48 protein-coding genes (2 of these 48 only partly in view) are annotated in these 57,671 nt (G+C 62.8%); 26 read left to right on the forward strand and 22 right to left on the reverse strand.

Going from position 1 to position 57,671, the window contains the following annotated elements:
- The 3 genes from htpG to BSG19_RS19885 form a co-directional block, all read left to right on the forward strand.
- Positions 1–682, forward strand: partial view of a molecular chaperone HtpG gene (htpG, locus tag BSG19_RS19875; protein ID WP_092989763.1) — the 3' end only. Its footprint begins 1,211 nt before the window's first position; 682 of the gene's 1,893 nt are visible here — the last part of the coding sequence; its start codon lies off the left edge, out of view; the stop codon is at positions 680–682.
- 157 nt (positions 683–839) lie between these two features.
- A complete protein-coding gene (locus BSG19_RS19880) occupies positions 840–1,037 on the forward strand; it encodes a hypothetical protein (protein ID WP_139274800.1) in 198 nt (65 codons plus the stop codon).
- A 144-nt stretch (positions 1,038–1,181) separates the two neighbouring features.
- Positions 1,182–1,541, forward strand: a complete 360-nt coding sequence (locus tag BSG19_RS19885; protein ID WP_092989765.1) for a hypothetical protein — start codon at positions 1,182–1,184, stop codon at positions 1,539–1,541.
- A gap of 103 nt (positions 1,542–1,644) precedes the next feature.
- Here BSG19_RS19885 and BSG19_RS19890 read toward each other — a convergent pair whose 3' ends face one another.
- Together BSG19_RS19890 and BSG19_RS19895 are read right to left on the reverse strand one after the other, a co-directional pair.
- A complete protein-coding gene (locus BSG19_RS19890) occupies positions 1,645–2,442 on the reverse strand; it encodes a creatininase family protein (protein ID WP_092989766.1) in 798 nt (265 codons plus the stop codon).
- Complete coding sequence (locus BSG19_RS19895) at positions 2,439–2,831, reverse strand: RidA family protein (protein WP_092989817.1); 393 nt, start codon at positions 2,829–2,831, stop codon at positions 2,439–2,441. The genes BSG19_RS19890 and BSG19_RS19895 overlap by 4 nt, the downstream gene beginning before the upstream one ends.
- Before the next feature lie 203 nt (positions 2,832–3,034).
- Here BSG19_RS19895 and BSG19_RS19900 point away from each other — a divergent pair, with 203 nt between their 5' ends.
- The 8 genes from BSG19_RS19900 to BSG19_RS19935 all read left to right on the forward strand — a co-directional run bounded on the left by BSG19_RS19900 (position 3,035) and on the right by BSG19_RS19935 (position 11,389).
- Entirely contained in the window at positions 3,035–4,039 is a 1,005-nt protein-coding gene (locus tag BSG19_RS19900) for an ABC transporter substrate-binding protein (protein WP_092989767.1), read from the forward strand.
- Positions 4,040–4,043: 4 nt separating this feature from the next.
- The gene (locus tag BSG19_RS19905) at positions 4,044–4,898 is read left to right on the forward strand and encodes an ABC transporter ATP-binding protein (protein WP_092989768.1); all 855 of its coding nucleotides are present in this window, start codon (positions 4,044–4,046) and stop codon (positions 4,896–4,898) included.
- A 1-nt stretch (position 4,899) separates the two neighbouring features.
- Positions 4,900–5,733, forward strand: a complete 834-nt coding sequence (locus tag BSG19_RS19910; protein ID WP_092989769.1) for an ABC transporter permease — start codon at positions 4,900–4,902, stop codon at positions 5,731–5,733.
- Between the two features lie 4 nt (positions 5,734–5,737).
- The gene (locus BSG19_RS19915) at positions 5,738–7,030 is read left to right on the forward strand and encodes a cytosine deaminase (RefSeq protein ID WP_092989770.1); all 1,293 of its coding nucleotides are present in this window, start codon (positions 5,738–5,740) and stop codon (positions 7,028–7,030) included.
- A complete protein-coding gene (locus tag BSG19_RS19920) occupies positions 7,027–8,427 on the forward strand; it encodes an FAD-binding oxidoreductase (RefSeq protein WP_092989771.1) in 1,401 nt (466 codons plus the stop codon). The genes BSG19_RS19915 and BSG19_RS19920 overlap by 4 nt, the downstream gene beginning before the upstream one ends.
- A gap of 3 nt (positions 8,428–8,430) precedes the next feature.
- The gene (locus BSG19_RS19925; protein ID WP_092989772.1) at positions 8,431–9,027 is read left to right on the forward strand and encodes an NAD(P)H-dependent oxidoreductase; all 597 of its coding nucleotides are present in this window, start codon (positions 8,431–8,433) and stop codon (positions 9,025–9,027) included.
- A 37-nt stretch (positions 9,028–9,064) separates the two neighbouring features.
- Positions 9,065–10,021 (forward strand): LysR family transcriptional regulator, encoded by a 957-nt coding sequence (locus BSG19_RS19930; protein WP_092989773.1) that lies wholly within the window; start codon positions 9,065–9,067, stop codon positions 10,019–10,021.
- 210 nt (positions 10,022–10,231) lie between these two features.
- Positions 10,232–11,389, forward strand: a complete 1,158-nt coding sequence (locus tag BSG19_RS19935; protein WP_170866047.1) for a GGDEF domain-containing protein — start codon at positions 10,232–10,234, stop codon at positions 11,387–11,389.
- A gap of 9 nt (positions 11,390–11,398) precedes the next feature.
- Here the strand turns inward: BSG19_RS19935 and BSG19_RS19940 are convergent, their stop codons facing one another.
- Complete coding sequence (locus BSG19_RS19940; RefSeq protein WP_092989775.1) at positions 11,399–11,956, reverse strand: 3'-5' exonuclease; 558 nt, start codon at positions 11,954–11,956, stop codon at positions 11,399–11,401.
- A gap of 187 nt (positions 11,957–12,143) precedes the next feature.
- On the opposite strand from BSG19_RS19940, the gene BSG19_RS19945 reads away from it, so the two are divergent.
- From BSG19_RS19945 to BSG19_RS19965, 5 genes are all read left to right on the forward strand, one after another.
- Positions 12,144–12,971 carry a phosphogluconate dehydrogenase C-terminal domain-containing protein gene (locus BSG19_RS19945; protein ID WP_092989776.1) on the forward strand — a complete coding sequence of 276 codons (828 nt, stop codon included), beginning with the start codon at positions 12,144–12,146 and terminating at the stop codon, positions 12,969–12,971.
- A gap of 102 nt (positions 12,972–13,073) precedes the next feature.
- Positions 13,074–14,015, forward strand: a complete 942-nt coding sequence (locus BSG19_RS19950) for a D-ribose ABC transporter substrate-binding protein (RefSeq protein WP_092936922.1) — start codon at positions 13,074–13,076, stop codon at positions 14,013–14,015.
- 71 nt (positions 14,016–14,086) lie between these two features.
- Positions 14,087–14,737 (forward strand): DUF2291 family protein, encoded by a 651-nt coding sequence (locus BSG19_RS19955; RefSeq protein ID WP_092989777.1) that lies wholly within the window; start codon positions 14,087–14,089, stop codon positions 14,735–14,737.
- Positions 14,734–16,308 (forward strand): sugar ABC transporter ATP-binding protein, encoded by a 1,575-nt coding sequence (locus BSG19_RS19960; RefSeq protein ID WP_092989778.1) that lies wholly within the window; start codon positions 14,734–14,736, stop codon positions 16,306–16,308. The genes BSG19_RS19955 and BSG19_RS19960 overlap by 4 nt, the downstream gene beginning before the upstream one ends.
- Complete coding sequence (locus tag BSG19_RS19965; protein WP_092989779.1) at positions 16,305–17,369, forward strand: ABC transporter permease; 1,065 nt, start codon at positions 16,305–16,307, stop codon at positions 17,367–17,369. Before BSG19_RS19960 ends, BSG19_RS19965 begins: the two co-directional genes overlap by 4 nt.
- Before the next feature lie 22 nt (positions 17,370–17,391).
- Here the strand turns inward: BSG19_RS19965 and BSG19_RS19970 are convergent, their stop codons facing one another.
- Positions 17,392–18,291: a DMT family transporter gene (locus BSG19_RS19970; protein WP_092989780.1), complete on the reverse strand. Its 900-nt coding sequence runs from the start codon at positions 18,289–18,291 to the stop codon at positions 17,392–17,394.
- 380 nt (positions 18,292–18,671) lie between these two features.
- Between BSG19_RS19970 and speB the strand changes: the two genes are divergently transcribed.
- The 5 genes from speB to mce all read left to right on the forward strand — a co-directional run bounded on the left by speB (position 18,672) and on the right by mce (position 26,039).
- Positions 18,672–19,721 carry an agmatinase gene (gene speB / locus BSG19_RS19975; RefSeq protein ID WP_092989818.1) on the forward strand — a complete coding sequence of 350 codons (1,050 nt, stop codon included), beginning with the start codon at positions 18,672–18,674 and terminating at the stop codon, positions 19,719–19,721.
- A gap of 87 nt (positions 19,722–19,808) precedes the next feature.
- Complete coding sequence (locus BSG19_RS19980; protein ID WP_092989819.1) at positions 19,809–21,341, forward strand: acyl-CoA carboxylase subunit beta; 1,533 nt, start codon at positions 19,809–19,811, stop codon at positions 21,339–21,341.
- A 55-nt stretch (positions 21,342–21,396) separates the two neighbouring features.
- Complete coding sequence (locus BSG19_RS19985) at positions 21,397–23,400, forward strand: acetyl-CoA carboxylase biotin carboxylase subunit (protein ID WP_092989781.1); 2,004 nt, start codon at positions 21,397–21,399, stop codon at positions 23,398–23,400.
- A 60-nt stretch (positions 23,401–23,460) separates the two neighbouring features.
- Complete coding sequence (scpA, locus tag BSG19_RS19990; protein WP_092989782.1) at positions 23,461–25,641, forward strand: methylmalonyl-CoA mutase; 2,181 nt, start codon at positions 23,461–23,463, stop codon at positions 25,639–25,641.
- The gene (mce, locus tag BSG19_RS19995) at positions 25,638–26,039 is read left to right on the forward strand and encodes a methylmalonyl-CoA epimerase (RefSeq protein ID WP_092989783.1); all 402 of its coding nucleotides are present in this window, start codon (positions 25,638–25,640) and stop codon (positions 26,037–26,039) included. The genes scpA and mce overlap by 4 nt, the downstream gene beginning before the upstream one ends.
- Positions 26,040–26,043: 4 nt before the next feature.
- Here the strand turns inward: mce and BSG19_RS20000 are convergent, their stop codons facing one another.
- The 7 genes from BSG19_RS20000 to BSG19_RS20030 form a co-directional block, all read right to left on the reverse strand.
- A complete protein-coding gene (locus BSG19_RS20000; protein WP_092989784.1) occupies positions 26,044–26,469 on the reverse strand; it encodes a DoxX family protein in 426 nt (141 codons plus the stop codon).
- Positions 26,470–26,632: 163 nt separating this feature from the next.
- Positions 26,633–27,958 carry an extracellular solute-binding protein gene (locus BSG19_RS20005; RefSeq protein WP_092989785.1) on the reverse strand — a complete coding sequence of 442 codons (1,326 nt, stop codon included), beginning with the start codon at positions 27,956–27,958 and terminating at the stop codon, positions 26,633–26,635.
- A 63-nt stretch (positions 27,959–28,021) separates the two neighbouring features.
- Positions 28,022–28,849: a carbohydrate ABC transporter permease gene (locus BSG19_RS20010; protein ID WP_092989820.1), complete on the reverse strand. Its 828-nt coding sequence runs from the start codon at positions 28,847–28,849 to the stop codon at positions 28,022–28,024.
- 47 nt (positions 28,850–28,896) lie between these two features.
- Entirely contained in the window at positions 28,897–29,832 is a 936-nt protein-coding gene (locus tag BSG19_RS20015) for a carbohydrate ABC transporter permease (protein ID WP_092989786.1), read from the reverse strand.
- On the reverse strand, positions 29,825–30,928 hold the full coding sequence (gene ugpC / locus BSG19_RS20020; protein WP_092989787.1) for an ABC transporter ATP-binding protein: 1,104 nt from the start codon (positions 30,926–30,928) through the stop codon (positions 29,825–29,827). The genes BSG19_RS20015 and ugpC overlap by 8 nt, the downstream gene beginning before the upstream one ends.
- A 115-nt stretch (positions 30,929–31,043) precedes the next feature.
- Complete coding sequence (locus tag BSG19_RS20025) at positions 31,044–32,555, reverse strand: arabinosylfuranosidase ArfA (protein WP_092989788.1); 1,512 nt, start codon at positions 32,553–32,555, stop codon at positions 31,044–31,046.
- A 113-nt stretch (positions 32,556–32,668) separates the two neighbouring features.
- Positions 32,669–33,598 (reverse strand): ArsR/SmtB family transcription factor, encoded by a 930-nt coding sequence (locus tag BSG19_RS20030; protein WP_092989789.1) that lies wholly within the window; start codon positions 33,596–33,598, stop codon positions 32,669–32,671.
- A gap of 270 nt (positions 33,599–33,868) precedes the next feature.
- On the opposite strand from BSG19_RS20030, the gene zwf reads away from it, so the two are divergent.
- Entirely contained in the window at positions 33,869–35,317 is a 1,449-nt protein-coding gene (gene zwf, locus BSG19_RS20035) for a glucose-6-phosphate dehydrogenase (protein WP_280142420.1), read from the forward strand.
- Between the two features lie 62 nt (positions 35,318–35,379).
- On the forward strand, positions 35,380–36,321 hold the full coding sequence (locus BSG19_RS20040; protein ID WP_244529335.1) for a transglycosylase SLT domain-containing protein: 942 nt from the start codon (positions 35,380–35,382) through the stop codon (positions 36,319–36,321).
- 63 nt (positions 36,322–36,384) lie between these two features.
- Here BSG19_RS20040 and kdgD read toward each other — a convergent pair whose 3' ends face one another.
- Both kdgD and BSG19_RS20050 read right to left on the reverse strand, forming a co-directional pair.
- Positions 36,385–37,317, reverse strand: a complete 933-nt coding sequence (gene kdgD / locus BSG19_RS20045) for a 5-dehydro-4-deoxyglucarate dehydratase (RefSeq protein ID WP_092989792.1) — start codon at positions 37,315–37,317, stop codon at positions 36,385–36,387.
- A 79-nt stretch (positions 37,318–37,396) separates the two neighbouring features.
- A complete protein-coding gene (locus tag BSG19_RS20050) occupies positions 37,397–38,131 on the reverse strand; it encodes a FadR/GntR family transcriptional regulator (RefSeq protein WP_092989793.1) in 735 nt (244 codons plus the stop codon).
- Positions 38,132–38,380: 249 nt separating this feature from the next.
- On the opposite strand from BSG19_RS20050, the gene BSG19_RS20055 reads away from it, so the two are divergent.
- Both BSG19_RS20055 and BSG19_RS20060 read left to right on the forward strand, forming a co-directional pair.
- Positions 38,381–39,814: an aldehyde dehydrogenase family protein gene (locus tag BSG19_RS20055; RefSeq protein ID WP_092989794.1), complete on the forward strand. Its 1,434-nt coding sequence runs from the start codon at positions 38,381–38,383 to the stop codon at positions 39,812–39,814.
- 69 nt (positions 39,815–39,883) lie between these two features.
- Entirely contained in the window at positions 39,884–41,032 is a 1,149-nt protein-coding gene (locus tag BSG19_RS20060; RefSeq protein ID WP_092989795.1) for a mandelate racemase family protein, read from the forward strand.
- 3 nt (positions 41,033–41,035) lie between these two features.
- Here the strand turns inward: BSG19_RS20060 and BSG19_RS20065 are convergent, their stop codons facing one another.
- The 8 genes from BSG19_RS20065 to BSG19_RS20100 all read right to left on the reverse strand — a co-directional run bounded on the left by BSG19_RS20065 (position 41,036) and on the right by BSG19_RS20100 (position 55,464).
- Positions 41,036–42,073 carry a dienelactone hydrolase family protein gene (locus tag BSG19_RS20065; RefSeq protein WP_244529336.1) on the reverse strand — a complete coding sequence of 346 codons (1,038 nt, stop codon included), beginning with the start codon at positions 42,071–42,073 and terminating at the stop codon, positions 41,036–41,038.
- A gap of 14 nt (positions 42,074–42,087) precedes the next feature.
- The gene (locus BSG19_RS20070; RefSeq protein ID WP_092989797.1) at positions 42,088–42,837 is read right to left on the reverse strand and encodes a FadR/GntR family transcriptional regulator; all 750 of its coding nucleotides are present in this window, start codon (positions 42,835–42,837) and stop codon (positions 42,088–42,090) included.
- A gap of 32 nt (positions 42,838–42,869) precedes the next feature.
- Positions 42,870–43,628 carry an ABC transporter ATP-binding protein gene (locus tag BSG19_RS20075; RefSeq protein ID WP_092989798.1) on the reverse strand — a complete coding sequence of 253 codons (759 nt, stop codon included), beginning with the start codon at positions 43,626–43,628 and terminating at the stop codon, positions 42,870–42,872.
- Complete coding sequence (locus BSG19_RS20080) at positions 43,625–44,494, reverse strand: ABC transporter ATP-binding protein (protein ID WP_244529337.1); 870 nt, start codon at positions 44,492–44,494, stop codon at positions 43,625–43,627. Before BSG19_RS20080 ends, BSG19_RS20075 begins: the two co-directional genes overlap by 4 nt.
- Before the next feature lie 9 nt (positions 44,495–44,503).
- The gene (locus BSG19_RS20085) at positions 44,504–45,334 is read right to left on the reverse strand and encodes an ABC transporter permease (protein ID WP_244529341.1); all 831 of its coding nucleotides are present in this window, start codon (positions 45,332–45,334) and stop codon (positions 44,504–44,506) included.
- A gap of 79 nt (positions 45,335–45,413) precedes the next feature.
- Positions 45,414–46,430: an ABC transporter permease gene (locus tag BSG19_RS20090; protein WP_092989799.1), complete on the reverse strand. Its 1,017-nt coding sequence runs from the start codon at positions 46,428–46,430 to the stop codon at positions 45,414–45,416.
- 101 nt (positions 46,431–46,531) lie between these two features.
- On the reverse strand, positions 46,532–48,127 hold the full coding sequence (locus tag BSG19_RS20095; RefSeq protein ID WP_092989823.1) for an ABC transporter substrate-binding protein: 1,596 nt from the start codon (positions 48,125–48,127) through the stop codon (positions 46,532–46,534).
- Between the two features lie 314 nt (positions 48,128–48,441).
- Entirely contained in the window at positions 48,442–55,464 is a 7,023-nt protein-coding gene (locus BSG19_RS20100) for a beta strand repeat-containing protein (RefSeq protein WP_092989800.1), read from the reverse strand.
- 388 nt (positions 55,465–55,852) lie between these two features.
- On the opposite strand from BSG19_RS20100, the gene BSG19_RS20105 reads away from it, so the two are divergent.
- Entirely contained in the window at positions 55,853–57,409 is a 1,557-nt protein-coding gene (locus BSG19_RS20105; protein ID WP_280142421.1) for an MDR family MFS transporter, read from the forward strand.
- Positions 57,410–57,427: 18 nt separating this feature from the next.
- On the opposite strand, the gene glf is transcribed toward BSG19_RS20105, so the two are convergent.
- On the reverse strand, positions 57,428–57,671 hold the 3' end of the coding sequence (gene glf / locus BSG19_RS20110) for a UDP-galactopyranose mutase (RefSeq protein ID WP_092989802.1). 914 nt of this gene lie beyond the right edge of the window; only the last 244 of its 1,158 coding nucleotides appear in the window; the start codon falls outside the window, past its right edge; the stop codon is at positions 57,428–57,430.

A 57,671-nucleotide genomic window follows, 5' to 3' on the forward strand; every position in this document is an offset into this window, starting at 1 on the left:
GACGACGGCCCCGGGCGAGGAACGTCGCTCGCTCAAGCAATATGTCGAAGACGCCAAGCCGGAACAGTCGGCGATCTACTACCTGACCGGCACAAGTGTCGAACAGCTCAAGGCCTCGCCGCAACTGGAAGGTTTCCGGGCGCGCGGGATCGAGGTTCTGCTCCTGACGGACCAGATCGACAGTTTCTGGGTCATGACCGCTGGCGAGTTCGAGGGCAAGACCTTCAAGTCGATCACGCAGGGCGCCGCCGACCTTGCGCAGTTCGCCAAGCCGGAGGGTGAGGCCGAAACGGACAGCGCGCCGTCAGCCGATGTCGCGACCTTCATCGCCTATGCCAAGGAGAAGCTTGGCGGCGAGGTCTCCGACGTTCGCGCCTCCGACCGCTTGACGGAAAGCGCTGTCTGCCTCGTTGCATCCGAAGGCGGCTACGACCGGCAGATGGAGAAGATCCTGCAAGGTGCCGGCAGGCTGGAGCTGTCTGCAAAGCCCATCCTCGAGATCAATCCGTCGCATCCACTGGTCAAGGCGATTGCCGCCAAGGCTGATGGTACAGCGCTGAAGGAGGATGCCGCTTTGCTCCTTCTCGATCAGGCACGCGTGCTCGACGGCGACAAGCCGGCCGATCCCCGTGCCTTCGCCGAGCGCCTGACACGCGTGTTCGAGCGCGCCTTGCAGGCTTGACGTTCATGCGTCCGGCCCGCGGCTTTTCTGCGGGCCGGCGCTTCGTCGGCATGGCTGCGGCGTACATTTTCCTACTGTAACTCCGACGTCATTTCTCCGTTCGGGTCAAAGATCATCCTGCCGCCGATGTGTGGCGATGACGGAGAAAGGAACGACCATGCAGACGGATGTACAAGGTTCACCACGAGATGAGGGCCGTCCGGAGGCGCGGGCGCTTCCCTCCGTTATCGCGCATCTGATCGCAGCAAAGGATATCGCGCGTTTCGAAGAGGCGCGCACATCTCGTCCCCTTGTTCATGTCATCGACGCAGCACTCGATGCCGCATATCGGCACTACCGGATGGCCGCAGATTGAGGCATCTTTCACAAAATTGCCTCTTGGTTGAAGACATTGCCGGATACGGGCTGTGAAGAAAAATCATGCCTAAATCAGAAGATGGTACATGAACAAAGGTGCGAACGAGGCGTTTCGGAGGACCACTGAACAGTAGGATACCCTATGAAGCATCTCCTCCTTCTTACCGGTTTTTCCCTGTCGCTTGCTGCGGGATCAGGGATGGCTCAGGATACGCCGCCGCCACCGCCAGCTCCTCCCGTCGCAGCTGATGCCATGGCCCCGCCGCCGCCGCCGCCACCACCGGCTGGTCCGCGTGGTCCTGAAGAAGCAATGAGGGGCGGTAAGGGTCCGCACGGTCCCGAAGGTCATCGCCCGCCGCCGCCACCGTCAAAGGCGGCGCATTATCGGATCGAAACGGACGATGTGAAGATCGATCTGAAATGCGCCGACGACGAGCCTGCGAAGGCCTGCGCCGACCTCCTGATGTCGACCATCGACAAGCTCGGGATCGCACGAGACTAGATCCCTCGCCAGATGACGCATTGACGAGACGTCCTACACCGGCAGGTCTCCACTGCCGGTGTTCTTTTTCGAGGAAATGTTCGTCCGCGACGAACGCTGATAGCTATCGAGCGCCCGGCAATGGCGCTCTCCGAATGTCGTTCAGAAGCGTGACCAAGCCTTGAGCCTGATGCGCTGCCAGCGCCTTGCCCTTGTCTATCGTGGCTTGTGCTGCCTCGCCGACAGCCCCGGCCGGGTTGAGATCGCTGGCAATCCACGCGTAGGCGTGTGTGCCTGTGGCGCGCAACAGCGCAAAATCCTCTTCATCCCGCATAACGGTCGAGGCAAAATCCTCGGCCTTTTCCATATCGACGGCTTCCGGCCGGAAGTTCAGGATGAGGGATGTCTCGGCGTCACCCCCGTGAATTCCGAAGCGGTTCTCTACATCCGAGAAAAGCCCTTCCGGCTTGCCAAAGCGGGACCAAGAGGTTTTTGCTACCAGCATTCCCTCGGTCACCCGAAGTTCGCGCGCGACAATGCCCATGACCTCTTCGTTGCCGCCGTGAGAGTTGACGATGACCAGTTTGCGGATGCCCGCGCGGGCGACCGACTGCCCGAGCGCGATCCAGTGGTCGATCAGCACGGTCGCCGGAATGGTCAGCGTGCCCGGCGCGTGCAGATGTTCGTTCGACTTGCCGACCGATTGAATGGGCAGAATGCGCAGGTCCAGATCTCGCGGTAACAAGGGGGTCAGCGTCTTCAGCATGCCCCGCGCGATCGTCGCATCCGTGCCGCAGCCGAGATGGGGCCCGTGCTGCTCCGTTGCCGCGATGGGCAACAGCGCAATCGTCTCCATCGGATCGATGTTCTGAAAGTCTGTGGTCGCAAAATCGCCCCACCAAATCTTCCGTCGCTCGCTCATGGTCTCGGTTCCTCTTCTGCCAAGGGCGTATCGACACCGGCCGCGACGACCTCGATCTCCACCACGAACTCTGCACGTGTAAAGCCGTTGACGATCATCAGGGTCGATGCCGGGGGATGCTCTGCAAACAGCCTATCGCGCACGCGCATGTAAGGCGCCATGTGCTCGCGGCCGGTGACATAGGCGTTGATCCGTACGACATGGGCAAGACTCATTCCGGCCCCTTCGAGGATCGCCTTGATATTGGCAAAGCAGATCTCGGCCTGTCCCTCGCAGTCAGGCGGCACGGTCTCGTCAGCCCCGAGGCCCAGTTGCCCGGAGCAGAAGACGAGCCGCGCACCGGCAGCGATTTCGACGCCATGGCTGTAGGCCGCAAAGGGTGGCGCTATGCCTGCGACAGGAACGGGACGATGCGCCGGATTCGACGCGGTGGGAGATGTGGAGAATTTCGAAAAAATGCCTTGCAATTGTGCATGCCTCTTTTAGTATCATCGCATTCCGCTGATACAGTACACATTCGAAAGCCGATTACCACCCCATTCATCAGCTCAACTTATTCTGCCGCTCCCAAATCCAGAAGGATCTTGTCGTCATGCCGAACCTGCCCGCCTCTGCATTCCTTCTGTCTCTGGCCTTTGCGGTCGCCACGCCGGCGCTGGCCGCAGACAAGGTGACCTTCGGCACGAACTGGCTCGCCCAGGCCGAGCACGGCGGCTACTATCAGGCGATCGCGGACGGTACCTATGCGAAATACGGGCTCGACGTTTCCATCCGGCAAGGCGGGCCGCAGGCTGCAAATCGCAACCTGCTGATTGCGGGTCAGATCGATTTCTACATGGGTGGCACGCTCGGCTCGTTCGATGCGGTGGCACAGGGCATTCCGCTCGTTACGGTCGCCGCCATCTTCCAGAAGGATCCGCAGGGCATCCTCGCGCATCCCGATGCCGGCATCGAGCGTTTCGAGGATCTGGCGAAGGCCAAGACGATCTTCATGGGCAAGGAAGGTTTCACCACCTATTTCACGTGGATGAAGGCCAATTTCAAGGGCTTCTCCGACGAGCAGTTCAAGCCCTACCAGTTCAACCCCGGCCCGTTCCTTGCCGACAAGGCTTCGGCCCAGCAGGGCTACATCACCTCGGAACCCTTCGAGATCGAACATCAGGCCGGCTTCAAGCCCAAGGTCTTCCTTCTCGCCGATGCCGGCTACGATCCTTATTCCACGACGATCGAGACGCAGACGGCACTGGTGGAGAAGAATCCGGACCTCGTGCAGCGCTTCGTCGATGCGACGGCCATCGGCTGGTACAATTACATGTATGGCGACAACAAGGCTGCCAACGCCCTGATCAAGACCGACAATCCCGAGATGACGGATGAGCAGCTGGCCTTCTCGCTTGCCAAAATGAAGGAATTCGACGTTCTGGAATCCGGCGACGCCAAGGAGGGCGGTATCGGATGCATGACCGACGCACACTACAAGGACTTCTACGACAAGATGGCGGCCATCGACGTTGTGAAGAAGGACCTCGATATCAAGAAATCCTACACGCTGCAGTTCACGTGCAAGAAGGTGGGCATGGACCTGAAGAAGTCCTGATCCGATGAAGCAGGCCGTTCCCTCCGACAATCCCCTCGGCAGTGACGCGTCGCCCGCCCCCGCGTCACCCCGTAGTGTCGTGTCGCTCCGCGATGTCACCAAGCGCTTCTCCAACGGCACGCTCGCCCTCTCGCGCATGACCATGGATATCCGCAAGGGCGAGTTCGTCAGTTTGCTCGGACCTTCCGGCTGCGGCAAGTCGACGGCGCTGCGGATCATTGCGGGGCTCGGGCGTCCGTCGCAGGGCCTCGTGGACTGGCCGGCCTCGCGGATCGGCCGGGACGGGCGACCGGATGCCGATATCGGATTTGTCTTTCAGGAGCCGACGCTGATGCCCTGGAAGCCGGTGTTCGACAATGCCTATCTGCCTCTTCGCCTGAAGGGCATGGGCAAAGGCGAGGTCCGCGACCGGGTGATGGCCGCGCTGGAAACGGTGGGTCTCAAGGACTTTGCCAGGGCTTACCCGCGAGAGCTCTCGGGGGGAATGCGTATGCGAGTATCGATTGCCCGCGCTCTCGTGACCGATCCGAAGCTTCTCCTGATGGACGAGCCCTTCGGTGCGCTTGACGAGATTACCCGGCAAAAACTGAACGATGACGTGCTCCGTCTCTGGAGCGAGAAGGATCTGACCGTGGTGTTCGTCACGCACTCCGTCTTCGAAGCCGCCTATCTCTCCAGCCGCATCGCCGTCATGGGCGCACGGCCCGGCCGGGTCGTCGCGGATATGATGCTGCCGCGCCCCGAAGGTCGCGAGAAGGACTTGGGCTTTCGCGCATCCGAAGCCTATGCCGATCTCTGCCGAAGCGTTTCGCAGGCACTGGGCCATGCCATCGCGGCACCCGTCAGCGAGGGCGCCTGACATGGCGGCCGTTCCCGATCCTGCCTCGACCGAAGACAAGCCGGGCCTTGGCCGTAGCCGGCTGCTGCGGGTAGCGGTTCCCGCCATCATGCTCGGTCTGACCCTGCTCGTCTGGGAGATCTATGTCCGCGTCAACGCCGTGCCCCCGTACATCCTGCCGGCACCGAGCCTCGTTGCGCAGACGCTGGTCAAGGACTGGGGCACCCTCTATCCGGCCCTGCTCGTCACGCTGCGCATCACATTTTCAGCGCTCATCCTCGCGCTCGTCGGCGGCACGCTGCTGGCCGTTCTGCTCGTCCAGTCGAAATGGGTGGAGCTGGCGCTCTACCCCTATGCCGTCATCCTGCAGGTGACGCCGATCGTCGCCATCGCGCCGCTCATCCTCGTCTACGTCTCCTCGACGCAGGCGGCGATCATGATCTGCGCCTTCCTCGTCGCCTTCTTCCCCATCCTGTCCAACATGGTGCAGGGCCTGAAGAGCGTCGATCACAATCTGCTTAATCTCTATGATCTCTATGGCGCAAGCCGCTGGCAGCAACTTCGCATGCTGAAGCTGCCGGCCGCGCTGCCATATTTCATGACAGGGCTGAAGATCGGTGGCGGATTATCGCTTATCGCGGCTGTCGTCGCTGAGTTTGCGGCGGGCTCTGCCGGCGCGGGCTCCGGTCTCGCCTTCCGGCTGCTCGAGGCGCAGTACCGCCTCAACATTCCCCGGCTGTTCGCGGCACTTGTGCTTCTTTCGGCAACCGGTGTCGCCATTTTCGCCCTCACATCGGTCGTCGCCTGGCTGTCGCTGCGCCGCTGGCACGAAAGCGCGCTTGCGCGGGAGAACTGACCATATGATGGATGACACGACGTCTAACAGGCTCCTGATCCGGAAGGGGCGGATTCCCGGCAAGACAGGATTCTTGGCGGCCGACATCCGTCTGGTCGACGGCCTGATCGACACCATCGCCGCATCCGGTTCGCTGACGCCGGCAGATGGCGAGACGGTGCTGGATGCCGATGACGGCATCGTCCTGCCGGCCTTCGTCGATCTGCACACCCATCTCGACAAGGGGCACATCACGCCGCGCAAGCCCAATCCGGATGGTTCCTTCATGGGCGCTTTGACGGCTGTTTCAGTCGATCGCATGGCGAACTGGAACGCCGCCGATGTCGAGGCGCGCATGGAATTCGCGCTGCGCTGCGCCTATGCGCATGGCACGGCGGCCATCCGGACCCATCTCGATTCCGCTCCGCCCCAGCACGAGATTTCCTGGCCGGTTTTCGCGCGCAAGCGTGAGGAATGGGCCGGGCGCATCGAGCTTCAGGCGACGGCGCTCTGCGGGCCGGATCATGCGCTCGACAAGGCTCTGGTCGAAGAACTCGCCCGTACGGTCAAGACCTATGGCGGATCTCTCGGCGGGGCGATCTCCGTCTTCGACCGCGCAGGGGAAGCCATCGCAAACCTCGTGGATGCCGCCGGCCGGCATGGCCTCGACCTCGACCTCCATATCGACGAGAGCGGCGATACCGCCTCGCGCAGCCTCTCAATCCTTGCCGACCGCGTGATCGAGACCGGCTTTTCCGGCCGCGTGCTCGCCGGCCATTGTTGCTCGCTTGCGATCCTCGCCGGCGAAGATGCGAAAGCGACCATTGCCCGCGTCGCCGAGGCCGGCATCTCCGTCGTGTCACTGCCGATGTGCAATCTTTACCTTCAGGACCGGCAGACCGGGGAAACCCCGCGCTGGCGGGGCGTAACGCTGTTGCGCGAGCTGAAGGCGGCGGGCGTCGCGGTCTCTGTCGCCTCCGACAATACGCGCGATCCGTTCTACGCCTATGGCGACCTCGATATGATGGAGGTGCTGCGCGAAAGCGTGCGCATCGGGCATCTGGACCATCCGGGGGAAGGGCTCGCCGACTGGTTTTCGGCCGTCGCCGCCGTCCCGGCGCAAACCGCCGGCTTTGCCTACGGTGCGACACTGAGCGCCGGCGCGCCGGCCGATCTCGTCGTCACACGGGCCCGCACGCCGGGCGAACTGTTCTCCCGGCCCCAGTCCGACCGCACCGTCATCCGCGCCGGCAAGGTCATCTCGGCAAAGCTACCCGACTATCGCGAACTCGACACCCTTTTCGGAGTGACACCATGACGCTCGACGCTTTCCGCAACGATATCGGCTCCATTTCGGTCGAAGACAATCCCAAGCTGGTTCAGAAGAAGAGCCGCGATTTCTACTGGTATTCGCCGGTGCTCAAGCGCCAGCTGGATCATGTCACGGGCGATCTTATCGTCAGCCCGAAGTCTGAAGGTGAGGTGGTCGAGGTTCTTGCGGCGGCACACCGGCACGGCATCGCCATCACCCCGCGCGGTGCCGGCACCGGCAATTACGGGCAGGCCATGCCGCTTGCCGGCGGCGTGGTGCTCAACCTTGCCGAGATGAACCGCATCATCGAAACGAGCCCGGTGCATGTGAAGGCGGAAACCGGCGTCATTCTTGAGAAGATCGACCAGCACACGCGGGCAGCGCATGGCAGCGAAATCCGGTTCTTCCCGTCCACCTATCGCACCGCGACAGTCGGCGGCTTCGTTGCAGGCGGGTCGGGCGGCGTCGGGTCGATCCGTTGGGGCGGCCTGCGGGCGCTCGGCAACATTCTCGGGCTCACCGTCGTCACCTGCGAGGCGGTGCCGCGCGTGCTGAAGATCGAGGGTGCGGATATCCTCAAGGTCGCGCATGCCTACGGCACCAACGGCATCATCACCGATGTGACACTGCCTCTGACCGCCGCCTATGACTGGATCGACAGTCTGGTCGCCTTTCCCGACGTGATGGCCGCAACGCGCTTCGCCGAAGCTCTGGCGCGACAGGATGGTATCCTCACCAAGGAGATCGCGGTGGTCGGCGCACCCGTGGCACACGACTACTTCCCGCACTACCGGCGTTTCTTCGCACGCGAAGCTTCGCTCGTCGTCATCATCGCGGCGCCGCATGCCATGAATGCGCTCTCCCTTCTCACCGCGCATCACAAGGGCGATCTCGTCTTCCGGTCCGACACGGTGCCGCCAGAGGAAAAGCGGCAGTTTCCGCCGGTCTACGAACTCTGCTGGAACCATACGACGATGCGCGGCCTGAAGGTCGATCCGTCGATCACCTATCTCCAGACGCAGTATCCGGATTTCGAGCATGTCCGCCGCATCCACGAGATCCTCGGCGACGAGATGCCGCTCCATCTGGAGATGATCCGCTTCGACGGCCGCGTCGTCTTCTCCGGCCTGCCGATTGTTCGCTATACCAGCGAGGAGCGATTGGAAGAGATCATCGCCATTCATGAGAACAATGGCTGCCTCGTCTTTAATCCGCACCGCTACACGCTGGAGGAGGGCGGCATGAAGCAGACGGATGCGAGGCAGCTCGCCTTCAAGCGCGAGGCCGACCCGAAGGGACTGCTGAATCCCGGCAAGATGGTCGCCTGGGAAAATCCGGATTACGACTTCAACCAGAAGCGTAGCTGGGTCTTTGCCGGGCTGCAAAGCATGGATGCGGCGTGAGACATGGCACGTATCCTCCTCATCCACGCGCATCCGGTGGAGACCAGCTACAGCGCGCAACTGCGGGACGTCGCCCGTCAGGCGCTGGAAGCGCGGGGGCACGAGGTCGATCTCATATCGCTCTACGATGACGGCTTCGACGCGGTTCTCTCGCGCGAGGAACGCCTGAACTACCATGACGAGACTATCAATATCACGCCTGATATCGCGCCCTATGTTGCGCGCATCCGAGCAGCGGATGCGGTGGTGCTCGTGCATCCCGTCTGGAATTTCGGCCTGCCGGCGATTCTGAAAGGCTTTTTCGACCGGGTGTTCGTTCCGGGTGTCGCGTTCAAGATGGCGGATGGCGACAAGGGCAAGCTCGTGCGCATTCTCCACAACGTCAAGTCGGTGGCGGTCATCACCACGTATGGCGGTCCGCGTTTTCGCGCCATGCTCGTCGGCGACCCGCCGCGCAAGGTGGCGCGCCGCGTGCTGTGGGCGATCTTCCGACCGAAAAAGCCGGTGCGCTATCTCGCGCTCTATAATATGAACGGCAACGGCCCGGCCGAGCTTGAGGCGTTCAAGGCGAAGGTGGCAAAGGCGATGGCATCGTTCTAGTCTGTTCAGAGCAGGACGTGCCGGAGAAGGAGACAGCTTGGCAGGCGGCATCAAGACGGCGACCGACACGATGGATGTCGGTGAGCGAACCCGCGGCGAACTTGACATCCGGCAACTTCGCGTGCTGAAGACATTGCTGTCGGAGAGCAGCGTCTCTCGAACTGCGGCGATCCACGGGCTCAGCCAACCAGCGGTCAGCCTCACGTTGCGCCGCTTTCGGGCGATGACGGGAGACCCGCTTCTGGTACGCAGCGGCACGGGTCTCGCACCGACGCCGCGGGCGCAGGACCTCGTCACATTGGTCGATCGCATCCTCGACGATATCGACCATCTCGCAGGACGCGAGGCGGATTTCGATCCGGCAACGTCGCAGAGGCGGGTACGGATCGTTGCGGCAACGAGTTTCGGTCCCTTTCTTGTTCCCCGGCTTATCCGTCATCTACGGCACGTTGCGCCGCATATGATGCTGGAAATGCTGCCCATGCCGAGCATGGCGGCGCTTCAACAATTGCTGGAGGCCGGCGAGGTCGATCTGGTCCTTGCCCACCGCCAGCCTGCTTCCCGCAATCTGCGGGGCGAGACCGTTACCGAGTGCCGGACCGTCTGCATGATGGACCGGGGTCATCGGCTCGCAGGGGCGCCCTCGATCTCCATGGATGACTATCTGGACCTCGAGCACCTGTCGCCGAACCCGCCCCATGGCGCGTCCGTCAGTCCCATCGACGGGCATCTCGCAGAACTCGGCCTGCAACGGCGCATCCGTGCCAGTCTTTCCGAATATGCGCTCGTGCCCATGGTGCTGGCCGGCAGCGATCTCGTCTTTACGACGTCCAAGCCGTTCGCGGATCATTTCGCAGCGCTGTCGGATATCGCTGTGGTCGATGCGCCGGAAGAATTCGGCGCCATGCCCGTCTTCCTGTTCTGGCATGAGCGTTCGCATCATTCGACCTTCAACGCCTGGCTTCGCCGCCTTGTGCGTGACATGCTCGTGTAGCGGCGTTCCGGGGCGACAGAACATGTTTACCGCCTGTTAAAGCGGTCGTTTTAATGTTGCCGGAAAGTGTAGAGTGACATTGTACGGTGGCATGGCGTGGGGGTGCTGTGACTGCCGGCAGGCGACAGGTTCGAGCGGCGGAGACGGTGCCCGCGCTGGAAACGTCGAAGGGGGCTTCCGTACACGGGAAGCATGAGAAACGGGGCTGGCATGGACAATTTTGCGTTTCTTCTGCCGGTCATTCTTTTCGCCTTCGGGCTCACCTTCCTGTTTGTCGGGCGCCACGAGCCGCGGTCCGCCCCCTGGTGGGGAGCCGGCTTTCTCTCTGCCGCTCTGGGCTTCATCATGCCGGTTCTGCCGGAAGCCATTCCCGGTCCGTTCAGGTCGGTGGTGGCCGACACGCTCTTCCTGCTGGCGTTGAGCTTCTACGGGCAGGGATTGCTGGCGCAGTTCCATCGGCAACTGCCGGTTTGGCCAAGAGCAGGCATCGTTGCGGTCGGCATCGTCGCCTCCGTCATTTCGACGCTTGTTCTCGAAAACCCGACGATATCCCTCGCGGCCAATGACCTGCTCACGTCCCTTTGCCTTGCGGTGCCAGCTTTCGCCGTCGTTCGGCATGCGCGGGGCCTACTGCAGCGCGTTCTTGTCGGCATTGTCTTCGCCATCATCGCGGATTCGATCGTCCGCAACATTGTCATGACGGTGCTGAACCGCAATCCGAGCGACTTCGAAACGTTCCTCGCTTCGCCCTATGCCTTCTTCATGCAGGCGACCAGCGCCGTCATCGGTATCCTGCTGGCGCTGGCGGCGCTCGGTTGCGTGACGCTGGAAGTGATCGGCCGCTATAAGGATGTCGCCGAAAAGGACCCGCTGACGGGTCTGTTCAACCGCCGCGGCTTCGACAGATTGTCCGGTCAGAAGACGACCGCGGGCGCGGTGATCGTCTGCGATATCGATCATTTCAAGCGGGTCAACGACCGGTACGGTCATGCCGCCGGCGATGCGGTGATCGCGGAGCTGGCCCGCATTCTGGCTCTGGAACCGGCCGACGGTGCCGTTCTCGCCCGGTTCGGAGGCGAAGAATTCGTGATCTTCCTGCCCGGCATCGCGCTTGATGCCGCGCTTCCGGTGGCGCATGCCATGCATGCGCGGATCGGATCGACGGACTGGTCTCGGATCGGCGTCAGCGCGGTCACCGCCAGCTTCGGCGTCGCGGCATCGCGCAGCGGCGACCTCAGCATCTACGAGGTCGTGGCCCGCGCCGATCGCGCCCTCTATGCAGCGAAGACGGCAGGCAGAAACTGTGTGTTCACGGAAGGCGAACGGCTGTCCGAGCCGCGTCCGCCCTCGGCACGCGCTGTCGCCTGATCGTTCGCTCTATTCGGAACTGACGTTGCCTCGCCCGGCGGCAGCCTGTGTCGCGGCGTCGCGGATGGCAAGCCACCGCGTGCGCTCCAGCGTCGCATCGCCGAGCGCCCGGTGCGCGGGTTGCGCCGGCTCGGTGCTTTCGATCATGCCTTTGACAAAATCGGCGATCTCGCGGCGCGTAAATGTGCCATCCATGATCGCCCGGGCGTGCTCCAGAAACACATCGTCGGATTTCCCGAGCCTGAGCGCGTGGCGCGGCAGGCCGCCCGCGCGCAGCAGCACGCTCAGCCATTTTCCATCCCATGAGGGCGCGCTGGCATAAAGCGCATGGCCCCCGAGCGTTTCCAGCATCTCGCGCGCAACGTCTTCCACGGGCGTGCCTTCCTGATGGAGACGGCGGCGGGTAAGTCCGTGGATCCGCTCGGCCTTCATGGACCAGTCATCCCATTCGGGCGCCGGGCGGATGAGGTGGGAGCGCGACGTGCCATCCTCGAAGACCCAGGCGACCTCGACCGGATAGCTCTTCTTGCCAAGAGAGGAGGCTTCGAAATCGAGAAACACGAGCATCGTTTCGGTCCAGAATGATGTGCGGCATGAGAGCACAGACGTTCGCGGTCATACGCGATTCATTGCCTCATGCCGAGCGCACAGAGCGGCATCCTGAATCAAACGAGCAGACGACATCATGTGAAATGATCATTGACTCATTATACCAGTTGTCGTTAGATGCTCCGACAGAACGGGATCAACACATATGACATCGATTGCACTTTTCGGCGCCGGCGGCAAAATGGGCACGCGGCTGGCGCGCAACCTCATCGGCTCGCGCTTCGACATTCGCCCTGTCGAGGTGAGCGAGGCCGGCCGGGCGCGGCTTCAGGCCGACCTCGGTCTCGCCTGCTTCTCCGTGGATGAGGCGCTTGATGGCGCGGATGTCGTCGTGCTCGCCGTGCCGGATACGGCCATCGGCAAAGTCGCCTCCGGCATTATCGACAAGCTCGCGCCCGGAACCATGGTTGTCGTGCTGGATGCTGCCGCACCCTTTGCCGGCCACCTGCCCGAACGGGCCGATATCACCTATTTCGTCACACACCCCTGCCATCCGCCGATCTTCAACGACGAGACGGAGATGGCGGCGAAGAAGGATCATTTCGGCGGGATCGCCGCCAAGCAGCACATCGTCTCTGCGCTGATGCAGGGGCCGGAAGAGCATTATGCGCTCGGCGAAGAGGTGGCCAAGACCATCTGGGCGCCGGTGATGCGCTCGCACCGGGTGACGGTCGAGCAGATGGCGATCCTGGAGCCGGGTCTTTCGGAGACGGTCTGCGCCTCGCTGCTGGTCGTCATGAGTCAGGCGCTGGACGAGTGCGTGAAGCGCGGCGTGCCGGAACAGGCGGCACGCGACTTCCTGCTCGGTCACATGAACGTGCTGGGCGCCGTCATCTTCAAGGAAGTCGATGGCGTGTTCTCGGATGCCTGCAACAAGGCCATCGAATTCGGCATCCCCGCGCTGATGCGCGACGACTGGAAGAACGTCTTCGAGCCGCAGGAAATCGCCGAGAGCATCCGGCGCATAACCTGATCAAGAGATCGACGGTTCCGCTCTCGGGCGGGCTCGTCCGATGAGGGAACAGGACCCGCAGGGAGGCGGGTCCTTCGAACAGATACCACCGGGAGGAACCACATGAAACTTTCACGCAGACTGACCCTCGCCGCCTTTGCCGGCGTTCTCGCGCTCGGCACGGCCATGCCGTCTTACGCAGCCGATCTTATCGCGATCATTACCCCGAGCCATGACAATCCGTTCTTCAAGGCCGAAGCCGTCGGCGCCGAAGCCAAAGCGAAGGAGCTTGGCTACGAAACGCTCGTTCTCGTCCACGACGATGATGCCAACAAGCAGTCGCAGCTGATCGACACCGCTATCGGCCGCGGCGCCAAAGCCATCATTCTCGACAATGCCGGCTCCGAAGCCTCGATCGCCGCCGTGCAGAAGGCGAAGGACGCAAAGATCCCGTCCTTCCTCATCGACCGCGAAATTAATGCGACAGGCGTTGCCGTCTCGCAGATTGTGTCCAACAACTATCAGGGCGCTCAGCTTGGCGCCGAAGAGTTCGTCAAGCTGATGGGTGAGAAGGGCAATTACGTCGAGCTGCTGGGCCGCGAGGCGGATCTCAATGCCGGCATTCGCTCCAAGGGCTACCACGATATCATCGACGAATATCCTGATCTGAAGATGGTGGCGCAGCAGTCCGCCAACTGGAGCCAGACGGAAGGCTACTCCAAGATGGAGACCATCCTGCAGGCCAATCCGGACATCAAGGGCGTGATCGCCGGCAACGACACGATGGCGATGGGTGCGATCGCGGCGCTGCAGGCGGCCGGTCGCAAGGACGTGATCGTTGTCGGCTTCGACGGCTCCAACGATGTTCGCGACAGCATCAAGGCGGGCGGCATCAAGGCGACTGTGATGCAGCCGGCTTACGCTCAGGCCCAGATGGCCGTCGAGCAGGCCGATGCGTACATCAAGACAGGCAAGGCGCCGGCTGAAGAAAAACAGCTGATGGACTGCGTGCTGATCAACGCCGACAATGCCGACAAGCTCGAGACCTTCGCGCTCAAGGATTGATCTCGATCTTACGAGGCGGGCGGCTCGTCCACAGGCGCCGCCCGCGCCTTTTCCCATCCGGAGTTGACGGAATGCCGCGTTTCACCGCCGCTGCCGCGCTTTGCCTCGTCTCGGCCACGATCATGGTCCTGGCCGGCTGCAAGATCATCAAGACGCCGACGGCCGAAGAAGCTGCGGAGGCCGCAAGCGGCGGCTTCAATCCCGAGAGGCAGGCGACGGATCTATGGACGCCTAAGGTGTTGCCCTACCTCACGTCGAAAGCCGGTGCCTATGCCGAGGTCGCAGCGCTGATCGCTTCCGATCCCGATGCGGCTGCCGCGAAATACGGCCACAAGGAAAAGGAGGGCAACGCCCCCTGGACCTATGCCGCCAAGGTTTCGGGCATCGTGATCAAGGCCGAGACCACGTCGCGCGCCGGCTATCTCGACACGGATATCGATGGCGACGGAAAAGCGGATGTTCGGGTCCAGATCGGGCCGGTCATCAAGGGTACGGCAATCCGCGACAGCCTCGATTTCGTGAGTTTCAACCGGTTCAAGAACCAGATCCAGTGGGCCGAATTCGGCAAGGCTTTCAATGCCCATCTCAACGCTCAGCTGTTGCAGGCACTGCCGCGCGAAGGGCTTGATGGCAGGAGGATCGAGGCGGTTGGCGCTTTTCCCGTGCCGGCGAAAGGTCAATTGCCTCTGCTGACGCCCGTCGCCCTGACGCTGGAACCATGACGATGGCTCCCGATACGAGCAGCGCGGTCGAGGACGACATCATCCTTCAACTGGAGGACGTGACTAAGGTCTATTCGGGCATCGTCGCGGTCAGGAATGCCAATCTGTCGCTTCGCCGCGGCGCGGTAAACGTGCTTGTCGGCGAGAACGGGGCCGGCAAATCGACGCTCATGCGGATGATTGCCGGTGTCGAGCGTCCGTCGCTCGGGCGCATTCTGCTCGATGGCAAACCGGTCGAATTTCATTCGCCGGCCGATGCGCAGAAACACGGTATCGGCATGGTCTTCCAGGAGCTGAACCTCTTCGGCAACCTGTCCGTCGCCGAGAACATCTTCGCGACCCGCGAGATCGTCCGCGGCTTTACCGGCATCGATCACAAGGCGCAGATCGAGAAAGCCAACATTTTCCTCGACCGGCTGGATGCCGGTATCAGCGCGGAGACGATGGTGGAGGACCTGCCGATCGGCCAGCAGCAGCTGGTGGAGATCGCCAAGGCGCTTTCCCTCGACACGCGCATTCTCATTCTCGACGAGCCGACCTCGGCCCTGTCCGCCGCGGAAGTCGATATCCTGTTCAAGGTGATCGCCGAGCTGAAGGCGCAGGGTGTAGCGATCGTCTACATCTCGCACCGGCTGGAAGAGCTGATGCGCATCGGCGACCACATCACCGTGCTTCGGGACGGACAGATTACCGGCCAGGCCTTGGTCAAGGACATCGACACCCGCTGGATCGTCCGCTCGATGATCGGCTCGGACGCCAAGGATTTCGCGAAATCCGTCGATCACGCCATGGGTCGCGAAGCGTTCCGTGCGGAGGATATCTCGCTTGCACGACGAACGGGAGGACTTGCGGTCGATCATCTCTCGATCTCCGTCAGGGCGGGCGAGGTGCTGGGTATTTATGGCCTTATGGGCGCCGGGCGCAGCGAGTTCTTCGAATGCGTCATGGGACAGCATCCGCATGCGACCGGCCGCATTTTTGTCGATGGCGAGGAGATCGCCGCGCGCGACACGCCGACGCGCATCAAGCGCGGCTTGGCGCTGATCCCGGAAGACCGGCAGCGCGAAGGCCTTGTGCAGGTGCTGTCGATCGCCGCGAACCTGACGCTTGCCAGCCTCGACCGGTTCGTGCGCTTCAAATTTCACATTGCCGGTGAGCGTGAACGCTCTGCCATCGCGTCCGCGATCAGGGATCTCGCCATCAAGGCGCCGAACCCGGATTTCGACGTCACCTCCATGTCCGGCGGCAACCAGCAGAAGGTGGTCATCGGCAAGGCGCTGATGACGAAGCCGAAGGTTCTGCTGATGGACGAGCCGAGCCGCGGTATCGATGTCGGCGCGAAGGCCGACGTCTTCCGCACCATGCGCCGTCTGGCGGGCGAGGGGCTCGCCATCCTGTTCTCCACCTCGGATCTCGAGGAGGTGATGGCGCTCTCCGACCGGATCGCCGTGATGAGCAATGGTCGCATCACCACCATTCTCGACCGGGCGGAGGCAAGCGAGGAAGCGATCGTGCGCGCGGCATCGATCGGCCACAAATCGACACAGACAAGCGGGGATATCGCGCCATGACGACGGCCACCACGACCACACCGGCAGCCGCGACGGACAGCGGCTCGCTTCTGTTGACGCTGATGAAGCTGCGCACGTTCATCGCGCTTTTCGCCGTCATCGCCTTCTTCTCGGCTTTTGCGCCAAACTTTCTCTCGACGGCCAACATCATCCTGATGTCGAAGCATGTGGCGCTCAACGCGTTCCTCGCCATGGGCATGACCTTCGTCATCATCACCGGCGGCATCGACCTGTCGGTCGGCTCCATCGTCGGCCTCTGCGGCATGGTGGCCGGCGGGCTGATCCTCAACGGCATCGATCTGCAGATCGGCTACACGATCTATTTCAACATCGTCGAAGTCTGCCTGATCACGCTTGCCGTCGGCATCCTCATCGGCGCGGTCAACGGATTGCTGATCACCCGGCTGAACGTCGCGCCCTTCATCGCCACGCTCGGCACGCTCTATGTGGCCCGTGGCCTCGCGCTGCTCTCGTCGGACGGTCAGACCTTTCCGAACCTTATCGGCAAACCGGAGCTGGCCACCACGGGCTTCGGCTTTCTGGGCTCGGGCCGTATCATCGGCCTGCCGGTATCGATCTGGATCCTGATCGTCGTCGCGCTTGCCGCAGCCTACTTCGCCCGCAACGTGCCGCTCGGCCGCCAGATCTTCGCCGTCGGCGGCAATGAGCGGGCGGCGCGCATGTCGGGCATCCGGGTGAACCGGGTGAAGATGTTCGTCTACATGTTCTCCGGCTTCTGCGCGGCCATCGTCGGTATCGTCATTTCATCCGAACTTATGGCCGCACATCCGGCAACGGGCAATTCGTTCGAGCTCAATGCCATCGCGGCCGCGGTCCTTGGGGGCACGTCCATGTCGGGCGGGCGGGGCACGATCGGCGGAACGATCATCGGCGCCTTCGTCATCGGCATCCTGTCGGACGGGCTCGTGATGATGGGAGTCTCCTCCTTCTGGCAGATGGTCATCAAAGGCATCGTCATCATCGTCGCCGTGGTGGTCGATCAGGCCCAGCGCCGGCTGCAGCAGCAGGTCGCCCTGATGCAACTGGCCAAGAAAGGCTGATCGTCATCCTCCCGGACATCGCTCAGGCCGGCGAGCCTTTGCGGCGGGAGCCATGTTCCCGTCGCTCCCAGAAGACGAGCACGATGCTGGACGTAACGATCAGCAGGGCGCCGATGAAGACGTTCACGGCAGGCACCTCGGCCCAGATCAGATAGCCGTAGATGAAGGCCCACATCAGGCCGGTATATTCGATCGGCGCGATGGCGGAAGCGGGCGCGTAGCGAAAGCCGTCATAGAGCAGGTACTGCCCGATCGTGGAAATGAGGCCGAGTGCCAGCAGGAGGCCCCAGCCCGTCGCATCCGGCGTCGTCCACACCCAGGGCAGCGACAGCGCGCAGGCAAGGCCAAAGAGAAGGCTCGTCGCATACATCTGGGTCAGCGTGGATTCGCTGCGGCTGACAAGACGCACGAGGATCGTGCTCCAGGCCCAGCAGAAACCTGCAACGACGCACATGGCGGCCGGCAGGAGGTTCGGTGAATGCGTGGGGTTGGCGGCCACGACCACGCCGATGAAGCCGCCGATACAGGCGATCCAGCGCCCCGTGCCGATCGTTTCCTTCAGCACGAGGATCGACAGGAACATGACCATGATCGGCGCCGAGAAATAGAGCGTCGTCAGTTCCGCAAGGCCGAGCGTGCGGGCCGCATTGTAAAACAGCAGCCAGGCGACCAGCATCAGCGCCGCGCGCAGCACCAGTGTCTTCCGGTGGGGGCTCTGCCAGGCGGAGGGGTGTTTGCGAACGCGAACGAGCACGCCGGTGATGGCGACGATCACGAGGCTGCGGAAGAAGAGGATCTGCGGCACCGCATAGTCCGCCACCAGCCATTTGACGATCGCATCCTGCAAGGCGAAGCAGGCATATCCCGCCGAGGCCAGCGCGATGCCTGTCAGCGGTCCCTTGTCCTTGATGTCCGAAACCATGTGACCCTCCAGCGGCGCCCCTTGAACAAGGGCCAAGCCATCGACACCGCCGCAATGGCAGGAACCGGCTTGCGCCGCAACGGCAAATTCTGTCACATTTTGTGCCGGTCACTCCGGTGCGGCCTTGAGGGTGGGGAAGCATGTCATGATCGATCGTTTGATGTCGGATCAAGATCCAGACCAAGGTGCTGGTGCTTGTGACACCGTTCGTGCTTGGCATCACCGCTGTCGGGTCGTCCTTTTTCCGCCTGCTGGATGAGGACGACAGACCGCGCGCGCGGGCTGCCTGATCGGTTGCTCAGGCGCGCTGCTGCCGATTTCGGTTGAATTGCGGAGACAGCGCGATACCGTCAGGCTCTGAAATGACGGGAGCATCCTTGATGACGTTGACCGACGAGAGACTGCGGGAGTTGCGGGAGAAATATGCGGACGCTCACGGAGGCGAGATCGCCGATCCGCGCTTTCGTCGCGTGGCCGCGCATATCTTTTCCGAGAGCGGCACACGCGCCGCGCCTTATTCCGGCATCCCCACGCTGCTGTCTGCGCCTCTGGTGAAGCCGGGAGATGCCGAGGCATTCGACGTGCTGCAAGTGGCGCTGCTCGGTATTCCCATGGATCTCGGCGTGACGAACCGCACCGGATCCCGCTTCGGACCACGAGCACTGCGGACGATCGAGCGGATCGGGCCTTACAACCATGTCCTCGAGGTCGCGCCCGTTCATGAGCTTCGCGTGGCCGATATCGGCGATGTTCCGTTTCGCAGCCGCTACCGGCTGGAGATGAGCCACGAGGATATCGAGCAGCATGTGGACAGGATCGTCGCCAAGGGCATCCTGCCACTGTCGGTCGGCGGCGACCATTCCGTCACGCACCCCATTCTTCGGTCCGTCGGGCGGGATCGGCCGGTCGGCATGATTCATATCGATGCCCACTGCGACACGGGTGGTGCGTACGACCTGACCAAGTTCCACCATGGCGGCCCGTTCCGCAACGCGGTCCTCGACGGCGTTCTCGATCCGACGCGGGTCATCCAGATCGGCATTCGCGGCTCGTCCGAATATCTCTGGGAATTCTCCTACGATGCAGGAATGACTGTGATCCATGCGGAGGAGGTGAGCGGTCTGGGCATCGCCGCGATCATCGAGAAGGCGCGGGCGATTGTCGGCGACGGAGCGACCTATCTGTCCTTCGATATCGATAGTCTCGATCCGGCCTTTGCACCCGGCACGGGAACGCCGGAGATCGGCGGCCTGACCACGCGGGAGGCGCTGGAGCTCTTACGCGGCCTGAAAGGCTTGAATTTCGTCGGTGGTGATGTCGTGGAGGTCGCGCCGCAATATGACAGCACGACCAACACCGCACAGGCCGGGGCGCAGATGCTGTTCGAGATTCTCAGCCTGCTCGCGTTCAGCCCGTCCTTGAAGCCGTGACGTCGGTAATTCGCCTCAAGCGCTCTCGCGAGAGTTCTCGTAGACCGAAACTTCGCATAGAACGGATCGAAGATGCGGGAGGATTCGATGCGGGACGTTCTGGTTGAGCTTGAGAAGCGCCGTTCGGAAGCCAGGCTCGGGGGTGGGCGGAAGCGTATCGATGTGCAGCATGGAAAGGGCAAGCTGACGGCGCGCGAGCGCATCGACGTGCTGCTGGACGCGGACTCCTTCGAAGAATACGACATGTACGTCACGCACCGCGCGGTCGATTTCGGCATGGCCGAGCAGAAGACCGCAGGCGACGGCGTGGTGACGGGCTGGGGCACCATCAACGGCCGCCAGGTCTATGTGTTCAGCCAAGACTTCACGGTACTCGGCGGCTCACTGTCTGAGACCCATGCGCAGAAGATCTGCAAGATCATGGACATGGCTGTGCGCAACGGCGCGCCGGTGATCGGCTTGAACGACAGCGGCGGCGCACGCATCCAGGAAGGTGTGGCCTCGTTGGCCGGCTATGCGGAGGTCTTCCGCCGCAATGCCGAGGTTTCCGGCGTCATTCCGCAGATCTCGGTGATCATGGGTCCTTGTGCCGGCGGCGCCGTCTATTCGCCCGCCATGACCGACTTCATCTTCATGGTGCGCGACAGCTCCTATATGTTCGTCACCGGTCCCGATGTCGTGAAGACCGTAACGAACGAGATCGTGACGGCGGAGGAACTGGGCGGCGCGGGCACGCATACCAGAAAGTCCTCGGTTGCCGATGCAGCCTATGAGAACGACGTGGAAACGCTGGAGCAGGTGCGTCTGCTGTTCGATTTCCTGCCGCTGAACAACCGGCAGAAACCGCCCGTTCGCCCGGTGCATGACGATCCGACCCGCGTCGAGGCGCGGCTCGACAGTCTGATTCCCGACAGTTCGTCCAAGCCCTACGACATGAAGGAACTGATCCTCGCCATTGCCGACGAGGGCGATTTCTTCGAGTTGCAGGAGGCTTTCGCTCGCAACATCGTTACCGGCTTCATCCGTATCGAAGGAGAGACCATCGGCATCGTTGCCAACCAGCCGATGGTGCTTGCCGGTTGCCTCGACATCGACAGCTCCCGCAAGGCCGCCCGCTTCGTCCGCTTCTGCGATGCCTTCTCCATCCCCATCCTGACGCTGGTGGATGTTCCCGGCTTTCTTCCCGGCGTGGCGCAGGAGTATGGCGGCGTGATCAAGCATGGCGCGAAACTGCTGTTTGCCTATTCGGAGGCGACCGTTCCCATGGTGACGCTGATCACCCGGAAGGCCTATGGCGGCGCTTACGATGTCATGGCCTCCAAGCACATCGGCGCCGATATCAACTATGCCTGGCCGACGGCCGAGATCGCGGTCATGGGGGCGAAGGGCGCAACCGAGATCCTGTATCGCTCCGAGCTTTCGGATGCGGAGAAGATCGCAGCCCGGACGAAGGAGTATGAGGAGCGGTTTGCCAATCCCTTCGTGGCGGCGGAGCGCGGGTTCATCGACGAGGTGATCATGCCGCGCTCCTCGCGCCGGCGCATCGCGCGCGCCTTTGCCTCGCTGCGCAACAAGCAGGTCACGACCCACTGGAAGAAGCACGACACGATCCCGCTCTAGGGTCCCCGTCGCCTTCGCATTCTCCCGTCAGCCAATCGAGATTGGACCAGAGCCCGTGATCAAGAAAATTCTCATCGCCAACCGTGGCGAAATCGCCTGCCGGGTCATCCGCACGGCGCGGAAGATGGGTATCAAAACGGTCGCGGTCTATTCCGATGCGGACCGCGAGGCGCTGCATGTGCGGGAGGCCGACGAGGCCGTCCATATCGGCCCGGCGCCCTCAAGCCAGTCCTATATCGTCATCGACCGTATTCTGGACGCCGTTCGCACGTCGGGGGCGGACGCCGTGCATCCCGGCTACGGCTTTCTGTCTGAGAATGCGGTCTTTGCCGCGGCGCTGGAAAAGGCGGGCGTCATCTTCATCGGGCCGCCGGTCGGCGCCATCGAGGCGATGGGTGACAAGATAACCTCGAAGAAGATCGCAGCCGAAGCCGGTGTGTCCACCGTGCCCGGTCACATGGGCCTGATTGCGGACGCGGACGAGGCCGTGCGGATCTCCTCGCAGATCGGCTACCCCGTGATGATCAAGGCTTCGGCCGGCGGCGGCGGCAAGGGCATGCGGATCGCATGGAACGACACGGAGGCTCGCGAGGGATTTCAGTCTTCGAAGAACGAGGCGAAGAGTTCCTTCGGGGACGATCGTATCTTCATCGAGAAGTTCGTGACGCAACCCCGCCATATCGAGATCCAGATACTGGGCGACAGGCACGGCACCGTGCTTTATCTCGGCGAGCGCGAATGCTCGATCCAGCGGCGAAACCAGAAGGTCATCGAAGAGGCTCCGTCGCCGTTTCTCGATGAGGCGACCCGGCGCGCCATGGGCGAGCAGGCCGTGGCGCTGTCGAAAGCGGAGGGCTACCATTCGGCCGGCACGGTCGAGTTCATCGTGGATGGCGAGCGAAATTTCTACTTCCTCGAGATGAACACTCGCCTTCAGGTCGAGCATCCCGTCACGGAACTGATCACCGGCATCGATCTGGTGGAGCAGATGATCCGTGTGGCCTCCGGCGAGGCCCTGCAATTTGGCCAGCACGATGTGACGCTGAACGGCTGGGCCATCGAAAGCCGGCTCTATGCCGAAGACCCCTACCGCAATTTCCTGCCGTCCATCGGTCGCCTGACGCGTTATCGTCCGCCGGCAGAAGGCGAGACGGCCGACGGTTGCGTGTTGCGCAACGATACCGGGGTGACGGAGGGCGGCGAGATCTCGATGTATTACGACCCGATGGTCGCCAAGCTCTGCGCGTGGGCCCCGGACCGGCTCTCGGCCATCGATACCATGTCGCAGGCGCTGGATGATTTCGAGGTCGAGGGTATCGGCCACAATCTTCCTTTCCTCTCGGCTGTCATGCAGCACGATCGTTTCCGATCTGGCCGGATCACCACGGCCTTCATTGCAGAGGAGTTTCCCGACGGGTTCCGCGGCGTGGCGCCGGATACGGCAGCGGAGCGGGTGCTGGCGGCCGTGGCGACACTGGTGAACCAGGTATTGCAGGAGCGCGCGGTGCAGATCTCCGGCACCCTCGGTCATCGCCGCCGCACCGTATCGAAGGCGTGGGTGGTGCGCTTCGATGAAACGGAGCTTGCGGTCACCATCGAGGCAGGCGCGGAAGGCACCGCCATTCGCTTTGCGGACGGCACCGTGCTCTCGACGGCTGGCGCCTACGTTCCCGGAGCCTCCCATGCCCGCTTCGTCATCGGTGGCGAGCCGGTCGGCGTCAAGATTGACCTCATCGGTTCCGCCATCCGCCTGCGCTGGCGCGGCATGGAGGTCAAGGCGCATGTCCGCTCGCCGCAGGTTGCAGCACTTGCCCGGATAATGCCGAGGAAGCTGCCGCCGGATACATCGAAACTGCTGCTCTGCCCCATGCCCGGCGTCATCACGGCGATCGCTGTCGCCGTCGGTGAGACAGTCGAGGCCGGTCAGCCGTTAGCGACCGTCGAGGCGATGAAGATGGAGAACATCCTGCGCGCCGAGCGTCGCGGCGTGGTGAAGCGCGTGGCGGTGGAGGCGGGCACCAGCCTGGCTGTGGACGAGGTCGTGCTTGAATTTGAATGATCCCGGTCGCCATCACGGCATGCGGCGGTTATCGTCGCGACGGGCATCGAGGACGAAGAGATGACGAAACATTCGCAAGACAAGTCAGCTGTCGCGACCGACACCTTGTCCGACTGGACGGAACTGGCGGAGAAGGAGCTGAAGCGCTCCCCCGACGGCCTCACCTGGCAGACGCCGGAGGGCATTGCCATCAAGCCGCTCTACACCGCAGACGACCTCGAGGGCGTAGATCATCTCGGGTCGCTGCCGGGCTTTGCGCCCTTCACCCGCGGTCCGCGCGCGACCATGTATGCGGGACGGCCATGGACGATCCGGCAATATGCGGGGTTCTCGACCGCCGAGGCGTCCAATGCCTTCTACCGCAAGGCACTGGCGGCCGGTCAGCAAGGCGTGTCCGTTGCCTTCGATCTCGCCACCCATCGTGGCTATGACAGCGATCACCCGCGCGTGGAAGGCGATGTCGGCAAGGCCGGCGTCGCTATCGATAGTGTCGAGGACATGAAGATCCTGTTCGACGGCATTCCGCTCGACAAGGTCTCGGTATCGATGACCATGAACGGCGCCGTCATTCCGATCCTTGCGAGCTTCATCGTGGCAGGAGAGGAGCAGGGCATGCCGCGCGCGGCTCTCTCCGGCACCATCCAGAACGACATTCTCAAGGAGTTCATGGTCCGCAACACCTACATCTATCCGCCGGAACCCTCCATGCGGATCATTGCCGATATCATCGACTACACGGCGCGGGAGATGCCGAAGTTCAACTCCGTCTCCATCTCGGGCTATCACATGCAGGAGGCCGGCGCGACGCTGGTACAGGAACTGGCCTTCACGCTCGCGGACGGGCGCGAATATGTCCGGGCTGCCATCGCCAAAGGTCTCGATGTCGATGCCTTCGCCGGACGGTTGTCCTTCTTTTTCGCCATCGGCATGAACTTTTTCATGGAGGCGGCAAAGCTGCGGGCGGCGCGCCTGCTCTGGTCGCGCATCATGGAGGAGTTCGGGCCGAAACAGGCGTCGTCCCTCATGCTGCGCACGCATTGCCAGACGTCCGGTGTGTCTCTGCAGGAGCAGGACCCTTACAACAACATCGTCCGCACCGCGTTCGAAGCGATGTCGGCGGTGCTGGGCGGTACGCAATCTCTGCACACCAATTCCTTCGATGAAGCGATTGCGTTGCCGACGGAGTTTTCCGCCCGCATCGCCCGCAACACGCAGTTGATCCTCCAGCATGAAACCGGCGTGACCAAAGTGGTCGATCCGCTCGCCGGGTCCTATTACGTCGAGAGCCTGACGGCCGAGCTTGCGGAGAAAGCCTGGGCACTGATCGAGGAGGTCGAGGCGCTGGGTGGCATGACGAAGGCGGTGGCCGACGGATATCCGAAGCGGCTGATCGAGGAAGCGGCCACCCGGCGTCAGGCGGCGGTGGATCGGGGCGAGGAGGTCATCGTCGGCGTCAACAAATATCGGCTGGAGACGGAGGACGATCTCGACATTCTCGACATCGATAATGCCGCGGTGCGCGCGGGCCAGATCCGTCGTATCGAAGAAACCCGCCGTCGCCGCAGCGCGTCGGAGGTGACGGCGGCGCTCGATGCCTTGACCGAAGCTGCAAGAACCGGTTCCGGAAATCTACTCGAACTGGCCGTCGATGCTGCGCGTGCGCGCGCCACTGTCGGGGAGATCTCGGATGCCCTGCGCGTGGTCTTCGGCGATCACGCCGCCGTGCCGGCGGTCGTCAGCGATATCTATGGTAACGCCTACAAGGGCGATCCGGAACTGGAGACGCTGACGGCGCGCATCTCCGCGGTCACGGCTCGCATCGGCATGCGGCCGAAGGTGATGGTGGCAAAGCTCGGGCAGGATGGTCACGATCGCGGTGCGAAGATCATCGCGTCGGCCTTCGGCGATATCGGCTTTGAAATCCTCGCCGGTCCCTTGTTCCAGACGCCGGACGAGGCGGCCGGAATGGCGTTGGCCGCGAAGGTTCACGTCGTCGGCGTCTCGTCGCTGGCAGCCGGCCACAAGACGCTGCTGCCGCAGCTGATCTCGGCACTGCGGGAGAATGGCGGGGGTGAGGTGATCGTCGTCTGCGGCGGCGTCGTCCCCCGGCAGGATTATGCGTTCCTTCTGGAGCAGGGGGTTGCCGCCATCTTCGGGCCGGGCACCAATGTCATGGAGGCCGCCAACGCGATCCTCGATATCCTGGAAGGCAAGCGGCGCAATACGGGAGGGGAGGCATGATCACCGGCCTCAATCACGTCGCCATCGCGGTTCCTGATCTGGAAAAGGCCGCTTCGCAATATCGCGCGATGGGCGCAGAGGTGTCCGACGCGCAGGATCTTGCCGAGCATGGTGTCACCGTCGTCTTCGTCGCGCTGCCGAACACCAAGATCGAGCTGCTCCATCCGCTCGGCGAAGACTCTCCCATTGCGGCCTTCCTGGAGAAGAACCCTTCGGGAGGTCTCCATCACATCTGCCTTGATGTCGGCGACATCGCCGGGATGACAGGTATTGTCGCGGCCAACGGTATCCGCGTTCTCGGCGATGGCCGACCGAAGATCGGCGCGCATGGCAAGCCTGTCGTTTTCCTGCATCCGAAAGACACGCAAGGTGCGCTTCTGGAGTTCGAGCAGGCCTAAGGTTCTATGGTCTCGCCCGTCGCCCGAGCGGCCAGCGCAGGATGCCGACGGCGTAGAGCGGTAGCCAGACGAGCACCGGCTGGAGCGCCAGACGCGGGATGTGATAGAGCCAGGGGAGGGCGCCCGCATCGACCGCCGTCAGCCCGTCGATGGCATGCTTGATGTTGGCGGGGTAGACGCAGATGGCATAAAGCGCGAGGCCGAAGGCGGCGAACCGCTCGGTGGGCCGAAGCCAGAGGCCAATGGCGCCCAGAAGCTCGCAGACGCCGGTCAGCGCAATGACGATGTGCGGATAGGGCACCCAGCCCGGCGTGATTGTCAGGAAGGGCGAGGGCCAGACCACATGCAGCATGCCTGCGGCTGCATAGAACAAGGAGAGCCCGACACGCAGGCCGCTATGCCGTTCATTGCCGCGCGTCACTCTTTCCATAGCGCTCTCATCCTCCCGTGAAGAGCGAGGATTATGTCAGCTTCCGTTAACATGTGACACCACAATACGGATAACCCGCCGCTTCAGGGAAGCGGCGGGCCTTGACCTCGCAAGCTGGGAGTGGCGCCCCGAGGTCAGCGGGAAGGTCCGAATCCTGCGGGCTCTACAGATTGGCCAGCAGATCGTTGACGCGGCTCTCCATATCGGCAAGGGCCGCGTCGACCTCCTTCTGACCGGTCATCGCGGCATTCATTTCCTGTCCGATGATGTCCTGAATCGCGAACTGGCGCTGAACGGTCGAGGGCAGGGCCGTGCCGAGCGTGGCGATGGGTGCCACCGTGTCGCGGTGCGGCAAGGCCTTGAACTCGGGTGTCTCGAATACGGCCTTTACTGACGGCAGATGGCCGGTGCGGGACCATTCGAAGTCGTTATCCTTGAAGAACTTCAGGAACTTGCCGATTGCCGCCGTCTCTTCGGCCGAGCGATCCTTCTGCGAGATCCCCCAGGCATGGCCATCGGCATATTGCGCCTTCTTGCCGGGGAAGAGTTGCGGATAGGGATAGACGGTATAGCCGCCCTTGTTGAGCGCGGTTCCCGGTGTTTGCGATGAGGCGTTATAGTCGCCGATCACCCAGGTTCCGTTGAGGTGCACCCCGCCTTCGCCGGCGAGGAAAGCATTGATGCTGCCGGCGTAGTCCATGTCCTTCGTCGTGTCGCCTTGATCGAAGATCGCCTTGTACATTTCCAGCACCTTCTTTGCTTCCGGCGTGTTCAGCTTCACCTTCAGCGGGTCGGCAAAGAAGTCGGAATCCTGCTGGAACAGGTAGGTGTAGAAATTGCGGGTATAGAGCGCCGTCTCGTTTGCCAGGTTCTGGATGAAGTAGGGCTTGCCGGTCTTCTCGCGAAATTGCTTCGCCTGTGCGAGGAGTTCATCGACACTGGTGGGCAGCTTCGGCGTGCCATCGGCATTGACGAGGTCGGCCTGTTTAAAGAGGTCCATGTTGATGTGATACAGCATGGTCCAGTTGTCGATCGGCAGGCCGTAGATCTGCCCGTCCTTGGTCACGCCGTTGCGGGCTGCATCCGTAAAGTCGTCCGGCTTCACGCCGACGGAGGCGAGAACCTCGTCGAGTGGCATGAGGAGGCCCTTGGACTGGTAGTCCGACAGGGCGGAATGATGGATCGAGACGATATCAGGTGGATCTCCGGCCGCAAATTGTGCGGTCAGCTGGTCGTAGCCCGGCCACTCCACCGTCGTCACGGTGATATGGATATCGGGATTGTCGGCGTTGAACTTGTTGATCATCGACGTGATGATCCCGCATTCTCCAACGGCCTTGGCGACATCGGTATTGGTCCCGAAATCTGCGTCGCAAGCACCGAAAAAGCGCTGCAGGCTCAGTTCCGTGGCCGCGAAAGACGGCGTCGCCGCCATCATGGCAAGGGCCGAAGCCGCCGCCAGAACAGACGATTTCCATATATGCATCATGCGTGTCTCCTCCATGTCATGATTGCGTTTCACCGGCCTGTCTTGCGCGGCCGGGCAGTCTCTTCACCGCACGGCGGCGCCGGATACGGCGGTGACGATGTATTTCTGGAAAAACAGGTACAGGATCAGGATCGGCGCGCTGGCAAAGACCGCCTGCGACATGAGAAAGCCGAGGCCTTCGGACTGGGCAAAGTTCGTCTGCGTCGAGGCGATGCCGACGGTCAGCGTGAACATCTCCTTCTTCGTGCCCGAGATCAGCGGCCAGAAATAATCGTTCCAGACGCTGAGAAAGGTGAAGATGCCCAGTGTCGCCTGCGCCGGCACCGTCAGCGGCAGCAGCACCTTCCAGAAGATCTTGAAGCGGCTGGCATTATCGAGAAGGGCCGCCTCGTCCAGTTCCTTGGGGATGGCGCGGAAATATTGCGTCATCAGGAACACGCCGAAGGGCGCCGAGAGCCAGGGCAGGATCAGCCCCTGATAGGTGTTGTGCAGTTTCGCCCAGGAAAACAGCTGGTGGCGCGCGATCAGCACGGCCTGCTCGGGAATGGCAAGGCCGATGAGGACGATGACGAAGAGGGCGTTGCGGAAGGGAAAGTTGAGCCGGGCAAACCCGTAGCCTGCAAGAGAGCAGAGCACGAGGGTGCCCAGCGTCACGCCGCCGGAGACGATGAGGCTGTTCAGAATCCATCGGAAGACGGAGGAGGTCGTGAGGATGTTGAGATAGTTCTGGAGTGTATAGGGCGCATGGAACACCGCGTTCATGCTCGCCATCAGTTCCTTGTTGTCCTTCAGCGACAAGGCAACGACCCAGACCAGCGGCGCCATCATGATAGCGGCGGCAGCGATGGTCAGCGCGAGGATGACGCGATCGCCTGTGCTGCGGCCGACCATGCCGCGAGGAGATGCATTCGTTTTTGCGGATGGAGATGCGATCGTGCTCATGCACCCTCTCCCTTCCCACGGGAAACCAGATACTGGATCATGGCGGCAACGAGGATCAGTGCGAACAGAACTTCGGAAGCGGCAGCGCCAAGTCCGAGATCCCAGCGCTTGAAGGCGGCGTCGTAGATGTAGAGGACAAGCGGGGTGGACACGTTGTTGGGTCCACCATTCGTCATCAGCCTCGCCTGCCCGAACAGCTGGAACTGCAGGACGATCTGGATGACGACGACGAGCACGAATGTCCGCTTGATGGACGGGAAGGTGATGGACCGGAACGTGCGCCAGCGGCCGGCATTGTCGAGCGCGGCTGCCTCGTAGATATCGCCCGGGATCTGCTGGAGCGCAGAGAGGAACAGCATCATCGGCAGGCCTATGCACCACCAGATCGTGGCGATGGCGATGGCGATCATGACCAGCTTCGGATCGGACAGGAAGGCCGGGGCAGTCGCGCCGAACCAGCCATAAACAGTGGACAGGAAGCCGAAACCGGGCACGAAGACGATGCGCCAGATCAGCGTGACGATGGTGACCGACAGAACGGACGAGGCAAAGAAGACGGTACGCAGGACAGCTGCCGTGCGGGTCTGCCGGTTGAGCGCCAGCGCCAGAAGAAGACCGATCAACGCCAGCGCGGGAACGGTGAGAAGAACAAAATAAAATGTGTTGCCAATCGCCTGCAGGAAGATGCGGTCGTTGAAGAGCCTCGTGTAATTGGCAAGCCCGACGAAGCGGCCGGTGGAAAACGCATCCGCCTTATGCAGGCTCATCCACATGCCCCAGACCAGGGGCACGAGGAGCAGCAGCACGAAGAACACGAGGTAGGGCGCGACGAAGATCGCATTACGCCAAAGCGGTGCGTTGACGTTCTGGACACGTTGCCGGGCGGGGATGCCTCTGTCCTGGGATGTTCCGGTAAGCGTCACGTCAGCCATGGCTGATCTCCTCCGCATGGCGCGCCCGGCCCTCGGCATCGAAGAGATGCGTCCGGGTGCCGTCGAGCGTAAGCGCGATCTCATCGCCGATGGCGACACGGCTCATGCCGATATCTTCCGCGACGATCATGCTGCCGTCCTTCAGCCTGACATAGAGGAGCGTGCGGTCGCCGAGCCTTTCCAGCACCTCGACCCGGCCGGGCATCGTGTTGACGGCGCCGGGCTCGGCGCGACGGACCGCCTCGGCCCGGATGCCGAGCGTCTGTTCGCCGACGGTCACGCCATCGGCCCGAATGGAGGTCGTCAGCTGCGCGCCGTTCGGCAGCGTCACGCCGAGATAGCTGCCGCTCTGCGACAGAATAACGGGCATGAAGTTCATGGTTGGCGAACCGACGAAGGTCGCGACGAACCGGCTTGCGGGCCTCAGGTAGATATCCATCGGCGTGCCGATCTGCTCGATCCGCCGGTTGTTCATGACGACGACCCGGTCTGCCAGCGTCATTGCCTCGATCTGGTCATGCGTGACGAAGATCATGGTGGATTTCACGCGATTGCGCAGCTGCGCAAGTTCCAGGCGGGTCCGGACGCGCAGGGCCGCGTCGAGGTTGGAAAGCGGCTCATCGAACAGGAAGGCCTTGGGTTCCTTGACGATCGCGCGGCCGATGGCGACGCGCTGGCGCTGACCGCCGGAAAGCTGACCGGGCTTTCGGTCCATCAGATGCCCGATTTCCAGCATCCGCGCGGCTTCCGCCAGCCGTGCATCGATCACGCCCCTGGGCACGCCGATATTCTCAAGGCCGAAGGACATGTTATCGGCGACCGTCATATGCGGATAGAGGGCATAGGACTGGAACACCATGGCGATACCGCGCTGGCCGGGCGGCAGCGTGTCGATCCGCTCGCCATTGATCGAGATCGTGCCCTCGTCCACGCTTTCGAGCCCCGCGATCATGCGCAGCAGCGTCGATTTTCCGCAGCCCGATGGCCCGAGAAAAACCATGAACTCGTTGGCCTTCACGGACAGAGACAGGTTTTCGAGCACCGTCATTGCGCCATAGCGTTTCGTGACGCGGTCGATCTCGATCTGCGCGGTCATGCAAGCCTCCTCCCGGCGGTGATGCGGGTCTCTGACCCGCTACGCCACGTCTTCCATCACTCCGTCGCCGAACCGGATATCCTCCTCCGGTCCGGAATCTTGCCCGCCTCCGCTATCAGGCCTTCAGCCGGATCATCCGGTAACTCAGCGGCGCGATAGACGCGGTCAGGCGACCGTCTGCAAACAGAGCGCCGTCGCCCTTCACGGGCACGACATTCTCAGGCTTATCGGCGGTGTTGGTGATGCCGAGGTCGGAGTGGGCGATGACCTGATCCTCGACAATCGAGAGGGCACCGAATTCGAGCAGGCCGACATCGAGCTCAAGCGCGTCGCGCAGATGCCGGTTGACGAGAAAGAAGGTAACGTGGCCCGATGTCGCGTCGTGCACTGCGGACACATCGAGATATGGCACGGTGCCGACATCTTCGACGGTGTAGGTGGGGCTGTCGACCATAAGCTTCAGCGCCGTGCCGCGCCCGTACACAGAAGCGTAATAGTAGGGATAGAAGATCGTCTGGCGCCAGGCCGGGCCGCCCGGCACGGTCATGATCGGCGCGATGACGTTCACGAGCTGTGCAAGGCAGGCAATCTTCACCACGTCGGCGCGATTGATGAAGGTGTTCAGAATGCAGCCGACCTGCAGCACATCCTCGAAATTATAGTCGTCCTCCAGAAGCGGTGGAGCCTCCGGCCAGCCGTTATGCCCTTCGAGGGTGACCTTGTCGCGCTCCTTCGAGTGGTACCAGACGTTCCACTCGTCGAAGGAGATATAAACGTCCTTCTTCGAGCGCTTTTTCGACTTCACATAGGCGATAACGCCGGCAACGGTGCCGATATAGGTGTCGAGCTCAAGGCTGCGTGCGAGATAGCTCGCCGTGTCCTTGGCGCGGTTCTCGAAATACATGTGCAGCGAAATATGGTCGATCTCGTTGTAGGTGTGCTCCAGCACGGTCGCCTCCCATTGCGGGTAGGTTGGCATGTGCGCATTGGAAGAGCCGCAGACGACGAGTTCCAGCCGGCTGTCGAAGGCGCGCATGGCCTTTGCCGTCTCATGCGCCAACCGCCCATATTCGTCCGCCGTCTTGTGGCCGATCTGCCAGGGGCCGTCCATCTCGTTGCCGAGGCACCAGAGGCGCACGTCGAAGGGCGCTTCGCGGCCATTCGCCCGGCGCTTGTCACTCCAGGTGCTGCCACCTTCGTGATTGACGTATTCGAGGAAGTTGCGGGCCTCATCGAGACCGCGAGACCCGAGGTTCACCGCGAGCATCATCTCGGTTCCGACAGTCTCGCACCAGTCGGCAAACTCGTGAATGCCGACCTGATTGCTCTCCGACGTGTGCCAGGCAAGATCGAGGCGAACGGGCCGCTGATCGCGCGGGCCGATGCCGTCTTCCCAGTTGTAGGCTGACACGAAATTTCCGCCGGGATAGCGGACGATGGGGACCTGGAGTTCCTTCACGAGATCGATCACGTCCTGGCGCATGCCATCCGCGTCGGCTGTGGGGTGGCCCGGCTCGTAGATCCCGGTGTAGACGGCGCGGCCCAGATGCTCGATGAACGAGCCGTAAAGCCGCGGGTCGATCTCCGAGATCGTAAATTTGCTGTGAGCAATAACCGTCGCCTTCATGCCGCCTCCAATGCATATTGTATTTCATGATTTATATCATGATTTAAGATGAATAGAGCGGAGGTCGTTTGCAGCGTCAAGCGAAAAATGTTGTGCAGTGCGAAAGCAAGATCTTATGTGCGTGTCCTCAGCCGCAGCAGAATATCCTGATCGTAATTGCCGAAACCGCGACCGAAAATGTTGATGCCTCCCGGGTGCTTCGCGTCTTCCCGTACGCCGATCCGAAGGCGAATGGAATGGTGCACGTCCAGCTTCAGGTCATCGAGACGGACATCCGACATCCGCATACCATCGACATAAGAGCCTTCGTCATTGACGCGAAAACTTTTCAGTTTGCCGTACTGCGAACCTTTCAGTTTCCACCAGTCCGGCGTGTAAACCCCTCGTTTATCACCGAAATCCCCCGGAGACGTCCAGGTGCCCACCTCGACGCCGTTGACGGAGAGGGTGATGTCCGAAGGCCAGTCAGCGCTCGTGCCGGGCACCTCGGAGGAGAGTTCCAGCACGAATTCCAGTTCGCGGATTTCGGTATTGGCAAGGCGGGCATTGTTGGGAAACTGGTATTCGACATGGCCCCGCGTAAACCAGATCAGACCGGTCTTCATGCGGTCCGGATCGAGGAACGTGCTCGGCACATCCAGCAGCCCGATGATGCCATCCACCGAGCAGAGCCCGCAGGGCGCCGACACCTCGAAGCTCGTATAGAGGCCAAGGGGCATGGAGACTTCTATGGCATTCCGTTCCGTTTCCTTGATATCGTTCTTCAGGACGATCAGGATTTCATCGTAGAGCGCATGGCAAACCTTCTGGTTTCCCTTCCGTGCCTTGACGGTCTCCGTGCGGATCAACCCGGCTTCCTGTAGCATTTGAACATTGATCGATACGCTGGACTGCGGCGATCGAAGGACATCGGCGATGTCGTTGACGTTCATCGGCCCCTTATTCTGCAGCAGTTTCAGGATCGAGACGCGCGCCGGTGAGGCAAGACCTTTCAAAACGGCCTGGTTTTCGTCCGGATCGACGACGAGGAAATTTCGGCTCACAATCTGGACTCCAAGTTTCGCCGTTGAGATTTTTATTCATATTGATAAAACGGATTCAGTCAATCTTCGGAACGACAGTGGTTTGCAGGTGAACCGGAGACCATCTGCCCTATCTCAGGGCTCGACCTTACGCCCGGCCCGGAAGCGCCGTTGCGGATGTGATCAGTGAAGGAGACCCGCGTGACGACACCGACAGCCCGCGTACGCCAGACCGCCGACGCTACCTCAGGCGCAGCCCTTGGCAATCTCGATCCCGCGCCACCCGCCACTCTGGTGATCTTCGGCGCAACCGGCGACCTGACGCGCCGGCTTCTCGTGCCCGCGCTTATCAATATGGAACGGGAAGGGCTGATTCATCCGACCTCCACGGTGCTCGGCATCGGCAAGGATGCCGGCGACGACGAGATGCTGCGGACGAGCCTCGAGACCTTCAGTGCCGGGCATTTCGGCGAGAGCGACGCCCAGAGGGCGGAGGCGTGGAAGAGCTTGCGGCCGAAGCTGCGCTATCGCGCGGGCGACTTCACGGCCGACCAGATCTACACGGAAATTTCGGCGGAACTCACCGGCAACGCGGTCTTCTATCTCGCCGTCCCGCCCCGTTTCTTCGGCGATATCGTCGAGAAGCTTGCCGATCACGGGCTGACGACGGAGGCGGATGGAAACTTTCGCCGCATCGCGATCGAAAAGCCGTTCGGGCATGATGCCGCGTCGGCAAACGCTTTGAATGCCCGAATACTGGCGCGGGTCGCGGAAACGCAGGTCTATCGCATCGATCATTTCCTCGGCAAGGAGACGGTCCAGAACATCATGACGCTGCGGTTTGCGAACATGATGATCGAGAAGCTCTGGAACAGCGACAGTATCGACCATATCCAGATCACGGCGGCAGAAACGGTGGATGTGGGAACGCGGGGTAGCTTCTACGACGGCACCGGGGCGCTTCGCGACATGGTGCCGAACCACCTGTTCCAGCTTCTGTCCATGGTGGCTATGGAGCCGCCAATCAGCTTCGATGCGGAAGCCGTGCGGGACGAGAAGGCGAAGGTGCTGCGCGCAATCCGGATTTACGAGCCGGAGGAGGCCGCCGAGAACAGCGTGCGTGGCGCCTATACGGCCGGGACCATCGGCGATCGAACCATTCCTGCCTATACCGAAACAGCCGACGTGAAATCCGATAGCAACACGGAGACCTATGTCGCGCTGAAATTGATGATCGACACGTGGCGCTGGGCCGGAGTGCCATTCTACCTGCGCACGGGCAAGGCGCTGACCGTTCGGGATACGGAGGTCATCGTCACGTTCAAGCCCGTACCGTTCGCGCAGTTCCCGCGCCTGCGGAACGCGCATCTGCCTCCGAACCGCATCGTCATTCAGATCCAGCCGGACGAAGGCATCAGCCTCGATATGCTCATCAAGCGCCCTGGAATCGGCGTGGCGGTGGAGCCGGCTGTCATGGATTTTCGCTATGCGGGCCTGTTCGATATCGGACGGCTCAATGGCTACGAGACCCTGCTCTACGATATCCTGACGGGCGACCAGACCCTGTTCCAGCGCGCGGATGCGGTGGAAGCGGGCTGGCGTGCCGTCCAGCCGTTCCTCGACCGCTGGGCCGAGGGTGGAGCACCGGAGCCTTATGCCCCCGGTTCGCTCGGGCCGGATGCGGCGGCGGATCTGCTTGCGCGCGATGGTCTCGCCTGGCATGAGCTCATCACACGTTGAGGCGTGCCATGGAGGGGCGGATCCGGGCTGCGTTCCACCGGGAGACCGGAGCGCGGTCCCGCTTGCACCACCGAACGGTTGGCGCGGCCATCCAGGTGGTATTGCTCGCTACGGGTCTTTGGTCCCTTCAGCTGGAGGAGGCCGCGGCCCGGACCAAAGAGGAGAGGGACGCCCAATGCCTCTATGAGGGCGGCGCGGCATCGCCCGCACTCTGTATTCGTAGAGACAGCTTCAATGCCGACCTCTGCCGCGCCATCGAGCACTTCGCGAAACGTTCGGATCTGCCGCCTGATTACTTCGCGCGGCTGCTCTGGCGCGAAAGCCTGTTCAGGCCTGAAGCCATCAGCCCGAAAGGGGCGGAGGGTATTGCGCAGTTCATGCCGGGCACGGCGCGCGAAAGAGGCCTCGGCGATACGTTCGACGTCATCCAGTCGCTCGATGCCGCTTCCGCCTATCTCCGGGAGCTTCGCACGCGGTTCGGTAATTTCGGCCTTGCCGCCGCCGCCTATAATGCCGGCGAGGGAGGCCTTTCGCGGTTTCTTTCGACGGGAAAGTTGCCGCTGGAGACACAGGATTACGTCTTTGCAATCACGGGTCAGACGGCAGAGGTTTGGAAAACCACTCCGCCCACGTCGGCGGCTCCGCTTCTCGATCCGGCAAAGCCGTTTCTGGAGGCCTGTACCACGCTCGCGACCAGCCGTATCATACGCGACCCTGTTCTCACCGCCTCGGCCGACTGGGCGCCGTGGGGCGTTCAGCTGGCCGGGCATTATAACCCTGCCACTGCGATGAAACTTTTTGACCTCGCTGTCTCTCGCCTGCCCGCGCCATATAATGGTGAGCGCGCCCTTCTCGTCCGGCAGCGCGGCGGTAATTTCGGATATCGGCCACGCTATGCCGCGCGCATCGGGCGCGAAAGCCGAAAGGAGGCGGACGCCCTCTGCGACATCGTGCGGAAGGCCGGCGGTGCCTGCATCGTCTTTCGCAACAGGCCCCATCGCTGACGGTTCGTCCCGAACAAAAAAGGCCCGACGATGCCGGGCCTTTTCTCGTGGGTGTTTCGGACGTTACTCTGCGGCCTGCGCGGCCGGTGTCGCCTTGCGGTAGGGCTCGCAGAGCGCTTCCATCATCCGCACCTCTTCGGCTGTGAGGTCCGTCAACGGCGCGCGGACCGGGCCTGCGTCAAAGCCCATCAGCCGCACCCCCGCCTTGATGGCGGAGACGGCGTAGCCCTTCTGCCGGTTGCGGATGTCCATGAACGGATAGAAGAAGTCGATCAGGATACGGTTTGTGGTCGCGGTGTCACCGGCCCGGAGTGCCGTGTAGAACTCCTGGGCAAGTGCGGGTACAAAGTTGAAGACGGCGGAGGAGTAGGTCGTCACACCGGCGCCGAGATAGGCGTCGGCAAAAAGTTCTGCTGTCGGCATGCCCCCGAGATAGGTCAGGCGATCGCCCATCGTCGCGGTGATGCGGCGGACGAGCGCGATGTCGCCGGAGCCGTCCTTGAAGCCAACAAGGTTGGGGCAGGCGTCGCAGAGACGCGACAGCGTGTCTGCCGTCAGGATCGAGTTGTCGCGGTTATAGACCATGACGCCGATCGAGACCGACTGGCAGACGGTCTTGATATGCTGGTAGAGGCCTTCCTGGCTCGCATCCATCAGGTAGTGCGGCAACAGCAGGATACCGTCGGCACCGGCCTTTTCCGCCGATTTCGCGATGGAGACCGCGATGCGCGTGCCATAGCCGCAACCGGCAACGATCGGAGTCGAGCCGGCCGAGGCCTTGGCGGCAGCAACGATCTCGGGGATTTCCGAAGGTTCCAGCGAGAAGAACTCGCCCGTTCCGCCGGCGGCAAACAGAACCGTCGCGTCGAAGCCGGCCAGCCAGCCGACATGCGCCTCATAGGCCTTGCGATTGAAGAGCCCGTCCGCGCCGAAGGGCGTCACGGGGAAGGACAGGAGGCCGGCGCCGAGCGCGTGCTTCAGTTCGATGGGATCCATGGACACGGGATTGTTCTCCAGACGTTGCATTACAGACACCGTTACACAGAGATATTATCTCTGTCAATAGTTGTATGATCTATGCCGCGCCGGCGCCGCGTGTGCTGCGCATGAGAGCCCGGTAGCGTTGCTGGCTGCCCTTCAGGTGATTGCGCATTGCATCCCGAGCCGCCGCTTCGTCCCGGTCGGCGATCGCGCGGGCAATGGTCTCGTGTTCCTGCTGGATTTGCGAGAGATAATCGGGCGGCGTGGCTTCCGTCTTGTCATTCCCGAGAAGCGAGCGCGGGATCATCTGCTCGCCGATGGCCTGAAGCAGTTCGCGAAACCGCGGATTGTTGGTGCTGTCGGCGATGGCGAGGTGAAAGCTGCGGTCGCTGTCTACCGTGGCCGTGCCGGAAGCAATCTGATTGTTCATTACGTGCAGTGCCTCGAAGATCAGCTCCTGCTGGGCTGGCGAACAGCGCCCGGCGGCAAGGCCCGCGGCTTCAATCTCGATTGCGGCGCGAACCTCCAGCATCTCGATGATGGACGACACGCGGTTGGGATCGACGCTTTGAAGGCCGCCTTGCGGCTTGGGTTGCGTGGCCAGAACGAACACGCCGACGCCGTGCCGCACCTCGACCAGTCCGTCGGCGCGCAGCGACGCGATGGCTTCCCGGATCACGGTTCGGCTGACCTGATGCTCCTCCGTCAGGCCGCTTTCGCTCGCCAGTTTCTCGCCCGGCTTTAGCGAGCCGTCCGCAATGGCCGCACGCAGCCGTTCGCTGACGGTGGCCACAAGGTTCCGGCCCTTGCGTGCCGGTGCAGCATGCATATCGTGATCTGATCTCTTCAAGTTTCCCCGCCCGGTGCATGCGTCGCTCGTCTTATGTGTCGGCAAGATAACGTATATGGACCGCACGCGGGAAGAAATTTATTGACGTCCTCTCGGAGTCTTATAGGATGACATACGTCAGTTATATGATAACAAGACGTCGCGTTGGAGGCGGGACGCCGTGGGCTCGATGTGATCGATAGCTGGCGGAAACGTGCCTTGCCGTGCGGATGTGTGGAGGAGACGATCATGACCATTTACCAGAACCTCATTGCCGGCGAGTGGGTCGGCTCTCAGGCTTCCCGAAACCTCAGCCCGTCGGATACGAACGATCTGGTCGGCCTTTATGCGCAGGCCAGCGCCGACGATGCGAAGGATGCCATCGCGGCCGCCAAGGCTGCCTTTCCGGCGTGGTCGCGCTCCGGCATTATGGAGAGGCATGCCATTCTGCGGAAGGCATCGGACGAAATTCTTGCCCGCAAGGAGGAGCTTGGCGCACTTCTGGCACGTGAGGAGGGCAAGGTGCTTCCCGAGGCCATCGGAGAGGTGACGCGTGCGGCCCAGATCTTCGATTTCTTCGCCGGTGAAGCGTTGCGCCTGACAGGTGAGACCGTGCCGTCCGCGCGGCCGGGGATCGGCGTCGAGGTGACGCGTGAGCCGCTTGGCGTCGTCGGGATCATCACGCCCTGGAACTTCCCGATTGCCATTCCCGCCTGGAAGATCGCGCCGGCGCTGTGTTACGGCAACACCATCGTCTTTAAGCCTGCGGATCTCGTGCCCGGTTGCGCCTGGGCGATCGTGGATATTCTCAACCGCGCCGGCCTGCCCAAGGGCGTGTTGAACCTCGTCATGGGTCGCGGCTCGGTGGTCGGGCAGGCTTTGCTCGACAGCCCGGATCTTGCCGGCCTTACCTTCACGGGGTCCACGGGCACGGGCAAGCGGGTTGCCCTCGCTTCTATCGAGCATAACCGCAAGTTCCAGCTCGAAATGGGCGGCAAGAACCCGATGGTGGTTCTCGATGATGCCGACCTCTCGGTCGCGGTCGAGGCGGCCGCCAATTCCGGCTTCTTCTCCACCGGCCAGCGCTGCACCGCATCCTCCAGGCTGATCGTCACCGAAGGCATTCACGACCGTTTCGTCGCGGCGCTTACCGAGCGGCTAAAGACGTTGACGGTGGACAACGCGATGAAGCCCGGTACGCATATCGGTCCCGTTGTGGACGAGCGGCAGTTGAAGCAGGACACCGACTACATCGACATCGGCAAGGCCGAGGGCGCCAGGCTGGCCTTCGGCGGCGAGGTGCTGACGCGCGAAACGCCCGGCTTCTACCTTCAGCCGACGCTCTTCACCGAGGCGACCAACCAGATGCGCATTTCGCGTGAGGAAATCTTCGGGCCCGTGGTCAGCGTCATCAGGGCAAAAGATTACGACGAAGCGCTCGCCATCTCCAACGACACGCCTTTCGGCCTGTCGGCAGGCATCGCCACGACGAGCCTGAAGCATGCGACCCATTTCAAGCGCAACGCGGAAGCGGGGATGGTCATGGTCAACCTGCCCACAGCCGGGGTCGATTTTCATGTGCCGTTCGGCGGGCGCAAGGCCTCCTCGTTCGGTCCGCGTGAGCAGGGTCGCTATGCCGCCGAGTTCTTTACGGTGGTGAAGACCGCCTACACGCTGGCCTGAGCAGGGCGCACGCATACCACACAATGAACGGCAGCGGCATCGGCCGCGCCTATCCGAGGAGGACTTTCCGTGAAAATCGTCGACGTCAACGTGCGCGTCTTTGCCCACACCACCTATCGCCATCAGGACACGGCCGGCCATGCCCATCCGGGTCCGGCGCACAAGGTAAACCTCGCGCTCCTGACCATCGTCGATGACGAGGGCGGGGAAGGCTATTGCTTCGCGGCGCCCGAGGTCGTGCGCCCGCATGTCATCGAAAAGTTCGTGAAGAAGGTGCTGATCGGCGCCGACCCCTTCGCGCGCGAACGGCTCTGGCAGGAGCTGGCGCACTGGCAGCGCGGCAGCGCGGCGCAGTTGACCGACAGGACGCTGGCGGTCGTCGATTGCGCACTGTGGGATCTTGCAGGACGCAAGCTGAATATGCCCGTCCACAAGCTGATTGGCACCTACCGCGAGAAGATGCTCGCTTACGGCTCGATCATGTGCGGCGACGAACTGGAGAACGGTCTGGCGACGCCGGAGGACTACGGTCGCTTTGCCGAAAAGCTCGTCGCGCGCGGCTACAAGGGTATCAAGCTGCATACATGGATGCCGCCGGTATCCTGGGCGCCGGACGTCAACATGGACCTCAAGGCCTGCGCGGCGGTGCGCGAAGCCGTTGGCCCGGATATCCACCTGATGATCGATGCATTCCACTGGTATACCCGGACCGACGCCCTGAAGCTTGGCCGAGGGCTCGAGGCGCTTGGTTTCGACTGGATCGAGGAGCCGATGGATGAGCAGAGCTCAATGTCCTACGCGTGGCTTTCCGAGAACCTCGACATCCCCGTTCTCGGCCCCGAAAGCGCCGGCGGCAAACACTTCAGCCGTGCCGAATGGATCGCGACGAAAGCCTGTGACATCCTGCGGACCGGTGTTCACGATGTCGGCGGCATCAGTCCGGCCATGAAGTGCATGCATCTCGCCGAATCCTTCGGCATGAACTGCGAGATTCATGGAAACGGCGCGCCGAACCTCATCATTGCGGCATGCTCGAAGAATGCAAATTGGTACGAGCGCGGACTGCTGCATCCCTTCCTGGAATACGATGACGGCTTCGAGTATCTGAACGGTCTCGTCGATCCGATGGATGCGGACGGCTACGTTCACATCTCCGACAAGCCGGGTCTTGGCGAAGATATCAACTTCGACTTCATCAACGCAAACCTCGTCGGTTGAGGTTCAAAGGACGCGATCGAGCCAGGCGATCGCGTCCTCCTGCTGCTCTACCGTAAACACATGGCCAACCGGCGTCGCCCGTGCCTGAAAAGCATCGGGCGCTCCGGAGGCTTCCCAGATCGCGCGCATCTGGCGGAACGCCTCCGCGGAGACGGCTTCCGGAAAATGCCGGTCCTCGCGACCGCTCAGAAAGAGAGCAGGTTTCGGGGCCGCGAGCGCTGCGAAATGGGGATAGTCGATCCGTCCGGCGATCCCGGGATGCAGCATATAAAAGGCGGACTGGCCGCGCAGCTGGTTGCTGCCGGGCTGCATCAGGCCTGCCAGCGTTCCCATCCAGCCGCCGGACACGCAGGCTTTTACATAGTGCGAGAGAGCGGCGACCTGCCAGGCCCGCGCACCACCCATCGAAAAGCCGAAGCTTGCCACGCGCTCGGGCAAGATCCCCTCGAGATGCCTCAGGAATGTCAGAGCTTCCAGATCCTCCTGAAGGACGACGCCGGCGAGCGATTGGCCAAACTGCATGAGGTTCGCTGCCAGCGCCTGCTGCCCCTCATATCCGGTTCCAGCCCTGCCGCCCCAGCCAAGAGCATCGACGCAGAGAACGCTGTACCCGCGACGCGCCAGAGCATTTCCGATATGGCGGCCACCGTAAAGACGGGCGACCCATTCGTCCGATAGCGCAGCCGTCTCTCTCGGCTCGTCAGGGCGCCGGATCAGCTTCTGCCGGCCGATGGAAAAGAAAGAGCCGTGATCGTGGAGCAGCAGGATGCCGGGCGTCGGTCCCTTCGCAGACGGGCGGAGCAGATAGGCGTCTGCGGCCTCTCCGTTCGAGAAACCAAGCTGAAGATGCTGGCCGAGCAGACCGTCATCCGCCCATTCGGCAAGATGCGTCGCCGAGGGCATGGCGACATGCTCGACGCCAAGCGCGCCGCGCACGGCAGCGAGCGTCGTGCTCCGCCACGTCACGACATCCGACATGGCCGGATCGAAGTTCCAGGCGAAAACATTTCTATCCCGCAGTCGCCTTGCGAGATCCGGCATGTTCTCGCCGTCGATCATCCGCCGCGGCGCATGCGCTCGATCATCCGGTCGCGGCTGACCGTCAGATGCTGCCGCATGGCCAGACGTGCGCCATCGATATCGCGCTCCGTGATAGCGGCGAGGACGAGACGGTGCTCGTTGTTGACCCGCGCGAGATTTGCCTGAAACACCGCTTCCTCGACGCCGCTGGTCTGCAGCCGCATGCGCGGCATCAGCGTCTCGCCGAGATAGTTGAAGATGCCGAAGAAATGCTCGTTCTGGCTGGCCTTTGCCACCGCACAGTGAAACTCGAAATCGGCCTGGCTGTCGCGGATCACATCCCGGATCGCCACATCCATCGCGTCGCAGACGGCGGCCAAGGCGTCGAGATCGGCCTGCGTGCGACGCTCAGCCGCCAGAGCTGCGGCCTCCGACTCGATGCCGATGCGCAGTTCCAGCCCCTTCAGCTGGTTCTCCACCATTGTGAGCCGCTCATGTGCCAGTCGAAACGGAGGAATGCCGGCATCATCGCGGACGAAGGCGCCGACCCCGTGCTGGATCGAAACGAGGCCGCTCGCCCTGAGATTGGCGATCGCCTCGCGTACCACCGTCCGGCTGACGCCGAGCTCGTCGATCAGCACCTTCTCCGTCGGCAGTTGCGAGCCGCGGGAGTATTCTCCCTGCCGGATGCGGTCGGCGAGCGTGCGGACGACCTGCGAACTCAACGTCTCCCGCCTGCGCGCGGCAGCGGGCAGCGGAACAGAATTGTCGGCATCCATCGTCATGGCTTGGAACCCCTCCAGCGGTCGGCAGACTGTCAAACGGCCTGGTCGTAGGCAAGGCTCGCTTCGATCAGCTCCCGGGCATAGGGATCGTTCGCCTTGCCCGTCGAGAGAACCGAGCGATCCATGATCTCCACCACGCGCCCATGTTGCATCACCGCCAGTCGTTCGCACATATGGTCGATCACCGCCAGATCATGGCTGACGAAGAGATAGGTGAGGTTGCGCCGGGTGCGCAGGTCCGCCAGAAGGTTCAGTACCTCGGCCTGGACGGAAACGTCGAGCGCGGACGTGGGCTCGTCGAGGAGCAGGATGCGCGGCTCAAGGATGAGCGCGCGCGCGATCGCGACGCGCTGGCGCTGCCCGCCGGAAAGCTCGTGCGGATAGCGGGCGAGGAAAGCAGGGTCGAGCCCGACATCGGTCAGCGCCCGTTCCATCCGCTCCAGCTGCCGGTCCATGCGGTGAATGCGCAAGGGTTCCTGCAACGCCGTGCGGATCGACTGGCGCGGATGGAGCGAACCGTATGGGTCCTGAAATACCATCTGCACCATGCGGCAATAGTCGGCAAAGGGCATGTCCTTGATCGACGTGCCCTCCATCTCGATCGCTCCGTCCCAGAGCGTCAGCAGCCGGGCGATGCAGCGCAGGATGGTCGATTTACCGGAGCCGGACTCGCCGACCAGCCCGAAGGATTCGCCCGGCTTGACGGAGAATGTGACGTCGCCGAGAATCCGACGCTTGGCGGCGCCGGAGCCGAGGTCGATCGAGACATTGCGAACATCGATGGCGTTCATGGCTGGGCCTCTTCCGTGATGAGCGCTGTCGGCTCGCGGTTCAGCACCGGCAGCGGGCGGCGGCTTCCACCGATATGCGGCTGCGCGGCGAGCAGGCCGCGGGTGTAAGGGTGTACGCAGTTCTGCATGTCGCGTGCGGCGCGCTCCTCCACCACTTCGCCGTGGCGCATGACCAGCACCCGGTCGCAGAAATTGCGCACGAGGTTCAGGTCGTGGCTGATCATGATCAGGCCAATGCCTTTGTTGGTCACCAGCTCGTTCAGGATATTCAGTACCTGCATGCGCACCGTCACGTCGAGCGCCGACGTCGGCTCGTCGGCGATGATGATCTGCGGCTCCGGGATCAGCATCATGGCAATCATGATGCGCTGCCCCATGCCGCCGGAGACCTCGTGCGGATAAAGGCCATAGACCCGTTCGGGATCACGGATCTTCACCGCTTCGAGCATGGCGAGCGTCTTCTCGCGCGCAACTTGGGCAGACGCCTTGTTGTGAACGCGATAGGCTTCGGCGATCTGGTCGCCGACCCGGTGCACCGGGTTCAGCGAGAACTTCGGGTCCTGCAGGATCATGGAGATTCGCTGCCCCCGGATCGAGAGCATCTGCCGTTCGGTCGCGGCCAGAAGATCGGTGTCTTCGAAATCCATCCGGTCCGCTTCGATGCGTGCCGTCGGCAGCAGCTTGAGAAGAGCGCGGCCGATGGTCGATTTGCCCGAGCCGGATTCACCGACAATGCCGAGGCGTTCGCGGCCGAGGTGGAAGGAGACACCCTTGACGACGGGCGTGAAGGCTCGCCCGTTGCGGTAGCTGACGCGCAGGCCTTCGACGCGAAGGAGGGGCGAGCGGTTGTCCATCTGCGTTTCCATCGTCGCCTCCTAGTGGCCCTGTTTCGGATCGAGCGCGTCGCGCAGGCCATCACCGAGCAGGTTGAAGGCCAGGCTGACGAGGAGAATGGCCCCGCCGGGGAACGCGACCAGCCACCAATTGTCGAGCATATAGCGCCGGCCGGTGGCGATCATCGCGCCCCATTCCGGCAGCGGCGGCTGTGCGCCGAGGCCGAGAAAGCCAAGGCCTGCTGCCGTCAGAATGACGGTTGCCATGCTCAGCGTGACGCGAACAAGCACGGAGGGCAGACACATCGGCATGATCGACTTGATGATGATACGCAGCCGGGAGGCGCCCTGCATGCGCGACGCCGAGATGTAGTCCGCATTGCGGAAGGTCAGCGTTTCCGCGCGCGCCAGCCGGGCGATCGGCGGCCAGGCGGTCAGGCCGATGGCAATGATGGCGTTCTCGAGGCTGGCGCCCAGCGCCGCGACGAAGGCGAGAGACAGGATGAGGCTCGGGAAGGACAGGAAGATATCGGTGATCCGCATCATGACCGTATCGTACCACCCACCGAAATAGCCGGCGGTCGTGCCGACCAGAAGGCCGAGCGGACCGACGATGACGGAGACGATGGTGATGATCGTCAGGCTGATGCGCGAGCCGTGAATGATGCGGCTCAGCACATCGCGACCCAGTTCGTCCGTGCCGAACAGATGGGCGGCGGAAGGCGGCTGGAGGGCCTGGGCGAGGTTGATCATGTTCGGCTCATAAGGTGCGATCCATGGCGCGACGAGCGCCGTGACGAGAAGGATCGCGATGACAATGAGGCCGAAGCCGGAGGACGGGTTGGCGAGCAGGTCTTTGAGAACACGGAGCATGCGGCTCCAGGCCGTGTAGGTTTTCTGGCTGGAAGCGGTCATGGCTGCGGTCCCGATGTCGATGGTTTTCGTCGTCATGTCAGCGCGTCCTCGGGTCGAAGATCTTGTAGAGCGCATCGGACAGAAGATTGAGCCCGATGAAGATGACGCCGACCAGCAGGACGCAGGTCATCACCGCGTTCATGTCGCCGACCAGCATGTTGTTGGTGATGTACTGGCCAAAGCCCGGCCAGGAGAACACGGTCTCGATCAGCACGGCGCCTTCGAGCAGGCTGCCATAGGCGAGCGCGACGATGGTGACGAGCTGGACGCGGATATTGGCGAAGGCATGGTGCCAGATCGTCCGGCTCTTCGAGAGACCCTTCACCCGCGCGGTGGTTACATACTCCTGGTTCAACTGGTCCAGCATGAAGCTTCGGGTCATGCGGGTGATGTAGGCCATGGAGGAATAGCCAAGGATGCTCGCCGGCAGCAGCAGGTGGTTGACCGCATCCCAGAAGACCTCCCAATCACCTGCGAGCATCGAGTCGATCAGCAGGAAGCCCGTGGTCTCCGGCACGAGGCCGATATAGTAGTCGGACAACCGGCCGCCGCCCCCCACCAGATCGAGAGCCGCGTAGAAGACGATGAGGCCGATCATGCCCGTCCAGAAGATCGGCATGGAATGTCCGATGAGTGTCAGGAACCGGATGACGTGATCGACAGGTTTGTTGCGGCGAACGGCGGCGAGAATCCCCAAGGGAATGCCGAGCCCGGCCCCGACGATGATGGCGAAGGTCGCAAGCTCGATCGTCGCCGGCATCACGTGCAGGATATCGTTGATGACGGGCTGGCCGGTGCGGATCGAGACGCCGAAGTCGCCGTGAAGCAGGTCGCTCACATATTTGAAGAACTGCTGGTAGAGCGGCAGGTTCGCGCCGATCCGCTCGGCAACCATCTCGTATGTCGCCCGGTCCGCCTCCTCCCCGACGATTGCGCGCACGGGATCGACCGGCATCAGGCGGCCAATGCAGAAGGTGAGGATCAGAAGGCCGATGAGGGTGACCAGAATGGTTCCTGCCTGCCTGCCGAAAGCAGAAAAGCGCGCATTGTTCATGACTGCTTCCTTGGAATGCAAAGAGGTCGAGGGCGTGCGAAAGGCGCGTGCAACGGGAGCATGGAGAGGCCGGCGCGCAGGGCGCGCGCCGGCGCAAGCGCCTATCGCTCCTTGGTCACCGTGCGCAGTCGCGTGGACCATGACGGATTGAGCGCGAGACCCTTGATGTCGGCGCGGTAGCCGACGCTGTCGACGACTTCCGCGAAGGGCTGGATGGCAGGGACGACATCAGCGTAATAGGTCTGGATCGCCTCGTAATCCTTGACCTGCTTCGCCTTGTCGGTCTCCACGAGCGCGGCGTCGACCATGCTGTTGATCTTCGCGTCGTAGAAAGCTGTCCGCCAGCCCTGGAAGTTGGTCAGCTTCGCTTCGTCGGCATTATCCGGATTGTAGACGATGGCGCGAAGGTTGCTGTCGGGGTGCGGCAACTGCCCGCCACCGCCGCGTCCGACGAGGAGTTCATATTTCCGCTCGCGCATCGCGCCATAGATCTGGTCGCCGCTGCCGGTGATGATCTCCGCCTTGATGCCGCCCTGTGCCAGCGTCGCCTGGATGGCGGTCGCGGCATTCATGAACGGCGCGTCGGAGATGGCGCGCAGCGTGGTCGAGAAGCCATCGGGATAGCCGGCTTCCGCCAGCAGAGCCTTGGCCTTCTCCACGTCCAGCTTGTAACCCGCATTTGGGAGTGCGCCGAACAGACCGGTCTGGATCGGACGATCCCGCAGGCGTCCGAAGTAGGGCAGCACGGTGTCGTTCAGCCCCTGATAGTCGATCAGGTAGCGCAAGGCCTCGCGTACTTTCGGCTTCTGGAACTTCTCGTCCTTCATGGATACGGCGAGGTAATAAAACCCGCTGCCGCCATTGGTCTGGACTTTGACGTTCTCGCTTGCCTCCAGCGCCTTGAGGTCGGCGGCCGACATGGAATAGGCGATGTCGATATCGCCCTTTTCGAGCATCAGCCGCTGGCTCTGGGATTCCGCCAGATGCCGCATCATGATGCGCTTCATGCCGGGCTTCTCGCCCCAGTAGTTCGTATTCTCATCGAGAATGACGCGCTCGTTGGAGCGCCATTGGCCAAGCGTGTAGGGGCCGGAGCCGGCCGAATTATTGGTGAGCCAGGCAGAACCGAGATCGCCGGACTTGTCATGCTCCATCACGGTCTTGCTGTCGAGCACCGAGCCGGGTCCGACGATACCCAGCGTCTGGACGATGATCTCGGGATCGACCTTCTTCGGCAGGGTGATGACGACCGTCGTCTCATCGGGCGCGGTGAAGCTCTTATCTGCATTCGCGGCCGTGAAGCCATGCGTCTTCAGGAACGAGGCTTGTGCGAGATTGAGCGTCAGGAGCCGTTTCAGCGACCAGACGACGTCGGCCGATGTCACCGGATTGCCGGAGGCAAAGGTTGCGCCGGCTTTCAGCTTGAAGGTAATCGCCGAATTGTCGGGGCTGACCGTCCAGCTTTCGGCAAGCTGCGGATTGACCTGTGCACGGTTGACAGCATCCAGCGCAACAAGGTTATCATATATGTTGGCAAGAACTTGTACCGTTTCCTTGCCGGTGATGGCAGCCGGATCCAAGGTCAGGATATTGCTCATGGAAAAACCGACAACGAGCATGTTTGGCGGCGTTTCAGCCCAGGCAGGGCTGGTTAGCAGGGTGGAGCCGACCAGAATTGTCGACAGTGCTTTGATCATGCGATGCATCGTTTCCTCCACAAGCTGCTCCCCAGCAGCATTCAGTTCCTCAACTCCGACATAAGAGATATGACGTCTTACCTCGACTGTCAATCTGCTTTGGACGGATGTGGTGGGAGCACCGGTGGCTGTGGACATCGGCGCTGCGGAAGGCGATGAAGATGGTGTTGGAATGGCCACGGGAGGCTGCATGCACGCACCCGCTTCGGGCCTCGCGTGAGAACATCGGTACGCGAGGCTCGCCGCTCCTTGCTAGCCTGTTCTCAGCCGCATCGTCCGGCGCCGAAGCGATTCCGCTTCGGCTTTAGCTGCTCTTATACGCTCAACATCGACATGATGAGCGATGCGCTGTTCTCGCTCGGCTGCTCGGATGGCGCCGAAGATCCGGCTTCCGTGCTGGACGTTTCCGAGGCGGGGGCGAAGCGGGCACTGGAGGCGGTCGTGGTCGTCTGCGCGTTGGTGGCCACGTCGGTGAGGGCCTGCAGCTGCGAGGAGGTCATGCTATTGACCTGGGCCGGCGTGAAGGCTTCCGCCTGTGCGACGGTCAGCCCGGAAATCGCGCGTGTGCTCAAGCCGGAGATCGCGCTGGTGCTCAGCGAGATGATATGCTCCGGTGTCAGCTGAACAAGATCGTCCGAGCCGAAGGCCGCGGCCTGCATCAGGCCGAAGGAGCCGACCTGCGATGTCGAAAGCATGGCGATCTGCGCCGGGGTCAGGGCATTCACCTGACTGTAGCCGAGCGCTGCGACCTGACCCGTCGTCAGAGCCGCGATATTGGTCGATGTAAGGCCGGAAACGATCGTCGTGCTCAGCCCCTTGATGGATCCCGGCGCGATCGCGGCGAAATCCTCTGTCGAGAACGTCGCGAGCTGCGTCGTGGTCAGGCCGGCAAGGGCATTCTGACTGAGGGCGGTGATCTGGCTGCCCGTCAGCATATCCATCTGCTCCGCGCTCAGCACGCCAAGCTGCGTGCTCGTGAGCCCGGCGACGGTGCCCGTGCCGAGACCGGCGATTTCCGCCGGGGTAAGGGCAGCGATGAAGGCCGTCGGAAGGCCCTTCACGGCTGTCGAGCCGAGGGCTCCGATCTTCGCGGGCTTCAACGTCGCGAGGCTGTCCGTCGTCAAGCCTGAGATGGCATCCGACCCCAGGGCCGCGATCTGGCTGGTCGAAAGGGCCTGCATTTGCGTGGGAGTGAGCGCTGCAGCCTGACTGCTGCTGATGCCGGAAAGTCCCTTGGTGCTCAGTGCGGCAAGCTGGCTGTCTGAAAGACCGGCGATACCGTTTGCTTCCAAGGCGCCAACCTGGGTGGAGGTCAGGGCTCCGACCTGCCCGAGGCTGAGGGCTTCGATCTGGCCGGAGGTGAGCGCAGCGATCTGGGTGGTGGCAAGCCCCGAAATGCCGCCTGTGCTCAGAGCCGCGATCTGCTGCGGCGTCAACGCGGAGAGCATGGACGATGAGAGGCCGGCAATGGCCACCGAACTGATGGCGGCGATATCGCCTGTGGAGAAGCTGTCGATATCCTCCGCGCCGAAGGCTGCCAGCTGACGGGAGTTGAAGACCGCGATCTGCGCCGTCGTGAGCGCTTCGGCCTGTTCGACGCTGAGGGCTGCGATCTGCGCCGTGTCGAGACCTGCTATGGCGGATGTGCCGAGCGCTGCAATCTGGCCCGTCGAGAGCGATGCGATCACCGTTGTGGACAGGCCCGGAATTGCCGAAGAACTGATCGCGGCAACCTGTGGCGTACCGAGATTGTCCAGGGCATCGAGGCTCAGCGCGGCCAGCTGTTGCGACGACAGTGTCCCCACCTGAGCAGCCGTCAGGGCCTTGGCCTGGTCGATCGTGAGGATGGAGATCGCAGCGGTAGAGAGGCCCGCTACGCCGCTCGTGCCGAACCCGCCGATCTGGGCGGCGGAGAGCAGCGCGATATCCGCAGGTTCGAAGGCCGACGCCTGCTTCGAGGATAGCGCGCCGAGCTGCGTCGGCGTAAGTGCTTCGATCTGCTCGTTCGTCAGCGTGCTGATCTGGCCGGTGGTCAGCCCGCTCACGCCGGATGTACTCAGGGCCGCGACATGCTCGGCAGAGAGGGAGGCGATCGCCGCCGTGCTCAAGCCGGGAACGGTCGCAGAGAGAAACGCAGCGATATCGGCGGTGGAGAAGCCGGAGAGATCCTCGGTATCCAGACCTGCGACCTGCGAAGAGCTGAGGGCCGCGACCTGCGTCGGCGTGAGGGCGGCCGTCTGGTCGGTGGACAGCGCTGCGATCTGCGTGCTGCTGAAGCCCGCGACGCCGTCTGCGCTCAAGGCAGCGATCTGCGGGATCGAGAGTGTCGCGAGAGCTTGCGTTCCCAGTGCGGCGATCTGCCTTGAGGTCAGGGCGGCGACCTGCGCCGTCGTCAGAACGTCAATCTGGTCGGTTGAAAGGGCAGCGATCTGCGTGCTGCTGAGGACAGCGACGCTGCCCGCGCTCAGCGCGGCGACGGCGTCGGTCGAAAGCGTTGCAATCGCCGCCGGAGACAGGCCTGCTATCGCTGTTGAGGAAATGGCGCCGATATCGGCAGGACTGAAGCGGGCAAGAGCGGCGGCGCCAAGCGCTGCCAGCTGCCGTGAGCCGAGCGCGGCGATCTGGGTGCCGTGCAGCGCTTCTGCCTGATCGGCGCTGAGGACGCCGATCTGCTGGGTGCTCAGTCCGGCAATGCCTGCGGCACTCAGGGCGGCAATCTGCGTCGTCGTCAGCGCGGCCACGTCATCTGTGGCGAGAACGGCCACCTGCCGCGAACTCAGCGCCGCAATCTGCGTGGTGCCAAGAGCCTGCACCTGAAGACTGCTGAGACGCGCAATCAAAGATGTGCTGAGCCCGCTGATGCCGCTTGAGCTGAGGGCGGCGATCTGTTCGTTCGACAGCGCGGCGACGGCTTGAGATGTGATGCCCGCCATGGCGCTGGACGACAGGGCGCCGATGTTCTTCGGCAGGATGGCCTGGATGTCGTCGGCGGTCAGCGCGGGGGTCTGCCGGAAGGTGAGAGCGCCAAGCTGTGCCCGTGTCAGCGATCCCACCTGTGATGCCGTCAAGGCGTCGATCTGGCGCGAGCCAAGGGCTGCAACCGCGGCGGTGCTCAGTGCCGCGATCTTGGTGTCGAGCGATGCGATGGTGTCGGAGGACAGACCGGCGACCGCAGCCGGATCGATGACGGCGATCTCGCGAGTCGAGAAGGTGGCGATGGCGCTGGAGGATAGCGCCGCGAGCTGTGTCGAACTGAGGGCTGCGATCTGGACGCCCGTCAAGGCCTCCACCTGCGTCGTCTGCAGCGCTGCCAGCTGTCGGGTGGTCAGGCCGCTAACGCCGGATGCGCTCAAGGCCGCTATCTGTTCATTGGAGAGCGTGGCGATCGTGTCCGTTGTAAGACCGCCAACCGCAGCGGATGTCATGGCGGCGATGTCCTTCGTCGAGAAGGTTGCCATGTCGTCCGACTGAAGGGCCGAAACCTGACCCGATGTCAGGCTTGCGACCTGGGCGCTGGTCAAAGCCTCCGACTGCGCCGGAGTGAACACGGCGATTTGCTGAGACGTCAGGCCGGGAATAGCTGCGCCCGAGAGGGCTGCGATCTGCGTCGGCGTGAGCACGGCGACATCGGACGTTGCGAGGGCGCCGATCTGGGTCGAGCTCAGGGCCGCAACCTGCCGGGTAGACAGGTTGGCGAGCTGGTCCGTATCGAGCGCGGTGATCTGCGCGGTCGAAAGGCCGGCGACTGCGCTGCTGCTCAGCGCTCCAATACGCTCCGGCGAGAGAGCAACGATAGCCGCCGTGCTCAGTCCGGCCATCTGCTGGGACGTCATCCCGCCGAGTTGGGCGGTGGTCAACGCCGCGAACTGCGCGTCGCTCAGCGCCGCGATCTGGTCCGAACTCATCCCGCTGACCGCGGCTGACGTGAGGGCTGCCACGTTGGCGGTGGACAAGGCCGAGATATTTTCCGAAAGAGCGGCGACCTGCGTCGCGGTCAGCTGTTTCACCTGCGAAACGGTGAGGGCGGCGAGGTGTGCAGTGGAAAGCGCGGATGCCTGTAGGGTCGAAAGTCCGGCAAGCGCTGCTGTTCCCAATGCTTCGACCTGCGCAACGGAGAGAGCGGCGACGAGATCCGTTCCGAGGCCCGACAGCCCCTGACTGCTCAGCGCGGCGATGTTTGCTGTTGGAAAAGCACCGATGTCCTCGACCTCGATGGCGGCCATCTGCGTGGCGTTCAACGCCTTGACCTGCGCGACCGAGAGGGCCGCGATCTGGCTCGGTCCCATGGCCGAGATCTGCGTGGACGTCAGCCGCGCTATCGCGCTCGTGCTCAAAGCTGTAACTTTGGCGTTTGTCAGACTCTCCATCACATCGCCACTGAGCCCTGTTATGGCTGCGTTGCTGATGGCGGCGACCTCGGCCTCCGAGAATGTCGCTACATCATTGGCGCCAAGCGCTGCGAGCTGTGCGGCGGTCAGCACGCGAATCTGCGTCGCGGACAGAGCTTCGACCTGCGCCGTTCCCAAAGCCTCGATCTGCGCCGTCGTCAGGCTGGCGATGGCCAATGTTCCCAAGGCTGCGATCTTGTCGGTGCCAAGCGTTGGAATGACGTCGGTGCTGAGACCGGACAGGGCGCGGCCGTTGATCGCAGCGATATTGGACGTGGAAAAATTCGACAGATCGTTTGCATCCAGCACGGCGACCTGCGTCGCGGTCAGGCGGGCAACCTGGGCAGTGCCAAGCGCTGCGAATTTGTCTGCGCCAAGGGCTGCGATCTGCGCCGTCGAGAGCGCTGCTATCGCATTGACGTTCAAAGCGGCCACCTGCGCCGTCGTCAGTGCGCCGATCTGCTCGGTCGAAAGTGCCGCAACCTGGGTCGTCCGCAGCGCGGCGATCTGGGCCGTCGACAGCACGGCAACCTGCGCTGTCGAGAGGCCCGTTACGCTCAGGCCCTGTACGGCAGCCTTGTTCATCGCCGCGATCTCGTCCGTCGAGAAGGTGGCGACGGCGTCATCGCTCAAGCCGGAAAGTTGCACGGATGTCAGGGCCGCCACCTGCGCCTCCGACAGAATCTCGATCTGCGCGGTGCTCATCGTGGACAGTTGCGCCTTCGTCAGCCCGGGAACCTGGGTTGTCGTCAAAGCAGCGAGCTGTGCCGTCGAAAGCGTTGCGGCCGTATCCGTCGTCAGTCCGGACAGCGCGGATTTGGAGATGGCCTGGATATCATCGTCCGAGAAGGTCGCGAGATCCTCCGCTCCGAGGGCCGCAAGTTGAGTTGCGGTCAACGCCTTTATCTGGTCGGTCGAAAGGGCAGCGACCTGATCCGTCCGGAGAGCTGCGACCTGGGGAGACGTCAGCTGCGAGATAGCGCTCGTGGTGAGCGCCGCGATCTTGTCGCTCGTCAGCGTGGCGATGATGTCTGTCCGAAGCCCGGAAATCGCTTTGCTCGCGATGGCGCTCATGTCCTCGGGGGAGAACGTGGCGATGGCCGCCGAGGTGAGCACGGAGAGCTGCGCGGCGGAGAGGGCCCTGATCTGAGCCGACGACAAAGCCTCGATCTTCGTGTTGCTCATTGCCGCCAGCTGCAGCGTTGTCAGAGCGGCAGCCTGGCTGGAGGTGAACGCCGCGATCCGGTCGGTGGAGAGCCCCTCCAGAGTGCCGGTGCTCAGGCCCCGGATGGCGGACGTCGAGACGGCGGCCATGGCCGCGGACGAGAAGGCATCCAGAGCGGCGTCGCTGAACGCCGAGATCTGCGTTGCCGTCAGCGCGCGGGCTTGCTGAGAGGTCAGGGCCGCCGTCTTCTCGGCGGTCAGGCTGCTGATCTGCAGCGTGCCGAGGCTTGCCATCGTCCGCGTGCTGATCCGGGCCATTTGTTCGGTGGAGAGCGCCTCGAACTGACCGGAGCCCCAGCCGCTGATCTGCGCTGCACCGAGAGCCGCGATCTGCGCCGGGAGCAGTGCCGTTAGTTTGTCATTCGACAGCGCGTTGATCTGGGTGCTCGTCAGGAAGGCGAATGTCGGGGCGCTCAGGGCGACGAGTTGTTCGATCGAGAGTGCTGCAACGACGTCTGCCTTCAGCCCTTGCACCACCCGGCCGTTAATGGCGCCGATATCCGTGGTGGAGAAGCTGGCGATATCGTCAGAGTCAAGCGCGGCCAACTGGTTTGAGCCGAGCATCTTGACCTGCACGGGCGTAAGGGCCGCCAGCTGGTCGCCGTCGAACTTGCCGATCTGGCCGGTGCTCAGACTGGAAATGACGCTGGTCGAGAGCGCCGCGACCTGACCCGCCGTCAGCCCCGCGATTGCGTCCAGCCCTATCCCGGAAAAGGTCTGTCCCGTCATTCCGGACATCGCAGACGAGGACAATGCCGCAATCTGGGTAGAGGACAGGACGCCTATCTGTGTGGAGGTGAGGGATCTTACCTGCGTATACGAGAAACCACCGATCTGGTCTGCCGACAGTGCGCCCATCTGGCCCGTCGATAGGGCTGCAACGGACCTGGATGCCAGCGCGGAGATCTGAGTGCTGGAGAAGGCCTCGATTTGCCCGACGCTTAACGTGGAAATCTGCGATGCGCCCAGAGCGGCGACCTGCGCAGCCGAGAGAGCGGACAGCTTGTCACTGGCGAGGTCGGCAACACGCAAACCGGCGATTGCCCGGGTGGAGATCGCGCTGACATCTTCGGGGGACAGTTTGGCGATATCTGCCGATGACAGCGCCGCGAGCTGGAGCGACCCCAGGACGGAGACCTGCACGGAGGTCAGCGATTCCACCTGATCTTCGTTCAAAGCGGCGATCTGGTCCGTGGACAGATTGGAGACGGCGCCGGTGTTCAGCGCCGAAATCTGGTCTGCGGTCAGCGAAGACAGCACAAGCGTCTGAAGGCCGCGAATGGCGGTGCTCGAGATCGCATTCATATCGTCCGTCGAGAAGGTCGCGAGGTCTTCCGTCGTCAGCGCTGCCAGCTGGGCACTGGTCAGTCCCCTGATCTGGGCCGGCGTCAGCGCCTCCGTCTGCTCGGTCGTCAAGCCTTCGATCTGTGACGTGGTCAGCCCGCCAACCTGCGTTGCGGACAATGCCTCGATATCGGTCTTCTGCAGGACGGCGAGCTGATCCAGCGTCAGGCCCACGATGGCGGCACGGGAGATGGCGTTGAGCTGCGCGGTGCTGAGGATATCGACGTCTTCGGAGTCGAGAGCGGCGATCTGCGAGGAGGAGAGAACCTTGATCTGGGTCGGAGAAAGAGAACCGACATCCTCCGTGGTCCAGCCCTTGATGGTATTCGCGGACGTGGACCGGATTTGCGTGACGCTCAGGCCGGAAACAGTTGTCGTCATGCCATCAATCCCCACTTCACCGGCCGCTCGCGACTGGCGCCAAGCCGCGCCACCGGGCAATTCCCCTTCCGAACGAACATGAGGTGATCCCATCGAAACGGCCGGTTACCGTTGTGAGTAGTGGTTCAGGCTTGCATGAGCCTGAACTGAGACGGCAAACGGATTGTATCGATGTCGATATGCGCGGTGCGGTCGCGCAAATGGACGCGGCTGCATCCAAGGTCATGGCCGTCTGGCATCGGTTACACCGGCAGTGACGACCGGAAGCGCGGAACGTAAGTTTTGCTGACTATCAGGCTTGACCACTTAAGGTGATGGGTCCAATTCAGGGGAACGAGATGCGATCTCGAACGACGCAGCGCGGGCGGCCACAGGGGCGCGCTGGCGCATATCGTCGTCTACTGACGGCCGTCCGACCGCCGAATGTCCCTCCCTTTGCGCCGGAAAGGCGCTCCGGAACCGATACATGACTGTAAAACGTGTTCATCGCGGTCTGGTTGTTGCCGCGATCATGGCCAGCATGGCGATGATCGCTGTCGAGGCAACCATCGTCTCGACCGCCATGCCGCAGATCGCGGCGCAGCTCGGCCAGATCAATCTCTACAGCTGGGTCTTCTCCTCCTTCCTTCTGACGCAGACGGCAACCACCGTCGTGTTCGGCAAGCTGTCGGATATCTACGGCCGCAAGCCCGTCGTCCTGTTTGGTATCGCCGTCTTCCTCGTGTCGTCGCTGCTTGCAGGCTTTGCCTGGTCCATGCCGTCGATGATCGCATTCCGCCTGTTGCAGGGTATCGGCGCCGGCGCGATCCAGCCGGTTGCAATGACGATCGTGGGAGATCTTTTTCCCGGGCGCGAGCGCGGAAAGGTGCAGGGCTATCTTGCAAGCGTCTGGGCGCTGTCCGCTGTCGTCGGGCCGCTGCTCGGCAGCTTCATCATTCACAGCCTACCATGGGCCTGGGTGTTCTGGATCAACATCCCCGTCGGCATCCTCGCCGCCTTTGGCTTCATCCGTTTCCTGCACGAGGAAAAGCAGACGCGCACGGTGTCGATCGACATTCTCGGCGCAGTGCTCTTTGCCGTCTCCATCTCCGCGCTCATGGTGGCGCTGACCGAGGTGGAGGCCGCGACACCTGTCTACACGATCGTGGCGGTTCTCGTCTTCGTCGTCAGTCTCGGTCTGTTCCTCTGGCAGGAGCGTCGTGCCGAAGCGCCGATGGTCGCGCCCGATCTCTGGCTGCGCCGGCCGATTGCGGCCTCCAACATCGCCGTGTTCTTCGCCAGCATGGCCATCATGGGGCTGACCACCTTCCTGCCTATGTATGTTCAGACGGTGCTCGACCGTTCGCCGTTGGTCGCCGGCTTCGCGCTCACGATGCTGCTCATCGGCTGGCCGGCCGGTGCCACCTTCGCCTCGCGCATGTTCCCGCGCTTCGGGCTGCGGCCGATCATGCTTGTCGCGAGCCTGATCGTTCCTGCCGGTGCTTTCCTGCTCGTCCTTTTGACGCCCGACAGTTCACCCGCCCAGGCGGGCGCGGGATCGCTGATCATGGGGGTCGGCATGGGCCTGCTGAATATCTGCGCCCTGGTCATCACGCAGGAGAGCGTCGGCTGGTCTCAGCGCGGCAGCGCGACAGCCTCGAACGTGTTCTCGCGCAACCTCGGCAGCACGCTCGGTGCTTCCATTCTGGGCGCGGTGCTCAGCTACGGCCTCGCGCATGCGGGCGGGATGGGCGCCATCACCCCCGAACAGTTGCGCGGCCTGCTCGACGGTACGGGCGCGGCCGCAATCGATGCGGCCTCGGTCCGCATGGCTCTTCAGGCAGCGCTCCACGTCACCTTTATCGTGATGTTCGTGATGACGATCCTCATCGTCCCCGTCTGCCTCTGGGTGCCCAAGCTTCTCGATCAGGATCAGCCTTTGGAGGGCGCTGGAGGCAAGGCCTGACGAGGTTCGTCGGGACGCTCAGAGAGGCGAATGCAGGAAGGCCGGAACCGGTGCATCGTCTGCCGTCTTCTTCAGGTACAGGGCCGCCGTGTCCAGCGCCTCGCGGATCGTCACGTCCATGTCGAGATAGCGATAGGTGCCGAGACGGCCGACGAAGGTGACGGCGGTTTCCGCTTGTGCGCGCTCGACGTAGGAGGCGAGCAACTGCTTCTCCTCGACCAGCCGTATCGGATAGAACGGCACGTCGTCTTCACCGCAGAGA

This window comes from Rhizobium sp. NFR03, from assembly GCF_900111275.1.
GTDB lineage: Bacteria > Pseudomonadota > Alphaproteobacteria > Rhizobiales > Rhizobiaceae > Ferranicluibacter.

What these genes read in the sequence shown, in the direction of transcription:
- BSG19_RS19880 (WP_139274800.1), top strand. Translation starts at nt 840, where the DNA reads ATGCAGACGGATGTACAAGGTTCACCACGAGATGAGGGCCGTCCGGAG.
- BSG19_RS19885 (WP_092989765.1), top strand. Translation starts at nt 1,182, where the DNA reads ATGAAGCATCTCCTCCTTCTTACCGGTTTTTCCCTGTCGCTTGCTGCG.
- BSG19_RS19890 (WP_092989766.1), bottom strand. Translation starts at nt 2,442, where the DNA reads ATGAGCGAGCGACGGAAGATTTGGTGGGGCGATTTTGCGACCACAGAC.
- BSG19_RS19900 (WP_092989767.1), top strand. Translation starts at nt 3,035, where the DNA reads ATGCCGAACCTGCCCGCCTCTGCATTCCTTCTGTCTCTGGCCTTTGCG.
- BSG19_RS19905 (WP_092989768.1), top strand. Translation starts at nt 4,044, where the DNA reads ATGAAGCAGGCCGTTCCCTCCGACAATCCCCTCGGCAGTGACGCGTCG.
- BSG19_RS19910 (WP_092989769.1), top strand. Translation starts at nt 4,900, where the DNA reads ATGGCGGCCGTTCCCGATCCTGCCTCGACCGAAGACAAGCCGGGCCTT.
- BSG19_RS19915 (WP_092989770.1), top strand. Translation starts at nt 5,738, where the DNA reads ATGATGGATGACACGACGTCTAACAGGCTCCTGATCCGGAAGGGGCGG.
- BSG19_RS19920 (WP_092989771.1), top strand. Translation starts at nt 7,027, where the DNA reads ATGACGCTCGACGCTTTCCGCAACGATATCGGCTCCATTTCGGTCGAA.
- BSG19_RS19925 (WP_092989772.1), top strand. Translation starts at nt 8,431, where the DNA reads ATGGCACGTATCCTCCTCATCCACGCGCATCCGGTGGAGACCAGCTAC.
- BSG19_RS19935 (WP_170866047.1), top strand. Translation starts at nt 10,232, where the DNA reads ATGGACAATTTTGCGTTTCTTCTGCCGGTCATTCTTTTCGCCTTCGGG.
- BSG19_RS19940 (WP_092989775.1), bottom strand. Translation starts at nt 11,956, where the DNA reads ATGCTCGTGTTTCTCGATTTCGAAGCCTCCTCTCTTGGCAAGAAGAGC.
- BSG19_RS19945 (WP_092989776.1), top strand. Translation starts at nt 12,144, where the DNA reads ATGACATCGATTGCACTTTTCGGCGCCGGCGGCAAAATGGGCACGCGG.
- BSG19_RS19950 (WP_092936922.1), top strand. Translation starts at nt 13,074, where the DNA reads ATGAAACTTTCACGCAGACTGACCCTCGCCGCCTTTGCCGGCGTTCTC.
- BSG19_RS19955 (WP_092989777.1), top strand. Translation starts at nt 14,087, where the DNA reads ATGCCGCGTTTCACCGCCGCTGCCGCGCTTTGCCTCGTCTCGGCCACG.
- BSG19_RS19960 (WP_092989778.1), top strand. Translation starts at nt 14,734, where the DNA reads ATGACGATGGCTCCCGATACGAGCAGCGCGGTCGAGGACGACATCATC.
- BSG19_RS19965 (WP_092989779.1), top strand. Translation starts at nt 16,305, where the DNA reads ATGACGACGGCCACCACGACCACACCGGCAGCCGCGACGGACAGCGGC.
- BSG19_RS19970 (WP_092989780.1), bottom strand. Translation starts at nt 18,291, where the DNA reads ATGGTTTCGGACATCAAGGACAAGGGACCGCTGACAGGCATCGCGCTG.
- speB (WP_092989818.1), top strand. Translation starts at nt 18,672, where the DNA reads ATGACGTTGACCGACGAGAGACTGCGGGAGTTGCGGGAGAAATATGCG.
- BSG19_RS19980 (WP_092989819.1), top strand. Translation starts at nt 19,809, where the DNA reads ATGCGGGACGTTCTGGTTGAGCTTGAGAAGCGCCGTTCGGAAGCCAGG.
- scpA (WP_092989782.1), top strand. Translation starts at nt 23,461, where the DNA reads ATGACGAAACATTCGCAAGACAAGTCAGCTGTCGCGACCGACACCTTG.
- mce (WP_092989783.1), top strand. Translation starts at nt 25,638, where the DNA reads ATGATCACCGGCCTCAATCACGTCGCCATCGCGGTTCCTGATCTGGAA.
- BSG19_RS20000 (WP_092989784.1), bottom strand. Translation starts at nt 26,469, where the DNA reads ATGGAAAGAGTGACGCGCGGCAATGAACGGCATAGCGGCCTGCGTGTC.
- BSG19_RS20005 (WP_092989785.1), bottom strand. Translation starts at nt 27,958, where the DNA reads ATGATGCATATATGGAAATCGTCTGTTCTGGCGGCGGCTTCGGCCCTT.
- BSG19_RS20010 (WP_092989820.1), bottom strand. Translation starts at nt 28,849, where the DNA reads ATGGTCGGCCGCAGCACAGGCGATCGCGTCATCCTCGCGCTGACCATC.
- BSG19_RS20015 (WP_092989786.1), bottom strand. Translation starts at nt 29,832, where the DNA reads ATGGCTGACGTGACGCTTACCGGAACATCCCAGGACAGAGGCATCCCC.
- ugpC (WP_092989787.1), bottom strand. Translation starts at nt 30,928, where the DNA reads ATGACCGCGCAGATCGAGATCGACCGCGTCACGAAACGCTATGGCGCA.
- BSG19_RS20025 (WP_092989788.1), bottom strand. Translation starts at nt 32,555, where the DNA reads ATGAAGGCGACGGTTATTGCTCACAGCAAATTTACGATCTCGGAGATC.
- kdgD (WP_092989792.1), bottom strand. Translation starts at nt 37,317, where the DNA reads ATGGATCCCATCGAACTGAAGCACGCGCTCGGCGCCGGCCTCCTGTCC.
- BSG19_RS20050 (WP_092989793.1), bottom strand. Translation starts at nt 38,131, where the DNA reads ATGCATGCTGCACCGGCACGCAAGGGCCGGAACCTTGTGGCCACCGTC.
- BSG19_RS20055 (WP_092989794.1), top strand. Translation starts at nt 38,381, where the DNA reads ATGACCATTTACCAGAACCTCATTGCCGGCGAGTGGGTCGGCTCTCAG.
- BSG19_RS20065 (WP_244529336.1), bottom strand. Translation starts at nt 42,073, where the DNA reads ATGCCGGATCTCGCAAGGCGACTGCGGGATAGAAATGTTTTCGCCTGG.
- BSG19_RS20070 (WP_092989797.1), bottom strand. Translation starts at nt 42,837, where the DNA reads ATGACGATGGATGCCGACAATTCTGTTCCGCTGCCCGCTGCCGCGCGC.
- BSG19_RS20075 (WP_092989798.1), bottom strand. Translation starts at nt 43,628, where the DNA reads ATGAACGCCATCGATGTTCGCAATGTCTCGATCGACCTCGGCTCCGGC.
- BSG19_RS20080 (WP_244529337.1), bottom strand. Translation starts at nt 44,494, where the DNA reads ATGGAAACGCAGATGGACAACCGCTCGCCCCTCCTTCGCGTCGAAGGC.
- BSG19_RS20085 (WP_244529341.1), bottom strand. Translation starts at nt 45,334, where the DNA reads ATGCTCCGTGTTCTCAAAGACCTGCTCGCCAACCCGTCCTCCGGCTTC.
- BSG19_RS20090 (WP_092989799.1), bottom strand. Translation starts at nt 46,430, where the DNA reads ATGAACAATGCGCGCTTTTCTGCTTTCGGCAGGCAGGCAGGAACCATT.
- BSG19_RS20095 (WP_092989823.1), bottom strand. Translation starts at nt 48,127, where the DNA reads ATGATCAAAGCACTGTCGACAATTCTGGTCGGCTCCACCCTGCTAACC.
- BSG19_RS20100 (WP_092989800.1), bottom strand. Translation starts at nt 55,464, where the DNA reads ATGACGACAACTGTTTCCGGCCTGAGCGTCACGCAAATCCGGTCCACG.